Below are 55,419 nucleotides of genomic sequence, written 5' to 3'. Positions count from 1 at the left end.
GGATTTCCTCCCGGTCCAGGCTTGCCAGGCGTGTCCAGACTAGCTTCACGACATAGCGCCATTCAGCCTGCGCTGGAGCTCAGCACGCCAGGCAGCGGCTTCGACTTCTACTTCTTCCGCCGAGACCACATCACCGGCGTTGGCTGCGTCGATGCCTGCCTGAACCTCACGGCGGAACCAGGCGTCATGGGCTTCGGCCTCCTGCTGCTGACGCACGAATTCTCGCATGAAGTCCCGCAACAGCTGCGCCCCTGTCCGGTCCTTGCACTTGGCCGCCTGGGAAAACTCCGCCTTCAGCGAGTCGTCGACACGGAAAGTGAAAGTTGACTCGCTCATGGGATTCCCTCCATGTGTTACTTGATATGTATTTAGTAGCACACCAGAAGAAAACCTGAAAAGCAGCCTGGTGACACGGCCGCGTCCGACGGGTGGCTGCTATTCTTTGGTGATATCACCTCATGTGATCGAGGAATCAAAAGGCACCCATGACGACCCTCTTTACTCGCCTGAATGCCCTCGACTCACCCGTCTTCGGCCTGGGCTGCATGAACCTCTCCCACGGCTACGGCAGCCCGCTTCTCGAGCGCGAGGCGCTGCACGCTTTGGAGATGGCCTTCGAGATGGGCTATCGCCACGTCGATACCGCTACCCTTGCCTGAAGCCTCTGGCCTCAGCCATTGAGCCACCAGGTGGCGGCGTTGAGGTAGGCGGCGAAGCTGACCCAGGCCAGGTAGGGCACCAGCAGCCAGGCGGCGAGGCGCGAGACCGCGGCGAAGCGGCGGATGGTGAGCACGATCAGCCCCCACAGCAGCAGCAGGTCGAGCAGCGCCAGGCCCATCCCGTGCAGGCCGAAGAACAGGATCGACCAGAGAGCGTTGGCGGCGAGCTGGGCGACAAAGGGCCAGAGGGTGTGCCAGCGCATCGCCGGCGGCGCCGCCAGGGTGACCCGCCAGGCGGCCAGCGCCATCAGCAGGTAGAGCGTGCTCCAGGCGATGGGAAAGGCGAGGTCGGGCGGGGTGAGCGGCGGCTTGGCCAGTCCCGCGTACCACTCGCCGGGCGGGGTGGCAATGCCGCTCAGCGCGGTCAGCACGACCAGCGCAAACCAGCCGAGGAGGATCATCAGGGAGCGAGTCGTGAACATGCGCGGCCTCCTTGCCAGTCGGGCGTCAGGGGAGGTTACCACACGCCACGAGCTGCTCCGGCGTCGCGTCTCGCGGTGGCCAGCGCCCGTATTGTTATGTTATAACCTCCGCCAGTTTTCCGGAGGCTCCCTCATGGCACACCATCGACACCGGCATCACCCGGAAGGGCCCTGCCACTTCTCCCTGATGTCGCTCTCCGCGACCCGCCGCCTGCTGCTGGTCGCGGCACCGCTCGCCGCCCTATGGCTGACGGTCTCCTGGGCCGCGGGATGGTGGTCCTGATGTCGCGCCTGCAACTGCACGACCTGCAGCTGGCGCGCGGCGGCCAGACGGTCCTCGAGCACCTGGACGGCCGCTTCATGGATGGCGCCATCACCGCCCTGATCGGCGCCAACGGCGCCGGCAAGAGCACCCTGATCGCCGCCATCATGGGCATGCTGGCCCCGGTGGCCGGCAGCGTGGAGTGCCGGGTACCCCGTGAGCGCTGTGCCTGGCTGCCCCAGCAACTGGCTCTGGATCTCACCTTCCCGATGAGCGTGGAAGAGCTGATCATGACCGGCACCTGGCCGAGCCACGGGGCGCTGAAGGGCTACTGCGCGGCCCACTACCGCCGTGGCCGCGAGATCATGGCGCGACTGGGCATCTCGCACCTGGCCCACCGGCCGCTCGGGGAGCTCTCCGGCGGCCAGCGCCAGCGCGCCCTGCTGGGTCGCACCCTGATGCAGGAGGCCGAACTGCTGCTGCTCGACGAGCCCTTCGCCAACGTCGACATCGAGACGGTGGACGTGCTGATGGAGGTGCTGCGCGACATGGCCCGGCAAGGCGCCACCATCATCGTGGTGATCCATGACATGGAGCAGCTCGCCCGCCTGGCCGACGATGTGCTACTGCTTTCCGGCGGCCATGGCCGCTGGGTCAGCCCCGACGCCCTGCTCGACCACCACAGCGGCCTGGTGCCCCGGGCACCGCGCCTGCCCCTGACCTTTCCGGATGCCTCCCATGCTGGCACTGCTTGAGGCCTGGCTGCTGGCCCCCTTCGACTATGGCTTCATGCAGCGCGCCCTGGTGGCCGGCCTGGCGCTGTCGCTGGCCGCCCCGCCGCTGGGGGTCTTCCTGATGCTGCGCGGCATGAGCCTGATCGGCGACGCCATGGCCCACGCCATCCTGCCCGGGGTGGCGCTGGGCTTCCTGGCCGCCGGCTTCTCGCTGCCGATCATGAGCCTGGGCGGCATCCTCTCGGGGCTGCTGGTAGCGGTGCTCGCCGGCAGCGTGTCGCAGATGACCGGCCACCGCGAGGACTCGGCCATGGCCAGCTTCTTTTTGATCTCGCTGGCCGCGGGGGTGATGCTGGTGTCGCTGGGCGGCAGCAGCGTGGACCTCACACACGTGCTGTTCGGCTCGATTTTGGCCGTGAACACCACCGCCCTGGTGCTGATCGCCGGCATCAGCAGCCTGATCGTGGTGATCCTGGCGGTGATCTTTCGCGCCCTGGTGGTGGAGTGCCTCGACCCGCTGTTCCTGCGCGGCCAGGGGGTGCGCGGCGGCGTGGTGCACGGCATCTTCCTGGGGCTGGTGGTGCTCAACCTCACCGCCGGCTTCCAGACCCTGGGCACCCTGATGGCGGTGGGCCTGATGATGCTGCCGGCCACCACGGCGCGCTTCTGGAGCCAACGCCTGGAGGGGCTGATCGCCATCGCCATCGGCATCGCCCTGGTGGCCAGCACCGGCGGCCTGTTGCTCTCCTACCACCTCAGCCTGCCCTCGGGGCCGGCCATCATCCTGCTGGCCGGCAGCGGCTATGTGCTCTCCGCGCTGTTCGGCCGCCACCATAGCCTGACCGCCCGCTGGCGTCGCCATGCCGCACCGCTGGGCGCCCCCGAGCACGACTGATACCGCACCCCTGACAAACCACCGAGGAAGCTCTACATGCGCCTTTCCCGCCCCTTTGCCCTGCTCGCCGGGATCTCCACCCTGCTCGCCCTGCCCGCCGCCCTGGCCGCCGAGCGTGTCCAGGTGGTCACCAGCTTCAGCATCCTCGCCGACATGATCGAGAATGTCGGCGGCGTGCATGTCGAGGTGACCGCCCTGGTGGGGCCGGACAGCGATGCCCACGTCTACTCGCCGCACCCCACCGACGCCCGCGCCCTGGCCGAGGCCGACCTGGTGGTCTTCAACGGACTGCAATTCGAGGGCTGGATGGAGCGCCTGATCGACGCCAGCGACTTTGCCGGCCACCTGGTGGTGGCCAGCGACGGCATCGCGGGGAGGATCGCCGTCGCGGAGGAAGACGGCCATGATGGCCACGACGACGCCGAGGATCACGGCCATGAGGCGCCTGACGATGAGGGCAACGATGCCCACGACGGCCATGACCACGGCCCCATCGACCCCCACGCCTGGCAGGACTTGGGTCTGGGCCGCGTCTACGTGGCCAATATCCGCGACGGCCTGATCGCGGCCGACCCGGACCAAGGCGATGCCTACCGGGCCGGCGCCGAGCGCTACATTAACGAGATCGACGCCATTGATGCCGAGATCCGCGAACTGCTTGGCGAGATTCCCGCCTCCACCAGCGTGATCACCGGCCACGACTCTTTCGGCCACTTCGCCCGGGCCTATGGCCTGCGCTTCCTCTCGCCCCAGGGGCTCTCCACCGAGGCGGAGCCCAGCGCGGCTAACATGGCCCAGTTGATCGATGTGATCCGCGAGCAGAACGTCCAGGCGCTATTCCACGAGAACATGACCAGCCCCGCAATCATCAACCAGCTCGCCGAGGAGACCGGCCTGCCTGTCGCCGGCACCCTCTACGCCGATGCCCTGGCGGCGGAGGGCGAGGCCAGCACCTACCTGGGCATGATGCGCCACAACGCCCGCACCCTACATAACGCCCTGGCCCAGCCGGGCCGCGATAACCATGGTGACCACGATCACTGAAAGCTTCTTCCAGGAACGTTCTCCGTAGGCCCCGCCGGGTGTGCCTACGGCTTATCTCGCCTACGCGAGGGTAAGGAGCGTGGAAGACGCTCCCAGTGACAGCTGAACATCAGCGCTCAGAGCATCCTGCGGCTCTCCTGTGCCAGGCCGATGCCTGCACTGAAACAGATGCTAGACTCTGGCTATTGCAGGCATAGAACACCCGGTACTGCAAGGAGCCATACAGCATGCGACTCACTTGCTCCCAGCGAGAAACCATCCTCTCCTGCATTCGTCAATTCGCCGGAGAGGATATCGACGTACGAGTCTTCGGCTCGCGTCTCGACGATGCCCGACGCGGCGGGGACCTCGATCTGCTGCTGGTGTCCTCCAGCCCCATCTCGCTCCTCACCCGCGCCGAGTTGAAGCAGGCACTCGAGGCGCGCCTGGAGCTGCCTGTGGATATCGTGACTTATACACATGGCGATGAGCCGACGCCTTTCCAGGCCATCGCCATAAAGCATTCTCGGCCAGTCCACGTAGAGGATGCTGCATGACCCACGATATTCTCGAAGCGCAACAGCGCCATCTGGCTCAACTCATGGAAGCCATCCAGCGCTGTGCCTGGTTTCTCCACCAGTCCGAAGCCAAGATCGATTGGCCCATCGCTCCCGAATGGCTGGCAGAACACAAGAAGGATGTCGACCTCTTCGAGACACTCGCTGCCATCAATGAGCGGTTCGCCAAGTTGCAAGACTCACTGGCATCCGCCATGCGCCACAGTGCCCTGCTCGCGGGAGAGTCCTCCGACAGCTTCCTCAAGGTTCTGGTCTTTTTCGAGAAACAAGGTGTCATAGACGCCACCATAAGAGGCGCCTTCGGCCACCGCTTTACGTTGAGGGAAGCCCCCTAATACCTTGGCCGCATATGTCGGCAAGTCGCGCCATTGACTCGCAGCATGGCGAAATCACCGCTAAATATGGCACGAAATGCAAAGACTCTGACCCGATAGGTCAACCCTGAGCTCGCCTTTGCTCCTACCATGACTCCGAACACCGCCCGTGGCGTTACCCAACGGACAACAACAACGCAAAGGCACCTACATGCTCCATACCCGTCAGTTTGCTCTGGGCACTCTCTCGCTGCCTACATGCTGCTCGCCTCTCAGGCAGTCACCGCCGAGATCACCGATAACGAGATACGCATCGGCAACCTCGCCGATATGACCGGCGCCCACCGCGACCCCATCGGCCCTCTGGGCGAGGACGCCATCCGGATGGCCATTGTCGACTGGTCCAGGCGAGCGACGCCTGAGCCCCTCGACCTTCCCATCACAACAGCACAACTCGTGGAGATGAGATGACCATGCAGAGCCGCATCCAGCAGCACACTATCGGCGCGGCCCTGGCGCGCAGCGCCCGCAAGAACGGCAGCCGTCTGGCCCTGGTCTTCGATGATCACCGATGGACCTACGCCGAGCTCGACCGCGCGGCAAACCGGGTTGCCAACCGACTGCTTGCCCAGGGCCTGAGCCCCGGGGATCGCCTGGCGGTCTACGGCAAGAACTCCGACGCCTACGTGATCACCTGGCTGGCCGCCACCCGGGCCGGCCTGATCCATGTGCCGATCAACTTCGCCCTGAGCAGCGAGGAGCTCAGCTATATCCTCGAGCAGTCGGGCGCCAGCGGCTTGCTCAGCGACCTCAGCCTGGCCGACAAGGTGGCGGCGGCCAGCAGCGCGGTCGACCTGACGCTCTCGGGCACCCTGCATGCCCCGAAGAGCGACGGCTTCGACGTGCTGAAGGCGGCCCGCTCCGAGGGCGACGACAAAGAGCCGTCGGTGGAGCTCGACGGCCAGAGCCTGGCCCAGCTGCTCTATACCTCGGGCACCACCACCGCCCCCAAGGCGGCGATGATGACCCACCAGGCACTGCTCGCCGAGTACATGGCCTGCATGGTGGAACTCGACATCAAGGCCGACGAGCCGATGCTGGCCGCTCTGCCCCTCTACCACTCAGCGCAGATACACGTCTTCCTGATGCCGGCCCTGCTGCTGGGTGCAACAGTTCACCTGCGGGAGGCGCCGGCACCCGACGACTGCCTGGCCCAGATCGAGCGCCACGGCATCGTCTCCTTCTTTGCCCCGCCGACGGTGTGGATCGGCCTGCTACACCACCCCGAGTTCGATCGCCACGAACTGAACCAGCTGAAGAAGGCCTACTACGGAGCCTCCATCATGCCGGTGCCGGTACTCGAGGAGCTACGCCGGCGCATCCCCGGCGTGGGGCTCTACAACTGCTACGGCCAGAGCGAGATCGCCCCGCTGGCCACGGTGCTACGACCCGAGGAGCACGATGCCCGTCCGGCATCGGCGGGCCGCCCCATCCTCACCGTAGAGACGCGCATCGTCGACGCCGAGATGAACGATGTCCCGCCGGGGGAGCACGGCGAGGTCGTCCACCGCTCGCCGCAGCTGCTCACCGGCTACTGGGACAAGCCGGAGATGACCGAGGAGGCCTTCCTGGGCGGCTGGTTCCACTCCGGCGATGTGGGCTACCTCGACGAGGCGGGCTATCTCTTTATCGTCGACCGCATCAAGGATGTCATCAACACCGGCGGCGTGGTGGTGGCCAGCCGCGAGGTGGAGGAGGTGCTGTTCCAGCACCCCGCCGTTTCCGAGGTGGCCGTGATCGGCATGCCCGACGAGAAGTGGATCGAGGCGATCATTGCCGTGGTAGTGCTCAAGGAGGGCGAAGAGGTCAGCGAGACCGCACTGATCGAGCATGCTCGCGAGCACATGGCCCACTACAAGGTGCCCAAGCAGGTCCACTTCAGCGATGCCCTGCCCAAGAGCACCTCCGGCAAGATTCTCAAGCGACACCTGCGCAAGGAGCTGCAAGCGTGACTTCGAGTACACCACAGGACGAGCTGACCCCGCTGTTTCACGACATGATCTGCCGCTTCCTCGACCAGGAAGTTGCGCCCCACTACGCGGCCTGGGAGGAGGCCGGCGAGGTGCCTCGTGACCTCTGGAAACTCATGGGCGAGGCGGGGCTGCTGGGCATCGACATGCCGGAGCCGCTGGGCGGTACCGGCGCCGACTTCTCCATCACCCAGCTGGTCGTCGAGGAGATCTCGCGGCGCGGATTCGGCGGTCTGGCCAGCGCCTACAATATCCACGCCAATATCGTCATGCCCTACCTGCTGCATATCGCCACCCCGGCGCAACAGCAGCGCTGGCTGCCGGCCATGGCCAGCGGCGAGGTCGTCGGCGCCATCGCCATGACCGAGCCCGGCGCCGGCAGCGACCTGGCCGGCATGAAGACCCGCGCCCGGCACACCGCCGATGGCTGGCGACTGGATGGCAGCAAGATCTTCATCACCAACGGCCAGGTGGCCGACATGGTGATCGTCTGCGCCAAGACCGACCCCGAGGCCGGCGCCAGGGGGGTCTCGCTCTTCCTGGTCGACACCGCCCTGCCCGGCTTCTCCCGCGGCCAGCCGATCAAGAAGATCGGCCAGCACGCCAGCGATACCGCCGAGCTGTTCTTCGACGGCGTCGAGCTGCCTGCAGATGCCCTGCTCGGCGAGGAGGGCAAGGGTTTCGCCTACCTGATGCAGGAACTACCCCGGGAGCGCCTCGGTGTCGGTGCCCAGGCCCTGGGCGCCATGCAGGGTGCCCTGGAGCTCACCCTGGCGTACGTCAAGGAGCGCCGCGCCTTCGGCCAGCGGGTTGGCGACTTCCAGAACACCCGCTTTACCCTGGCCGGGGTGCAGTCGGATATCGAACTGGGCCGCGCCTACCTGGAGAAGTGCATGGCGCAGTACCGCCAGGGCGCCATGGGGCCGACCGAGGCCGCCATCCTCAAGCTGCGTCTCACCGAGATGCAGTGCGCCACCGCCGACGTCTGCCTGCAGCTGTTCGGCGGCTACGGCTATACCCGTGAATACCCCATCTCGCGCTTCTATCTGGATGCCCGGGTGCAGACCATCTACGCCGGCACCTCGGAGATCATGAAGGAAGTCATTGCCCGCTCGCTGCTGGGCAAGGCCTGAAACTGGAGAATCTCATGCAACTTGATTCCGTCGTAATCCTGAGTGGAGCCCGCACCGCCATCGGCGACTTGGGCGGCAGCCTCTCGGGCCTCGCCCCCCATGAGCTCGGCACTGTCACCGCCCGCGAGGCGCTCAAGCGTGCCGGCGTCGAGGCTGAGGCCATCGATCACGCCGTCTACGGCCATATCATCACCACCGGCCCCCAGGACGCCTACCTGGCCCGACATATCGCCCGGGACACAGGGGCCCCCGATGAGGCCGGCGCCTTCAACGTCAACCGCCTATGCGGGTCGGGAGTGCAGGCCGTGCTGTCTGCCGCCCAGCAGATCGCCCTGGGCGACAGCCGCCTGGCCCTGGCCGGCGGTGCCGAGTCCATGAGCCGCGGCGCTTATCTGCTACCGCCCCAGGCCCGCAGCGGCCTGCGCATGGGCCATGCGGCGGTCACCGACCTGACCCTGGGCGTCCTTAGCGATCCTTTCGGCAGCGGTCATATGGGCTGCACCGCCGAGAACATCGCCAGCCGCTACGGCTTCAGCCGCGAGGCGGTGGATCGCTTCGCCATGGAGAGCCACCACAAGGCGGCTCGGGCGATCGCCGAGGGGCGCTTCACGGAGCAAATCGTTCCGGTCAGCGTCCGAGTCGGCAAGCAGGAGCGTGTCTTCGATCGTGACGAGCATGTACGCGACTCGGTCACTCTGGAGGACCTCGCCCGGCTCAAGCCCGCCTTTCAGAAGGATGGGCTGGTCACCGCTGGCAACGCCTCGGGCCTCAACGACGCGGCGGCCAGCCTGGTGTTGGCCAGTGCCGACGAGGCCAAGCAACGTGCCCTGACGCCCCGGGCAAAGCTGCTCACCGGCACCACCGCCGGGGTCGAGCCGCACTTGATGGGACTGGGGCCGATTCCCGCGGTGCGCCGCTGCCTAGCCCAGGCCGGCTTGTCCATCAGCGATATCGATGTCATCGAGTCCAACGAAGCCTTCGCCGCCCAAGCCATGGCCGTGGCCGATGCGCTGGAGTTCCCCGCCGAGCGTCTCAACCCCAACGGCGGTGCCGTGGCCCTGGGACACCCGGTGGGCGCCACCGGCGCCATTCTGGTGATCAAGGCCCTGGCGGAACTAGAGCGCACCCGTGGCCGCTACGGCCTGATCACCCTGTGCATCGGCGGTGGCCAGGGCATCGCCCTGCTTATCGAGCGCTGCTGATCTGGAGCCCCCAGGAGACATCACAATGACAACCGTTACCCCCAAGATCCTGCCACCCACGCCCTCCGCGACCCACTCGCCGCTGCTGATCGGTGATCTGCTGGAGAGCGGCGTGCGCATGGCCGACAACAACGAGATCATCTACCGCGACCTGAGCCGCCACGACTACCGCCGCTTCCGTGAGCGGGTGCATCAGCTTGCTCACCTGCTCAACACCCAAGGCGTCAAGGCTGGTGACGTGGTGGCGGTGCTCGACTGGGACAGTCACCGCTATCTGGAGGCCTTCTTCGCCATCCCCATGCTCGGCGCGGTGCTGCACACCGTGAACGTGCGCCTCTCCCCAGAGCAGATCCATTACACCATGGAGCACGCCGAAGATGACTTCGTGCTGGTGCATCAGGACTTCGTGCCACTGCTGGAGGGACTCCACGATCGGCTACCGCGCATTAGCGGCTACCTGTTGTGCCAGGATGAGGCCGGTGAGATCGACACCCCCCTGCTACTGGTGGGCGAGTATGAGGCGCGGCTGGCCGAACAACCTGTCCACTATGACTTCCCCACCTTCGACGAGAACGCGGTGGCCACGCTTTTCTATACCACTGGAACCACCGGCAACCCAAAGGGCGTCTACTTCAGCCATCGCCAGCTGGTGCTGCACACCCTGACCGAGGCCAGCATCTTCCAGGCAGCGGGGGTCGAGCTGCTCAATCGCGACAAGGTCTACATGCCGATCACGCCGATGTTCCACGTGCATGCGTGGGGCGCGCCCTATACCGCCACCCTGCTCGGCGCTACCCAGGTCTACCCGGGACGCTACGAGCCCGAGATGCTGATCACGCTGCTGGTCGAGGAGCGGGTGGACTTCTCCCACTGCGTACCCACTCTGCTGGGCATGGTGCTGAACGCCGAACCCATCGCCTCGGGCCGGGTCGACCTCTCCGGCTGGAAGCTGCTGATCGGTGGTAGCTCGCTGACCCAGGCGCTGGCGCGCCGCGCCCATGAGCTGGGTATCGATACCCGCAGCGCCTACGGCATGTCGGAAACCTGCCCGCTACTCACCGCCGACGTCCTGCCACGGGATATCGCCGAGGCCGATTTCGAGACTCAGCTGCCATGGCGCTGCAAGGCCGGCTTGGCCATGCCGCTGGTGAAGCTACAGGTGGTGGACGAGGACGGCACGCCGCTGCCCAACGATGGTGAGAGCATCGGTGAAGTGCGCGTCCGCGCCCCCTGGCTGACCCAGGCCTACTACAAGGAGACCACCCGCAGCGAGGCGCTATGGCGCGACGGCTGGCTGCATACCGGCGACGTAGCCAGCCTCGATGAGCGCGGCTTCCTGTATATCCGCGACCGCATTAAGGATGTGATTAAGACTGGCGGCGAATGGGTCTCATCACTAGAGCTGGAGAGCCTGATCGCCCAGTGCCCTGATGTGGCCGAGGTAGCGGTAATCGGCGTGACCGACGAGCAGTGGGGCGAGCGCCCTGCCGCCCTGATAGTACCCAAGGATCTCAACCATCCACCGGCAAGCGAAGAGGTGCAGGCCTTCCTCATGCAGTTCGTTAACGAGGGGCGCATCAATCGCTGGGCGCTGCCCGCCTACATCCGCTTCGTCGACGAGATTCCCAAGACCAGCGTGGGCAAACTCGACAAAAAACGAATCCGCCAGGAGATATAACTCAGGCCCGCCGCCGGTAGGCGGCGGGCGTATCCCCGGTCCAGACACGGAAGGCTCGGCTGAAGCAAGCCTGATCCTCGAAGCCGAGCCGTTCGGCGATACCGGCCAGAGGTTGGTCGCTGCGGGTCAGAGCCTGGACGGCGACATCTCGACGGCACTCATCCTTCACCGCCTGGAAGCGAGTGCCCTCCGCGGCCAGTCGCCGCGACAGGGTACGCACCGACATGTGCAGCACCTCGGCCACCTCCGCCACTCCGGCGGCATAGGCGCCATGGCGGATCAGGTACTCGCGCACCCGGTGGGAGAGCAGGCGCTCCTCGAAGGAGACGTAGAACCAGTCCGCCGGGGCACGCTGGAGGAAGGCGCCCAGTTGTCGCTTGGTCTGACGAATCGGTTCGTCGAGCACCGTCACGTCGAAGTAAATGGCGGTCTGGGGGCGATCGAAGAGCAGTCGCCCGGGATAGAAGTAGCGGTAGTCGGCACTGTGCTCGGGCTGCGGGTAGGCGCATTCCAGGATGATCGGCGGAATCTTGCGGGTGATCATCCAGGAGGCAATGCCGTGAAGCAGCTTGAGCATCAGCTCATGTACCAGGATGCGGCTGCCCGTTGGAGGCCGATGCTCCACCAAGCCAACGCGCACCAGGCCGTCACCATAGCTGACCTCGTAGCCGAAGTCATCGAGCAGGATACGGAAGAATAGACGATAGCGATGCAGAGCGACCCTCAGAGTGGGGGCCTCCAGCAGGCTCAGGCAGAGCAGCTTGAGGGTGCCACCGCGCAGTGGCCGGGCGAAGAAGCCCGGTGTCTCATCGTCGCAGGCGTTGACCAGTAATCGGTAGAGGGTGACAAATTGCTCAACAGTGACCCGCCCATGGGGCGACTCCAGCAACCGCGGCGAGATACCGGCACGGCGCAGCAAACTGACGCGCTTGGCCTCCATCTCCGGCACGCCCTGAAACAACTCGCTGACGAAATGCTGCGATACCGTCACCGTCATGCACTGTGCCTCCTCGAATCCTGTGGCTGATGCATCCCCCGTTATACCCGACCGCGACATCGGCGACACCCCTCCCTCCGTGGCCTGTGGCTAACGCGCGTTCTGTGCCACCATCCCTTCCTGAGCCTTGTCAGCAAACGCCAGCGCCAGGGAGTCCGTCATGCTCGAGTTCCGCCAGGTCACCAAGGCCTATGCCACCCCCCAGGGGCCACTGGAGGTGCTGGCCGGGGTCGACCTGACCCTGGCCGCCGGTGAGAGCCTGGCGCTGATGGGCGAGTCGGGCAGCGGCAAATCGACCCTGCTGCACCTGGCCGCGGGCCTCGACCTGCCCGACCGCGGCCAGGTCAGGGTGGCCGGCCTCGCCATCTCGTCGCTCGGCGAGGCCGGCCGGGCACGGCTGCGACGCGAGACCCTGGGCCTGGTGTTCCAGCAGTTTCACCTGGTGCCGAGCCTGAGCGTGCGCGATAACCTGCGTCTGCAGGCGCGCCTGGCCGGCCGCGAGGATAGCGCCTGGACAGCCGAGCTCCTCGAGCGGCTGGGCCTGACCGGGTTGACGAAGCGCTACCCCGAACAGCTCTCCGGCGGCCAGCAGCAGCGCCTGGCCATCGGCCGCGCCCTGGCGCCGCGCCCGGCCCTGCTGCTCGCCGACGAGCCCACCGGCAACCTCGACGAGGGCAGCGCCGACGAGGTGCTCGAGCTGCTGCTGGCCCTGGTACGCGACACCGGTTGCGCCCTGCTGATGGTTACCCACAGCCCACGGGTCGCCGCCCCTCTGGACCGCTGCCTGCACCTCACCCATGGCCATCTCGGCCAATTCCGCGCGACCAGGACACCAACACCGTGACCACCCACGCCGTCTGGGCCTTCAGGGCCGGGCTCCTCGTCATCGTGACGGCGATCATGGCCGGCATCTGGTGGCTGCTCCAGGCGCTGGGCCTGCCCATGAGCTTCTCCCCCGCCGGCATCGCCGCCTGGTTCAACAGCCAGGGCAACCTGGGGCCCCTGCTGCTGCTGCTGTTGATGCTGCTGGCGGTGGTGGTGGGCCCGATTCCCACCCTGCCGGTGACCGCGGCCGCTGGGCTGGCCTTCGGCCTGCTCCCCGGCGCCTTGCTGTCGATCATCGGCGCCATGGCCGGGGCCATGATCGCCTTCACCCTGGCCCGCCTGCTGGGGCGGGATGCCCTGCGCGCCAGGCTGCCGAGCAATCCGTTGTTCGGTAGCCAGGGGTCGCAGCGCCTGCTGTTCCTGACCGTGCTGGTCACGCGCCTGGTGCCCATCTTCTCGTTTGCACTGGTCAGCTATGCCGCCGGCGTCACTGCCATCAGCGTGGGGCGCTTCGCGCTGGGTACGGTAATCGGCATGCTGCCCATGACCCTGGTGTTCGCCAGCCTCGGGCGCGCCTTCGAGCTGAACCCGCTGCTATCGATCACAGCCGCCATCGTTATCCTCACCGTGATGACCCTGCTGCCCTGGTACCTGAGCCGACAGCGCCACTCCCGGCTGGCCCGCTGGCTGCATCTCGACGACGAGCCAGCCAATAAAGCCGGTCATAAGTAGCCGCTGCTTGGCACCTCGGCGGACGCCTGCACTCCCTGCCTTCTCGCTTGTATGAGACGATACCGGCACCAGGGGCCCTAGCGCTCCGCTCGCTCGCCAGCCACGTACCTCCATGCTCACTGCCCTGCTGACCCTGCTCTCCCACTATCGCCGTCATCCCGGCCAGCTCGCCTTGCTGCTGCTGGGCCTGTGGGTGGCCGGCGCGCTGTGGAGCGGCGTGCAGGCGATCAACGCCTCGGCCCGCGACAGCTACGCCCGCGCCGAGGCGCTGTTCACCACTGGCCTGGACCGCCTGGAGCGCCGCGACGGCAAGCCCCTCGCCCGGGCGGACTTCGTCAGCCTGCGCCGCCAGGGCCTGGCCGTCTCACCGCTGCTGGAGGGCACGCTGGTCACCGCGCTGGGCGAGCGGCTGACGGTGATCGGCATCGACCCGCTGACCCTGCCCGGCGACAGCGCCTTCGCCACGGCGGGCAGCCCATCCGCGTCACACCCGGGCGAACTTACGGCCTTCTTCACCCCGCCCTGGCAGACCCGGCTGGCCCCGGATACCACCCCGCGACTGGGGCTCGAGCGACAGGCGGCCCCGGGCGCCGAGCCCGCGCTGGCCGATGGCCAACGGCTGCCGCCGCTGGTCCTTTCCCCGGCGCTGCCGCCGGATACCCTGGTGGTGGACATCGCCGTCGCGGCCCGGCTACTGGAGCGTGGCACCACGCTCAGCCGGCTGGTGACCGCGGCCGGCGAACTGGAGTCGGCCCCCGCGGGCTACCGCCTGACCCGCGCCGACACCCGGGTCGACCCCGGCGAACTTACCGCGAGCTTCCACCTCAACCTCACCGCCATGGCGCTGCTGGCGCTGATCGTCGGGCTGTTCATCGTCCAGGCGGCGCTGGGGCTGGCGCTGGAGCAGCGCCTGGGGCTGCTGCGCACCCTGCGCGCGCTGGGCGTGCCGGGGCGCACCCTGGTCGCCCTGCTGGCCCTCGAGCTGGCCCTGCTGGGCCTTATCGGCGCCCTGGCCGGTATCGCCAGCGGCGCCTGGCTGGCCAGTGCCCTGCTGCCGGACGTGGCGGCCACCCTGCAGAGCCTCTACGGCGCCGCGGTGGGCGTACAGCTGCGTCTACCCTGGCACTACTGGCTGGGCGGGCTCGGGGTGACCCTGGGCGGGCTCTTCGTCGCCGGCAGCGGTATCCTGTGGCGAGCCGCGCGGCTCGGCGTGCTGGGGCTCGGCCAGGCCCAAGCGTGGCGTGCGGGCTTCCAGCGCCAGCTGCGTGGCCAGGCCATCGCCGGCAGCCTCGCGGCCCTGCTGGCCCTGGCGGTGTGGACCTGGCTGGCCGCACAGCCTGCCGGCGAGGGGCTGGTCGCCGGCTTCGTCATGATCGCGACGATGATGCTGGCCTGCGCCCTCTGGCTGTCGCCGCTGCTGGCGGCGGGGCTTTCCGGCCTGGGCCGGCTCGCCCGGCCACACCCCTTGACCCAGTGGGCGCTGGCCGACCTGCAGCTCCAGCTGCCGCGCCTCTCGCTTGCCATGATGGCGCTGCTGATCGCGCTCTCCGCCAACCTGGGGGTGGGCAGCATGGTCGGCGGCTTTCGCCTCACCTTCCTCGACTGGCTCGACCAGCGGCTGACCGCCGACCTCTACCTGCGCCCGCCGGTCGGGCAGTTTGATAGCGTTCAGGAGTGGCTAGCCGCGCGCGACGAGATCGCCGAGCTGCTGCCCACCGCCGACGGCGAGTCCACCCTGCTCGAAGTGCAGGACGCCGCCGGCCGGCGGACCCTCCAGGTGCCGGTGTCGCTGTTCGGCATCACCCCGGGCGAGCGGCTCACCCCCACCTGGCCACTGCTCGAGACCCGGGCCGGGCGGGAAGCGGCCTGGACCGCCCTCGAGGCGGGCGAGGCCTTCATCAACGAGCAGCTGGCCCTCGGCCAAGGCATCGCCCCCGGGGAGCGGCTGGTGCTGCGCTCGCCGGGCGGCCAGGAGCGGGTGACGGTGGCCGCCATCTACCCCGACTACGGCAACCCCCGCGGCGAGGTGCTGCTGGCCACCGCCGCGCTGCGGGAGCGCTTCGCCGCCGCGCCGGGGTCGCTGGGCATCGTGCTCGCCGACACCGGCACGCCGGGGAGTCGCCGGGCCGAGGCGCTCTCCCGTGCGCTCGACGAGCGCTTCGCGCTGGGCCGCGACGCATTGCGCGACCAGCGCGAGGTCAAGGCGCTCTCCACCGAGATCTTCGAGCGCACCTTCGCCATCACCCGGGCCCTCAACGCCCTGACCCTGGCCGTGGCGGCCCTGGCCCTGCTCGCCAGCCTGCTGGCCCAGGCCCGGGAGCGCCGTCGCCGGCTCGCCCCGCTGTGGGCACTGGGGGTGACCCGCGCTCGTCTGGCGGGCATCCAGCTGGCTCAGCTGGGTGGCGTCTCGCTGCTCACGGGGCTGGCCGCCGTGCCGCTGGGCATCGCCATCACCGTTTGTCTCGTGGCGGTGATCAACGTGGCCGCCTTCGGCTGGCGCCTGCCGCTGCATGTCTTCCCCGCCGAGATCGGGCTGACCCTGGCCACGGCGATCGGGGTCGCGCTGCTGGCGGCCGGCCTGCCGGCGCTGACGCTATGGCGCACGCCACCCCGCACCCTGCTGGCTGAGGAGGAGGCAACATGAGACGAGCCCTGTCGTGGCTGCTGGTACTACTGATGGCCCTGCTGGCCGGCTGCGAGGACCACACGCCTCGCGACCCGGGCGCTGGCTTCGCCGGTCTGGGCGCCAAGGCCGGCGGCTTCCGGCAGGCCACACCCGACACCCCATTGCGCTTTCCCGAGGACCACGGCCCCCACCCCCACTACCGCCTGGAGTGGTGGTACCTGACCGCCAACCTGGAAGACGAGAGCGGCGAGCCGCTGGGCGTGCAGTGGACCCTGTTCCGCCAGGCCCAGCTGCCGCCCGCCGCGCGCCCCGAGACGCCTAGCCCCTGGGCCGTGGACCAGCTGTGGATGGCCCACATGGCGGTCTCGCAGGGCGCTACCCACCGGGTAGCCGAGCGCTTCGCCCGCAGCGGTTCGCGGGAAAGTGATCCCGAACGCGACCAGGCGGGCGTCACCGCGGCCCCCTTCCGTGCCTGGCTCGATGACTGGCGCATGACCAGCCGCGTCAGCGACCCGGACCGGAATGCCCTGTCGCGGCTCGAGGTGGTCGCCACGGCCGAGCGCGACGGGGCCTCCTTCGGCTACCGACTGGCACTGGAGGCCGACGGCCCGCTGGTCTTGCACGGCGAAAAAGGCTTCAGCCAGAAGTCCGCCGACGGCCAGGGCTCGATCTATGTCAGCCAGCCCTTCTATCGGGTCAGCGGCGAGGTCACCCTGGACGGCGAGCCGCGCCGGGTGACCGGCCGCGCCTGGCTCGACCGCGAGTGGAGCAGCCAGCTGCTCGGCCCCGCCCAGGCGGGCTGGGACTGGTTCTCGCTGCACCTGGCCGATGGCCACAAGCTGATGGCCTTCCGCCTGCGCGGCGGGAGCCAGAAAGGGGGCAACTACCTCTCCGGCAGCTGGATCATCCCCGAGGGCGAAACCACGCCCCTGGATGACGACCGCCTCGTCCTCGAGCCCCTGGCCACCGCCAGCGTTGCCGGACGTGAGCTGCCCATCCGCTGGCATCTCGAGGTGCCGTCACAGGGCATCGACCTGGAGATCGTGGCGCCTCACACCGAGCGCTGGATGGATACCTCGGTGGCCTACTGGGAGGGCGAGGTGAATGTCTTCGACCACGCCAGCGGCGCGCCAAGAGGGCGGGGCTATCTGGAGATGACCGGCTACTGAACCGCCGAACATTGGGCGCTCACCTGCCGCAGTGAGAAGATCACGGCCGGCTCAGGCGTCGGGGATTTCCAGCGCCTGCTGCACAGCCGACCAGCCCGGCTCGCCGTCGCGGGTGGTCACGCCTTCCAGGAAGGCCTGCACCTTGGCCGGGTTGGCGCGTAGCCACGCCAGCGCCACCGCCTCGGGCTCGCGCTCCTCGTAGCTGAAGCCACGAATCATCGCGCTCTGGTCATCGGCGGTGAAGCTGAGCTGGTCGAGCAGCCGGGTGGCATTGGGGGCAGCCTCGGCGAAGTCGCTGGTCACCAGGGTGCGCACGTCGCTGCGCCCCCCCTCGGGGCCCCACATGTTCTGGGTATCGGTCAGGTACTCGATGTCGTACTCGATGTTCATCCAGTGAGGCGTCCAGCCGGCGAAGACGATCCACTCTCCGCGGTCGATGGCCGCGTCCACCGCGCTGAGCATGCCCGGCGTGGAGGTTTCGGAGAGCTTCCAGTCACCCAGGCCATAGGTATCGTTCTCGACCGCCTCGTTGAGGGTGTCGCTCATGCCCGAGCCGACCTCGATGGAGTAGACGGTACGATCAAACTTGTCGGCGATCGCCTCGTCGGCCAGATCCTCGGCAGAGGTCACACCGGCGTCGTAGACATAGCTGGGCACCGCGAAACCCAGTCGTGCGCCCTCGACATTGTTGCCGAGATCAACGATCAGGCCCTTCTCCATGGTGGTGTCGTACATACTCTGCTGGGAGGGCAACCAGGCGGCGAGGAAGGCATCCAGCTCATGCTGAGTGAGGGCCTCATAGGTGATGGTAGAGCCCAGCTCCTGCTGGCGGGTCTGGTAGCCAAGAACCTCCAGCAGCTGGGCTGCCAGGGCGCTCTTGACGGTCACCCCGGGCCAGGGGGGCACTGAGAAGCGCACCAGGGCAGGCTCTTCAGCAAGAGTAGTGGAGCTCCAGGCGAACGGGGCGACCAGCAGGGCACCGGCCAGGGCAAGGGTCAGGGGGCGATCGAACGCTTTCATCGGGTCTCCTTGGCATGTCATGCCATGAATGGACATAGCCGAAACCTTATCCGCCGGCGCCGTTCAAGGCAAAAATCGCCCCGCGGACAAGGTGACGATTGTTCAGCCACCCTCTGGCCGAGCCAGTCAATCTGCACGGTTTCGATCCAGTAACCGTCTACGTCCCTGCCACTTCACATGGCGTGACACCATGGCGGAAAGCGGCAGGGCCGCATCAAATAACATATATGTATAAAAAATTATTTTATATAAATATTTCAGGCATAAGAGGCCCAGGCACTAGGATGAACGGTCGTGATTCACGCCCGGAGAGAGCCCATGTCCCGCGTCCCCCGTCTACTCGCCCCCCTGCTGGCCCTGCTGATCACCGCCGGCCCGGCCCAGGCCACCGACACCAACACCCGCCTCGAGGTGGGCTACATGCCGATCCTGCCAGTCGCCCAGTTGTTCGTCATGGAAGGCGAAGGCTGGCCCACCGAGGCCGGCCTCGAGCTCGAGCTGACCCGCTTCTCCAGCGGCCCGGCCATGGTGCAAGCCCTGGCCTCCGGCGAGCTCGACGTCATGTACTTCGGCATCGGCCCGGCCATGGTCGCCCGCGCCAATGGCGTGCCGATCAAGGTGCTGGCGGCCAGCATCCGCGAGCAGATCGGCCTGGTCGCCCGCGGCGAGCTGGCGGACACTTTCGCCCGCGTCGAAGATCCCGCCGAGGCCATCGCCCGCTTCACCGAGGCGCAGGGCCGCAAGCCGAAGATCGCCACCTTCCCCCGCGGCTCGGTGCCCGACACCGTACTGCGCTACTGGCTGATCGAACGGCTGGGCGTGGGCGAGGAGGCCGTGGAGATCGTCGCCATGGGTGCCGACCGGGTCCAGCAGGCGCTGCTGGCCGGGGCGGTGGATGGCGCCTCGATCCTCGAGCCGATCCTCACCACCGTGCAGGAGCGCGACGACAGCGCCCGGGTCGTGGCCCGTGCCGATGAGATGCTGCCCGGCCAGCCCGGCGCCGTACTGGCGGCCCGTGAGAAAGTGCTGGAGGCGCACCCCGAGGCCATGCGTAAGCTGATGGCCCTGCATCTGCGCGCCACCGAGGTACTGCGCGAGGAGCCCGAGCGCGCTGCACCCCATGTTCGCGAGTTCGTCGGCAAGCGACTGATCGGGCTCGATACTGTGGAGGCCGCCCTGCGCTCGCCCTCCTCGAACTACCTCGCCGACCCCCATGCCATCCGCGAGGCCACCCGCACCATGCATGACTTCCAGATCGCCCAGGGCACGCTCAGCAAACGCGTCGACCTGGATGCGCTGTTCGACACCGACCTCTACGATGCGCTGGCCAAGGAGCTCGCGGGACCATGACACCGGTCCTGTCGCGCTATCGCCGCAGCCTGCTCGGCGCCCTGGGCCTGGCCGCCTTCCTGCTGCTCTGGGAACTGGCCCTGCGCAGCGGCCTGTTGCCCGGCAGCCTGGTGCCACTGCCCTCGGCGATTCCCGGCGTCCTGGCCGCCGAGATCGCCGATGGCATCTGGCTCGAGGTGGTGACGGCAAGCCTCGCCCACTACAGCGTGGGCCTGCTGCTGGGCTCGCTGCTGGGCATCACCGTGGGCGTCTCGGCGGCGATGCTGCCCGTGTTCGACGCCCTTCACGCCTGGCTGGCCCGGCTGCTGCGCCCCATTCCGCCGCTGGCCTGGATCCCCTTCGCCATCATCTGGTTCGGCATCAACCCCTCGGCGGCGGCCTTCATCATCAGCATCGGCGTGTTCTGGATCAACTACTTCGCCAGCGTCAGCGCGGTGCGCGCGGTGGACCCAGGCTATGTCGAGGTCGCCCGGGCCTTCGGCCAGGGCGGCTTTTTGGCGCGGCTGACCAAGGTCAGCCTGCCGGCGGCGGCCCCGGGTATCCTGGGCGGGCTGCGTGCCGGCCTGGGCCAGGGCTGGATGACGGTGGTGGCCGCCGAGCTATTCGGCATTCCGGGCATCGGCCAGCGCATGATGGAGGCCTCCAGCCTGCTCGCCACCGACATCGTGGTGGTCTACATGCTGACCATCGCCGGGCTCTATGCGGCCTTCGACTTTCTGTTCATGACGCTGCAGCGCCGGCTGCTCAGGTGGCAGCCATGACCGCCTCCCAGACGACCCTGCCCCCGGTGCTTCGCGCGCGAGGCCTCCGGCTGGGCTTCGACGCCACCGCGGTGCTCACCGGCGTCGACCTGGACCTGCACCTCCGGGAGTTCGTCGCCGTGGTGGGCGCCTCGGGAGTCGGCAAGTCGACCCTGCTACGCGCCCTGGCCGGCCTGCTCGCCCCCCAGGGGGGCACGGTCGAGATTCCCGAGGGCCGAGCCCGCGACACCCGGGCCTGGTCGATGGTCTTCCAGTCACCGCGGCTCTTCCCCTGGCGTCGCGTGCGCGCCAACGTGGAACTAGGCCTGGAGGGGCTGGCCCTCTCCCGGGCCGAACGACGTCGGCGGGCGCTGGAGCCCCTGGCGCTGGTGGGGCTGGAGGAGCTCGCCGAGCGCTGGCCGCATACCCTGTCGGGCGGCCAGCAGCAGCGGGTGGGCATCGCCCGGGCCTTGGCCGTGCGCCCGCGAGTCCTGTTCATGGACGAACCCTTCTCGGCGCTGGACGCCATCACCCGGCGCCGCCTCCAGCAGGAGCTGGTCGACCTGCGCCGCCGTACCGAGGCCGCCATCGTCTTCGTCACCCACGACATCGAGGAGGCCGTGCTGCTCGCCGACCGGGTGATGGTGCTGGGTGGCCAGACAGCGGCCCAGCCGGCAGGCGTGGTAGAAACCCTCGATATCCCGTTGCCGCTGGACCACCGCCGCGATCACCCGGGCTTCGCCGACTGCCTGCAAGCCGTCGAGCGCCATATCGGGGGCGCCCACTGACGTCCCGCCCCCTCACTCCCGACATCCGCCGCCCTCACCCCCCGAAAACCAGGAGGCCCCATGACGACGCTGCGCGTCCTGCTGCATGCCCCCACCGCCGAGGCCCTCGCTCGGGCACGGCGTAACGCCCGCCACCTGGGCAAGGCCCATCCCGATGCCGAGATGCTGATCCTGGCCAACGCGGAGGCGGTGGCCGCGGCCCTGGCGATCCCCGACGAGACCGACCCCCTGCTGCGGCTGTGCCGCAACTCCCTGGCCGCTCAGGGGCTCGACAACAGCTCAGGCCTCGCGGAAGTCGAGGCGGCGGTGGTCACCCTGGCCGAGCGGCAGGCCGAGGGCTGGGCCTATATCCGCGCCTGAACCGGCAAGCGAGACTACCCTCGAGGCCAGCGAGACACGCTATCTGCCATGAGCGGCCACGGCTGCAAGCGCTTGCCACGTGGGCTCGACAAGCTCTGCGGGCGAGGCGACCATCGGCATGAACAGGGCCACTATCGGCCCCCTTTGGAAGTCGGAAGAGTGACCCACCCCATGCGCATCCTGCTGGTAGAGGACGACCCTAGCCTGGCGGCGGGCATCCGCCTGGCCCTCAAGCCCGAACACTACACCGTGGACCTGTTGACCGATGGCCGTGAGGCCCTGGCTGCCCTCGAGGGCAGCGAGCCCTTCGATGCGGTGATTCTCGACCTCGGCCTGCCGAGGCTCGACGGCATGCAGGTGCTGGAGGCGACACGCCGCCGGGGCAACCGCGTCCCGGTGCTGGTGCTGACCGCTCGCGACGGCATCGACGACCGCATCGCCGGCCTAGACGCCGGCGCCGACGACTACCTGATCAAGCCTTTCCAGGTCGCCGAGCTCAAGGCCCGCCTGCGCGCCTTGTTGCGCCGCAGCCAGGGACAGGTCAGCAGCGTGCTGGAGGTACGTGGCATCCGCCTAGACCCGGCGACCCACAGCGTCAGTTACCAGGGCGAGCCGGTGCCACTCTCGCGGCGCGAGTTCAGCCTGCTGCAGGAGTTCCTCGCCCACCCCGGCCGAGTGTTCACCCGCGACACCCTCACCCAGCTGGTCTACGGCTGGGACGAGGAGGTGGAAAGCAATGCCATCGAGGTGCATGTGCATCACCTGCGCCGCAAATTCTTTCCCGAGCTGATCCGTACCCTGCGCGGCATCGGCTATGTGCTCGACAGCCCCGCGCCGGACAGGACGGGCTGATGTCGATCCGTCGCCGCACCCTCGGCGTGGTGCTGCTGGTCTTCAGGCTGAGCATGCTGGCCATCGGCGTATTCAGCCACCGGACATAGGCAACAGGAACGTCTTAAGGTTCTTGTAAGAATCACATGCTTACGTAGCTAGACGACCGGCAATGTTCTGCAGGTGGCTCCTGACCCAATCGCAGAGATAGCTCATGACTGCCATGGTGCTTTCGACCAGAGCCTTGAAGCCTTGCAACTGTTCAACCTGTTCGCTCTGGCCAACCTGGCACTGGCACAGCGATGCCAGAAACATCTTGAAGGGATCAGTGCGTCTTGAATCTGGCCAAACTGCCGGGCAGTAAAGGCCACCCGACGGTGGTCTGAAGCGAGCTGCTGGAGCCATAAATGGCTCTCGAGCAGCACACGCGCAACAACCGCTGAACTGCTCAGTGGCTCCATAAAAAACCGTTTATTGTCAGATCATTGTATGCCTTAACCGCTTTTCGAAACGACAAGGAGGAAGCGTATCATGAAAGCTATCCAACCAACCCGCGGGCGGCTGCTTGCGGCTGCTGCGGCTCTCTTGGTGGCAGGTAATGCCGCCGCTTATGATTGGCAGGCATTGCCCGAGAAACCGCCATCGCCCAAGCACAACCCCACCACCGAGGCCAAGGTGGAGCTGGGCAAGAAGCTGTACTTCGACCCGCGCTACTCGGCAAGTGGCACCGTCTCCTGCAACACCTGCCACAACCTCATGGAAGGCAGCGACGACGGCAGGCCCACCTCCATGGGCGTGTTCGGCCGCACCGGCCCACGCAACGCACCACCGGTGTGGAATGCTGCTTTCATGTCCACCCAGTTCTGGGACGGGCGAGCCAAGAACCTCGAGGAGCAGGCCAAAGGACCGATCACCGCCGGGGTGGAGATGGGCATGGGGTCGATGGATATGGCCGTTGAGCGCGTCATATCCATCGACGGTTACCGAGAGCTGTTCGCGAAGGCCTTCCCCGGGGATAGCAACCCGACCACGGTGGACAACTTCGTCAAGGCGGTGGCCGCCTTCGAGCGCACGCTGATCACCCCCAACAGCCCCTATGACCAATACGTCAAGGGTGACAAGAGCGCCCTGAGCGATCAGCAGGTACGGGGCATGAAAACCTTCAACGAGGTCGGCTGCACCAGTTGCCACAGTGGTCCCGCATTCAATGGCCCGCAGATGAACATGCCGGAGGGCCAGGGCTTTTACCAAAAATTCCCGACCTTTACCGACAACGAGTACGTCAAGAAGTACAACCTCATGGCGGACAAGGGGCGGGCCCGGGGCACCGGCAAGGAATCCGACTTGCACATGTACAAGGTGCCGACCCTGCGTAACGTCACCCTGACCGCGCCGTACTTCCACAATGGCCAAGTCGAGACACTGCCCGAGGCGGTGCGCGTCATGGGCAAGGTCCAGCTCAACAAGGATCTCTCCAAGCAACAGGTGACTGATATCGTGGCATTCCTGAACGGCCTGACCGGGGAGTTCCCGGAGATCACCATGCCCCGGTTGCCCTCCAACCCCGGCGAGACCGTGGTCGAGGTTAGCGGGGACGCGGAGAGCGTCAGCGCCCACTAAAGTATCCTCCTGCCTACAGCGCCCGCCGGCCCTCGGCCAGCGGGCGCTATCTACGCACCATCCCCAATCTCGACGAGACGCGGCCGGCTTATCGCCACCGGTGGGTTTCTGCTGCTGCCACCCTGGAGACGTTTATCGCGCAAGCTCTGCGCGTTGAAGCTTCGTGATGGCCGGGCAAGAAGATGTCATAAAAAGCAACGCATCGAGGTGTCTATGCATTACCCGCGCCGCAAGCGCTTCGCTGAGTTGACCCGCCCGCTGCGCGGCATGGGTTATGGACTCGACCATCCCGCGCCGGACAGCACGGGCTGATGTCAATCCGTCAACGCACCCTGAGCCTGGTGTTGCTGGTCTTCGGCCTGAGCACGCTAGCCATCGGCGTGTTCAGCTACCGCTATGCCGCCCACGAGATCGAGGAGCTCTATGACGCCAACCTGGCCCAGAATGCTCGTCTGCTCGAGGGTCTGATGCACGCCCCGCTGGACGCCGAACAGCGCGAGGCGCTGCTGGCCAGCCTGAACAGCGCTCTGCAGCGTGCCGAACTAGCCGATCAGCGAATCGCCGGCCACGCCTACGAGAGCAAGCTCACCTTCCAGCTGTGGGAAAACGACCGGCTGCTACTGCGCTCAGCCAGCGCGCCTCAGGCGCCCCTCACGACACTCGACGAGGGGTACCAGGATACCCGCCTGGAGGGCCATGGCTGGCGGGTCTATGCATTGAGTACCCGCGGCGGGGAGCGGCGTGTGATGGTGGGTGAGCGCGAGGACGTGCGCGGCGAGCTGACTCGTGCCGTGGCCCTGCGCACTCTATTGCCGGACCTGATCGGCCTGCCCCTGCTGGGGCTGCTGCTATGGTGGGCGATCGGCTGGGGGCTGCAGCCGCTGTCGCGGATGGCCCAGCAGATCCGCCGCCGCGACCCCCACACCCTGCAACCCTTGATCCTCCACTCCCTGCCCCGCGAGCTGGAGACCATCGCCGGCGCCCTGAACCGCCTGCTCGAGCGCATCCGTGCCCTGCGTGTGCGGGAGAAGCGCTTCATCGCCGACGCCGCCCACGAGCTGCGCACGCCGCTGGCGGTGCTCGACTTGCACGCCCAGAACGCCTTGGCCACCGAAGACCCGGCGGATCGCCGCGAGGCGCTGGACAAGCTGCGCGACGGCGTGGCCCGCAGTACGCGCCTGGTGACCCAGCTGCTCACCCTGGCCCGCCTCGACCCGGAAGAGGAGTCGCCGCTGGTCGCTCGGCCCGCCGACCTGCTGGCCGATGTGCGCGAGGCGCTGGCCAAGCTCTCGCCGCTGGCCGCCGAACGCGGCATCGAGCTGCAGCTGGAGGCCGACGAGGCCGCCGACTGGAGGCTCGCGGTCGAACCCGGCGCCATCGACACCCTGATTCAGAACCTGGCCGGCAATGCCCTGCAGCATTCTCCCCAGGGCGGCGCCGTCAGCGTGAGGCTGACGGCCGGCGAGCACGCCCTGACCCTGACGATCGACGACCAGGGGCCCGGCATTCCGCCTGACTTACGCCTCGAGGTCCTCGAGCGCTTTCATCGCGCCGGGCCGGGCGCCGGCGCGGGCTTGGGACTCTCCATCGTCGACCGGCTGCTGCAGCGCCACGCCGGCCGCCTGCGACTCGACGAGGCCCCGAAGGGCGGGCTCAGGGTGGAGGTCGTGCTGCCGCGCACGCACCAAGGGAAGTGATTATCTCCCCGCCATAAGCCAGCGTTAAGCTGGCTGGGTCAGTATGGCATCTGAGCTTCTCGATACGGCGATGCCATGTCCGACGTTTCCTCCCTGCGCCCCGCGGCTCCAACGCGCACCGTGCGCCGCTTCGCCCTACCTCGCTGCCTGGCCCTGGCCTGGTGCAGTTTCATCGCCCTGATGCTGGTGATATACGGGCTGGGGCTAGACTTCACGCTCGCCGATGCCCTCTACCGCTGGCAGGGCGGCGAGTGGGCGCTGCAGGATCATGTGTTGCTGCAGGACTGGCTGCACCAAGGTGGCCGGACGCTCAGCCAGTGGATGGGGGGCGTGGTTATCCTGACCCTGCTCGCCAGCCTGCTGCCGACCCCGCTGCGCCGCTGGCGGCGAGCGCTGCTGTTCCTGTTCGTGGCCGTGGCGGCCTCGACACTCTGTATCTCGATTCTCAAGCAGCTGGTAAGCATGGAGTGCCCCTGGGACCTGGCCCGCTATGGCGGCGACTGGCCCTTCGTCGGCCTGCTGGCATGGCGGCCAAGCGGGATGCCGGACACTGCCTGCTTTCCCGCCGGCCACGCCAGTGCCGGCTATGCCTGGCTGGCGCTCTACTTCTTCCTCGCCGCCACCTGGCCGCGCTGGCGCTGGCTGGGGCTGGCCATCGGCCTGGGGCTGGGGCTGGTCTTCGGTATTGCCCAGCAGCTGCGCGGCGCCCACTTCCTCTCCCATGATCTGTGGACCCTGATGCTCTGCTGGACGATCAGCATTGTCCTGGCAAGCTGGCTGCTGCCGGAATGGCGTGAACGGAAGCGATGCCTTGACACTCAAGCCTCAACCGACGAGACGCCCCACCATGCCTGAATCGACCTTGCTCTCACGCCTTGACCGCGTCAACCGGCGCTTGAGGCTTCCTGCCCTGTCGCCTCAGGCGCTTACCCTGCTGACCTGTGTGGCCTTCACGCTGTTTTATAACCAGCGTTTCTGGTCGGCGGTGGTCGATATCGAGTCGCCCGTCGGGCTTGCCGGCTGGGGGCAGATCGCCGGCTACGGCGTGGTCCTGACCGCCTTGCAACTGGTAGTTTTTCTGCCCTTCGTCAACCGGGTCAGCGTCAAGCCGCTGTTATCGCTGCTGCTGCTGCTCGCGGCATCGGTCAGCTATTTCACCAGCCACTACGGGGCTTACGTCGATACCTCGATGATCGACAATGTGTTGCAGACCGATACCGGCGAGGCCGGCGAACTGCTGACCCCCGGCCTGGCGCTCTACCTGCTGCGCTACGCCGGGCTGCCGATGCTGGTGATCTGGCGCTGGCCGCTGCGACGGCGCAGCTGGCCGCGGGGGCTTAGCATGTCGCTGCTGTGGCTGACCGGCGGCGTCGGCGTACTGACGGTATCGCTGCTGCTCTCCTTCCAGAGCCTGTCGTCGCTGATGCGCAATCACCACGAGTTGCGCTACCTGATCACGCCGGGCAACGCCATCGTCTCCACCGGCCAGGTCATGGCGGCCGAGGACCCGCTGCCGGAACAGCGCCTGCCGATCGGCGAGGATGCCCATCGCCAGGCCGATGGCACGCCGCGCCTGCTGGTCCTGGTAGTCGGTGAGACCGTGCGCGCCGCCGACTGGGGGCTGTCCGGTTATGCCCGCCAGACCACGCCCCGCCTGGCGCGTCGCGACCTCATCAACTTCAGCGAGGTGTCTACCTGCGGCACCAATACTGCGGTCTCGCTGCCCTGCATGTTCGCGCCCATCGGCAAGAGCAACTATGACGAACGCTATATCAAGAGCCACGAATCGCTGCTCGACGTGCTCAAGCACGCGGGCTACCGGGTGGTCTGGATCGACAACCAGTCGGGCTGCAAGGGCGTCTGCGACGGGGTGGAGCACTTCTCGCCGGACTCGCAAGCCTATCCGGCGCTGTGCGACAGGCATGACTGCCGCGACGGCGTGCTGGTCGAGGCGCTCAGGCAGCAGCTGACCTCGGCGAGTGGCGATACGGTGATCGTGCTGCACACGCTCGGCAACCATGGTCCCAGCTACTTCGAGCGCTATCCCGAGGCCTTCCGCGCCTTCACGCCCACCTGCGACGACGCCGATCTGGCCCAGTGCTCGCGGCAAGAAATCGTCAACAGCTACGACAATGCGATCCTCTACACCGACAGCGTGCTAGATGAGCTCATCGGCGTGCTGGAAGCGCAGTCACGGCCCGCGGCGCTGCTGTACGTCTCCGACCATGGCGAGTCGCTGGGCGAGAACGGTCTCTACCTGCATGGCCTGCCCTACGCCATCGCTCCCGAAGAGCAGACCCGCGTACCCATGATCTGGTGGTCATCGCCGGCATTCGATACCGTGGCCGGACTCGAGCGGGACTGCCTGGCAGAGCGCGCCAGACAGCCGGTGAGCCATGACAACCTCTTTCACAGCCTGCTAGGCGTGCTGGGCGTCGAGAGCAGCATCCGTGACCCGCGCCTGGACATCAGCCAGGCGTGTCGCCCCGCCGACGCCCCTGCCGGCTAAGAGTACACGCCCCATGCGGGGAGTCTTGCCCTGGCGCTCTTTGCCCGGGCACTCACTGCTCTCCCGGCGCGTCTCGAGCCAGATCGGTGCGTGTCGGGTACTCCACGCCGTGATCGCGCAGATAATCGCGGATCAGCTGTCTCACCACCTGGGACGGGGTCAGATCCTGGGCGGCACACAGCTGCTCGAAGGCGCGCTTCTTGTGCGGGTCGATGAGCAGGGTCAGGCGTGCCGTCTTCTTTTCCATCGTGACTCTCCGAAAAACATTATCATCATATGTTAATAGCGGCCGCCCGCTGGGGCAATGCTAGGGCGTCTTGTTGTCAACCATGCTAATCACATGTTAATGTCATTAGCATAGATAACCGGTTCAACTTTTCCCGCGGATGCGCTCCTCGGTCCATCCAGGGAATGGCTGCCTCCCGCAAGGAGCCCAAACATGGCACGTCACCGCCCGCTCTCGAGACTTCCCGGCATCGCCACCGGCCTGCGTGCGGCCTGGCAAGACGGCTACGGCCTGAATGACCTGCGCCATGATGTACTGGCCGGGCTGACCATCGGCACCGTGGCGGTGCCACTCTCCATGGCCCTGGCTATCGCCACCGGCGTACCTCCCCAGCATGGGCTCTACACGGCGATCGTCGCCGGCGCCATCATCGCGTTGACCGGTGGCTCACGCTTCAATGTCTCGGGGCCGACGGCGGCCTTCGTGGTCATCCTCTTCCCCATTGTCCAGCAGTACGGCATAGGCGGCCTGCTGATCGCCTCGATGATGGCCGGCATGATTCTGGTAGCGCTGGGTATCGCCGGCATGGGGCGCCTCATCCAGTACGTGCCCTATCCGGTGGTGCTGGGCTTCACGGCGGGGATCGCGGTAGTGATCGCGGTACTCCAGGTGCCCGACTTCCTGGGCCTTGAGGTCGGCGAGCTGGGCGAGCACTTCATCGAGAACCTGGGACAGATCGCCGCCTCGCTGTCAAGCCTGGAACCGCTGGAGCTGGGGGTGGGGGCCTTCTCCCTGGGCGTCATGCTGCTCTGGCCACGCCTGCATGTGCCGATTCCGGCGCCCCTGATCGGACTGGTAGTGGGTGCGCTGGCCGCCTATACGATCAATCATGGCATCGGCGACCCGAGCACGGGGAACCTGGTGGAAACCATCGCCTCGCGCTTCACCTGGGAGACCCATGGCGAGACGGGCAGCGGCATCCCTCCGATCGCGCCGAGTTTCGTGGCCCCCTGGCGGCTGCCCGGCGCGGATGGCGAACCCCTGACACTTAACTTCGAACTGATTCGCGCCCTGCTGGGTCCCGCCTTCGCCATCGCCATACTGGGGGCGATCGAGTCACTGCTGTGCGCGGTAGTCTCCGACGGCCTGACCCGGACCCGACATGACCCCAACGCCGAACTGATCGGCCAGGGGCTGGGCAACATCGTCGCGCCGCTGTTCGGCGGCATCACCGCCACGGCCGCCATCGCCCGCACTGCTACCAACATCCGCAGTGGCGCCCGGTCACCGATCGCCGCGGTGGTGCATGCGTTGGTGGTGCTGCTGGCGGTGGTCGCGCTGGCGGGCCTGCTGGGGCTGGTGCCGATGGCGGCCCTGGCGGCGCTGCTGTTCATCGTCGCCTGGAACATGAGCGAGGCCCGCCACTTCCTGCACACCCTGCGCTCGGCCCCGGCAGGGGACGTGGCCATCCTGGTGACCTGTTTCACCCTGACCGTGGTCTTTGACATGGTGCTGGCGGTGGCCGTGGGCATGGGGCTCGCCGCCGCCCTGTTCATCCGGCGCATGTCATTGCTGACCCAGACCGAGCGTATCGACACGCAGACCCATGCCAGCATCGACGCGCTGCCCGCCGAGGTCACCCTCTACGACGTCAATGGGCCGCTGTTCTTCGGCGCCGCCGAGAAAGCGCTCACCTCGCTGCACCTGGTCGACCCAAACGTGCGAATCGTCATCCTCGACATGCATGACGTACCGAGCATGGATGGCACCGCCATCGTGGCCCTCAAGGCCATGATCGACGAGATGCACCGCCAGGGGGTCGCCCTGGTGCTGGTCGGCCTGCCGACTCGCATCCTCGTCAAGCTACGCCGCGCAGGGATCCGCCGCACGGCCGGACGGCTGACCTGGTGCCGCGAGCTGGTACAGGCACGAAGGGTCGCGCTGCGCTGGCTCGACGGAGACAAGGCGCGCTGGCGCGGGCACACGACTAGCGCCGACATGTCTTGACGCCCTGGCCCGGGCCTTTACAGCCAGGGAGCGTGCAGGGATAGTGGGGGCTGACGACAGGGGCGCCGTGGCGACATCGCCACGGCTGAGACGCACCCTCGTAACCTGACCAGATAATGCCGGCGCCGGGCCGCGGTGATGGCCCGCCTGAGGGCAATGACGGAGGCAGGGACGTGAACGCACTGATCTGGATCACCTCGCGATAGCCCGGCCGCCCACTACCCGCAAGACAGGCGGCCGACCCGGGGCCCGCGGTCAGGCCTTGGGTTTGCGACCGGTCACCATCGCGCGCACCAGGTTCTCGCGATGGAGCAGGCTCGAGACGATCACGCCCGCGATATGCAGGAACACGAGAAAGAGCGTCACGTTGGTCGATGCCTCGTGGACCTCCTCCCAGAACTCTTCGCCGCCTTCGCCGCGCTCGCCGGCCTCACCGTATTCACCGTACTCGCCTTCCTCCGCGAGGGCCGTGGTGATGACCGCCCCACCGCCGCCACCGGCCGCCGCGCTAAACACGCCGCCCTCGTCCGTGTCGAGCATCACGCCGCTCAACGTCACCACGAACAGGCCCATGAGCAGGGCGAGGATCATCCAGCCACCGGCCGGATTGTGGCCGAGGTAGTGACGCGGCTTCCCGGACACCAGCCCGCGCAGGTAGGCGAAAACCTCCCCCGGCGGCCGCACGAAGTCCGCGAAGCGCGCGTGCCTTGAGCCCACCACGCCCCAGATCACGCGCACGACGATCAGCGCCAGCACGATGTACCCGGAGTAGAGGTGAACCATGCCCTCCTCTTCGGCGGAGAAATACGCGACCGTGAAGGCCACCACTAACGACCAGTGAAAAAGCCGCACCACCGGATCCCACACCTGCACCATCTTTCCGGCGCGGGCGTCACCTTTCTCTTCTTCCGTACTCATACACCCTCCTTTATCGGAACGGGCCGACGCCCTGTCCGCTCATAAGTATGAGGGCACCGCGCGCGGTACCCCGGCGCCTCTCACCTGTCGTCGCCGTCCCGGCGCTCTCCATGCCCACGGCGTTCCCCATGCTCGGCGTAGGTACCCCAGCGATCATCATCGTACCAGCCGCGACCAATTTCGTTGCGCTCGATGCGGCCGTCGCCGTTACGGTCCATGCGCATCAGGCGACGCTCCACCGGATAGGCGAACTCGTCCTGGCTGACGCTACCGTCGCCGTTGCTGTCGAGCCTCTGGATGCGGCGCTCGGCCCGCATGCGTATCAGCAGCGCCTGCATCTCCCGGACATCGAGCTGGCCGTCGCCGTTGGCGTCCGCCTCAGAGAAGCGGTCTGCCTGGCGCGCCTTGAGCTCCTGGACGCTCATGGGCAGGTCGTCGGGGGTCATCCCCGACATCGTGGGCATACCGTGGCCCTCATACCGGTCCGGGCTGGCGTTGGCGACGCTGGCCACAATGACCGTGAGAACGGTGGCACCGATCAAAAGCTTGCCTTTGTACATAAGTCTTCTCCCATAATGGCTGCTTGATTCCCCCAGAGATTGCGGCCGCAACGGACCGCCGCCTCATGAACAATTGTGGCCATGGCTAATGGCGGGAATATGCGTAAATTGCGGAGAAAGTGTGAACATCGCCACGGCCTTACGGCGACGTTGGTCCCGGTGCCTCCCGCCTCCCATCCTATCGCGAGAGGCCGGGGCGGTCGGCTGCCCCGCCTGTCGATTCATTACGGCGGTGCGGCCGTTCCGTGCCCAGGCCGGCGGAGGAGAACAGATCGCCGACCCCGAGCGTCGTAACCCCGCCGGGGCCGCGGTCACGGATCAGGAACAGGGCGTTCAGCCCCATCGCCTCGGCGAGAACGCGGCCGCGCTCGGCCCCCAGGACCATGAGCGCCGTCGCCCACGCGTCCGCCTCGGCACAGCGCGGGGCGACAACGGTCACGGAGGCGGGAGGGGCGGCGAGCGGGGCACCACGCCCCGGGTCCATGGTATGGGACAGCCGTCGCCCCTGGACTTCGACCCAGTGCCGATAATCGCCGGAGGTGGCAACGGCCGCATCCTGGAGCGTCAGGATGGAGTGCGGTGCACGGGCTGCCGGGTCCGGCGCCTCGACGGCGATGCGCCAGCCCTCGCCATCGCCGCGCAGACCCATGGCACGCATTTCCCCGTCGATACCGACCAGTGCGTCGCGGATGCCAAGGCCGGCGAGCACCTCGGCGAGCCGGTCGACACCATAGCCCTTGGCGATGCCATTGAGGTCGAGGGTGATCGGGGCGCGCTTGATCACCCCGCCATCCTCTAAGGCGAGCACCTCGTGGGCCGGGCGCCGGGGGGCGGCGAGCGCGGTGCGGATCCGCTCACCGCGTGCCTCGGTCGGCCCGAACCCCCAGGCGGCGACGGCGTCGCCCATGCCGATATCGAAGGCCCCGCCCGAAGCGCGCCCGATCTCGAGGCCGAGTGCCAGCACCTCCCGCAGGCGCACGGGTAGCGCAATGCGCTCATTCACCGGCGCCTCGTTGAGGCGCATGAGGTCACTGTCGGGTCTCCAGGTGGACATCTGCGCGTCCACCTCGTCCACGGCCGCCTGCAGTGCGACCCGCAAGCGGGACGTATCGAACCCCGGCGCCGCCCGAAAGCTCGCCTGCCAGCGCGTGCCCATGGTCGGGCCGTTGAGCGCGTGGCGCACGGGTTCAGTAGATGTCTTCGACATAGCGCCCCTCCTCTTTCAGCACGGCCGGGGTCAGGCCCGTTGGCGCGAGGATCTCCTCCAGGGCCTCGGAAACCCCCCTCGCCATACCCTGTCCGCCACAGACCACCACATGCGCCCCCTTGCGGATCGCCTCGCGGCACCCCGTGTTGTCGCGGATGAACCCCGCGAGCGGCCCCACGCCCGTGCCCGCGCCGATCAGGATCAGCGGCGCATGGCCCGACCCCGGTTTGAAGTCGGGGTGACGGCGCAGGAACGCACGCACCGTCTGACCCGGCTCGAGCCCCACGAGCTGACCGGAACACAGGCCGCCGGGGTGCTTTCGGACCACGATCTCGATGAAAGCGTCGCGGCGCCCCGAAGCCAGCGAATACAGACGCGGCACCTCCGAGCCTTCCGGCACGATCCCCAGGAGATCGCCTGCGCTGAACCGGCCGAAGCCGTGCCCGGTCAGGCGCTGCCAGAGCGATTCCCGTGGGAGGGCAAAACGCAGGATGGCCGTGGGCGCCTGCACCTCGGCGCCGTAGTCGCGTCGCGAGACGAGCGTGAGATCGCGAGTCGCGTGTCCTTCGGGCTGGTGCGCCAGCTCCAGCTCGAGGCCCAGGGCGGCACCGCTGACGGACAACACGATGAGCAGGGCCAGGGCCATCAGCCCCGGCCACCGATGCAGCACACGAATCACGGGCCGGACCCTCACATCTCGTACTTGAAGCTGGCGATGTAGCGGCGACCGCGTACCAGCTCACCGGCATTGGCGCGGTTCAGGGGGATGTTGATCTCGCGCGGGGACTGGCGCCTATCTTCAACCGCCGCATCGACATGCAACGTGTACCCTTGCTCGAAAAGTGCATCGTTGAGATCCAGCGTGAATTCCAGGGTCTGCCCCTCACCGACACTGGCACCGGTGATGCCATCGACCTGTGCCGTGTCACCGCCCGTGGCGCGATACCAACCTGTCAGGTCCTTGTAGTATTTGGACTTCTCACCGGCCATCCAGAGACTGCCGACATAAGCGCCGCTGGCGTCGGTGACGTAATAGGCCAGATAGGCGCCATTGCCGCCGTAACGATTCAGCTGCGTGGTGAACGTCACTGGTGCCGCCGAGGCGATTACCGGGAGGCTCAGCGCAGCGGCCAGCGTGAGGGGGGCGAGGATCGATTTCATCGTGTCTTCTCCTTGCGGTTCGCGACCACAGTCATTGCCTCGGCCTTACTGGGTGTTCACCTTCGGGGTCGAGCCCGGCGTGAACAGGCCGTTGTCCGGGGGCGCGGTGGTGCCGGCACGGGCGGGGCCCGCCGCTGCGCCGTCGTCGTCGTCGTAGCGTCTGCGGTTATCCGTATCGCGCTCCATGCCCACGCCGGGGCCTCCCGACGGCCCGGTGAACTCCGCCTGGCTGACTGCACCGTCGCCGTCCCGGTCGAGCCACATGGGTCTTCTCCCGTAATTGCTGCGAGGATTGCGGCCGCGGCGGACCGCGACCTCGCAGCCGATTGTGATCACGGGCGGTGGAGGGAATATGGGCGAATCGGGGAGAGAGTATGAACGTCGCGGCGGAGGACCTCAGTCCAGGGCCTCGAGACGGTAACCGACGCCGTAGACCGAGCGGATCAGCTCCTGGTCGCCGCAGATGGCCGCCATTTTGCGCCGGAGGTTCTTGACGTGGGTGTCCACCGTCCGGTCGGTGACCACGCGGTGGTCGTCGTAGAGGTGATCGAGGAGCTGGTCCCGCGAGAACACCCGGCCGGGGTGCGCCGCCAGGGTGGCGAGCAGCCGGAACTCCACCGGCGTCAGCGACAGGGGCTCGCCGTCGAGGCTGGCGCGGTAGCCGGCCTCGTCCACGACAAGCCCGCGGCCCGCGTCAGCGCCGGGGTCGGTGCGGGTCCGTCGCAGGATGGCCTTCACCCGCGCCACCACCTCCCGGGGGCTGAACGGCTTGCAGATGTAGTCGTCGGCACCGAGCTCCAGGCCGAGGAGGCGGTCGATCTCCTCCACCCGGGCGGTGACCATGACCACGGGTACCTCGCTGAAGCCGCGGATCTCGCGGCACACGCTCATGCCATCCTCGCCGGGGAGCATGAGGTCGAGGAGCACCAGGTCGGGCCCATGTTCGTGAATCCAGGGCACGACGTCGCGGCCGTCGTCGAGCACGTGAGGCTCGTAGCCCGCCGCGCGCAGGTAGTCGGCCAGCAGCCCCGCCAGCCGGGGCTCGTCTTCCACGATGAGGATGTGTGCGCTCATGCCCCGGATACCCTCCCCGTTTGTCCTGCCCCGTTGACCCGGTCCGCCAGCGGCAGCGTCAGGCGTATGCCGACGCCGCCGGCGGGCGAAGGGTACGCCTCGATCCGGCCACCATGGGCCTCGACGATGTTGCGGCATATCGCAAGGCCGAGGCCGGCGCCGCCGCTGGAGCGGCTGCGCGAGCCCTCCACCCGGTAGAGCCGTTCGAACAACCGCTCTAGGGCCTCGGCGGGCACACCCGGTGCGGAGTCCTCCAGCCGCAGCACGGCCTCGCCGTCCCGGGTGGTGAGCGACAGCCGCACCTCACCATCGCGGTCGGTATAACACAGGCTGTTGTGCAGCAGGTTGCCCAGGAGCTGGTTGACGCGGCCGCGATCGGCGGTGACCGTCACCGGTGCCTCGGGGACCTGCACGGTCAGGGTCAGGCCGGCATCCGCCATCCGCGGGCGCCACTGCTCGGCGCTCGCCCGCGCCAGCGCGGCGAGATCCAGTGCCTCCATGCGGTAGTTGAGGGCACCGGCATCGGCGAGGGAGAGCTCGTAGAGGTCGTCGACGAGCTTGCTCAGGGTCGCGACGCTGCCCTGCAGGCCGGTCAGCGACTCCCGGGTGAGCGGACGCACCCCGTCCTCCATGGCCTCCAGCTCGGCGCGCAGCACCGACAGCGGCGTGCGCAGCTCGTGGGAGATGTCCGCCATGAATGCGCGGCGCAGGCGCTCGTTGCGTTCCAGGGTCTCGGCGAGGCGGTTGAAGTCGTTCGCCAGCTGGCCGAGCTCGTCACGGCGTGACTCGTCCACCCGGGTGTCGAATCGCCCGGCGGTGAGTGCCCGGGTGCCACCGGCGAGGCGGCGTACCGGCGCGAGGAACCCCCGGGCGAGCAAGAGGCTGACCACCGTGGCGAGCACCACGACGACCAGCGCGGTCATCCAGGCGGCGTGGAACTGTTTCTCCTGGAAACGCAGGGCCAGCTCATCGGTGATCCGCCCCGGCGGGCGGTAGACCAGCCAACCCACGGTTGCGCCGTCCACCACGACCGGACGCGACTCCGTCTGGCCCGAGACCACCTTCGGCCCGGCAACGTGCCGCCGGTCGGCGTCCAGCAGGGCGGGGCCGAAACGCACCGGGCCCTGCATGGCCGGCACATCCCCGCCAGGGCCGGCAAACAGGTGCCGGGAGCCGTCGTGGTCGTCATCATCATCGTCGTCGTCGTCTCCGCCATCCCCTTCCCGGTGTGCGCCCTCCTCGCGCTCGCGGTGATCGGCCTCCGCCTTGCGCTGGCGCCACAGCGCCTCCCGGACCAGGTGCCGCCAGCGCCGGGGCTCGGATAGATCCTCCCAGTCCCCGGCCTCGCGATAGTAGTCGGCGAGCACCGAGGCCAGCACGGCAATGCGCTCGCCCTCGCGCTCGCGCACGTAGTCGAGGAAATCGCTGCGAAAGGTCACCTGTACGGCGAAGGTCATGAGCACGACCACGCACAGCGTGACGCCCAGAATGGCGAGAAACAGCTTCGCAGTGATGCCCGGTCGCCTCATGAACCCCTTCCAGTCACCTGTGCCTTGCCCATTGTCATGGCAGGCGAACTCACGGGGGCCAAGTATCCCGCGTGGAGTGCGCGACGCAAGCGCGATCGCGCCGACTCCCGGGTATCTTCATATTCCGCCCACTATCGCCTCGCACCATTGCGAGTGAACCGACACGACCAAGGAGGCCTCCCCATGCAACTGCGCGATACACCGACCGATTACAGCACCGTCACCCGCTGGCTCCACTGGCTCACGGCGACGGCCACACCGCCGATTTCTTCGGGCTCTTTTCTCTGCCACCGCTAGTCGGGGAGGACGACACCACGAGGGCCGGCTCACCGCGGAGGCGCATCCGGCGTGACGATGGTACCCTCGCCATGCCCGGTGCGCTGGCGCTTACCGAGCCTACAGGGTCGGATGGCCAGCCGGTATCATGCGGTCAACGATCACGCCAGTCTGCGATGAACCCGCTTTCCTTGCGGCTTCCACCTGCTGGCCTGAGCCCGGCCTTTACAGCCAGGGAGCGGGCAGGGATAGTGGGGGCTGACGACAGGGGCGCCGTGGCGACATTGCCACGGCTGAGACGCACCCTCGGAACCTGACCCGGATAATGCCGGCGTAGGGAGTCGTGCGGCCCCGGCCCTGCCGCCGCGCCGCACCTCCCACGCCAGGGAGGCCCCATTCATGCTTGCCATCGATCCCGCTGCGCACCTGGCCCGGGTGCGCGAGACCCGCCCGCTGGTCCACAACATCACCAACCATGTCGCCATGAACAGCATGGCAAACGTGCTGCTGGCTATCGGCGCCTCGCCAGCCATGGCCCATGCCCGCGAGGAGGCCGCCGAGTTCACCGCGCTGGCCGGCGCCCTGACGATCAATATCGGCACCCTCTCGCCCCACTGGGTCGAGGCCATGGAGGCCTCCGCCCTGGCCGCCGGGGAGACGGGGCGACCCTGGGTGCTGGATCCGGTGGCGGTGGGCGCCACGCGCTATCGTCGCGAGACCGGCGCGCGACTTCTGGCGCTGTCCCCGGACGTGATCCGCGGCAACGCCTCAGAGATCATCGCTCTGGCAGGACAGGCCGGCGGCGGGCGCGGCGTGGACAGCACCGACCCAGCCGAGGCGGCCCACGATGCAGCCATCCGGCTGACCTGCCAGACGGATGGCGTGGTCGCGGTGACCGGCGAGGTGGATCTGGTCACCGACGGCCGGCGGATCGCTCACCTGCGGGGCGGCCACCCGCTCATGCCCCGGATTACCACCCTGGGCTGCGCGCTGACCGGCGTGGTGGCGGCCTTCCTGGCCGGCGGCGAGGATACCTTCGCAGCGACGGTGGCGGCGTTGGCCTGCTACGCCGTGGCCGGCGAACTGGCCGGCGAGGCGGCGCACGGCCCGGGCAGCTTCGCCGTAGCCTTCCTCGATGCCCTCTATCACCTGGATGACGAGGCGCTGACCACACGAGCCCGGTTGGAGATCAACCATGCGCCTTGATCTTTCGCTCTACCTGATCACCGACCCGGCCCTGTGTGAGGATCGAGGGCTGGTAGAAACCGTGGTAGCAGCCGTGCGCGGCGGCGTAACGGTGGTGCAGCTGCGCGACAAGCAGGCCTCTGATACCGAACTGATCGACCAGGCGCGTCGCCTCAAGGCCGCGCTCTCCGACACCGGCGTGCCACTGCTCATCAACGACCGCCTGGAGGTGGCACTGGCCGCCAGCGCCGACGGCCTGCACCTCGGCCAGGACGACGGCGACGTGGCCGAGGCCCGCGCGGCGCTCGGCCCGGAGGCGATTCTCGGGCTCTCTGTCCAGACGCATGCGCAGATGGCGTGCCTCGACCCAACCGCGCTGGACTACCTGGGCCTGGGCCCGGTGTTCGCCACCCCCAGCAAGCACGACCATGCCGAACCGCTAGGCTTCGATGGCCTGGCCGCGCTGGTGGCCGAAAGCCCGCTGCCCTGCGTGGCCATCGGTGGGCTCAAGGCCGAGCACGTGGCCGCGACGCAGCGGGCCGGCGCCCACGGCCTGGCAGTGATCTCGGCGATCTGCGGCACTCCCGACCCGGAACGCGCGGCACGCGCCTTCGCTGGCCCGCCAGGCCGCTGAACGCGAAACGCCGCCACCGCGATGATTCGCGATGACGGCGTGGCCATGACCGGCCGTGCCTAGCTATCCGAGCGCGGCTCGCCGGGAGGTCGACGGTAGCCATGCAGCATGGCGGCGATCAGATTGTCGCCTCGCTTGCGGCTCTCGACGAGTGCGCCCAGCACGTGCAGCGGTATTAGCCAGAGGATCGCCGTGGCCATCCACTCATGCACCTCCTCAACCCACTCGACACCCCAGAAGCGATCGGTCTCCTCCATCATGTAGCCGGTAGTGCCCAACCCCAGCAACAGGGCCAGCAGCGTCAGCATCATCACCGCCCCCAGCGGGGTGTGGGTGATACCGTGCGACGACGAGGCCGTGTCGACACTCCCTCCTGCTGGTTGGCGCAGCGCGGCCCGCAGGCGGCGGGGCGTCGGCCAGAAGCTCGTCCAACGCGCCGACCAAGGGCCAACGAATCCCCACAGGATACGCACGCCGATCAGCGCCACCACGCTGTAGCCGATCCACTGATGCCAGGTCTCGCCGGCCTCGGTGAGAAAGTAGTTGGCCAGGAAGCCAGCCACCAGTGACCAGTGGATGATTCTGACCAAGGGGTCCCAGACGCGGACCCGTTGGCTGCTCGCATTGCCGGTCATGACCAGGCCTCCGCTCAGTCGACTTCCTTCTTGACGATCTCGCCGTTAACGGGGTTGAAATAGATCTCGACCCGACGCTCCTGGTCATCCCAGCCGTAGACCTCGTAGCAGCCGCCATCGGTGGTCTTGAACTCCTTGACCTTGTAGCCCGCATCAGCGATCTGCTGCTTCATCTCCTTCTCGCTCATCCACTCGCTCTGAGGAGCGTCGGTGCAGGTCGGCTCGGCTACAGCAGCAACGCTTGCCGCCAGCAGGCTGGATGCCACAATGCCCTTGAGTACAGTGCGCTTCATTGGAAAACCTCCAGAAAGTCAGTGATAGACGGCCACTGGCCGAAGGCCGGGTGGCGGTTCCCGACGGCAGCTACCGGCAGGAACAGGCTCATCATGGTCAGCCAAACTTACAAAACCCTTAACGCCGTGGAAAAACTTCACCGGCCAGGTTGGCGAAAGGCGATGGCATCACCGATGGCCAGGCAGAGCACGCCCAGACACATGAAGCCACTGCCCTGGCAAGACGCTGACATGCCGCCTGCCCTCCTCTGGCCGAGGCCCCAAAAAGCCACCCCGCCGGCCAGGGGCCGGCGGGGTGGCGAGAGTCAACTATGCAGCCAACAACTATGGCAGGGACTGCTGACGTGGCGCAGGGCAAGCCCTCAGAGGCTGGCCTGGACCACCATGCACTCCATGCCCTGGGCCACCAGGCGACGACAGGCGGTGTGGGCCTGGCCCTCGTTCATGTCCACCAGGCGGGCGCGGTAGACGCCGGACTTGTCGGCATCGGCCACGGCGACGCGGGCGTCAGCCAGTTCGCTGGCCAGCTGACTGGCGGCACGCGACGCTAGGCTGTGGGCATGCCCAGCATCGCTGAAGGCGCCGACCTGAACGCCCCAACTGCCGCGCCGGCTAGTATTTATCGGGGCGCTTGCCGGCGACGAGGGATGACGGGCGATCAGTTCCCGGATGGGATCGTCGGCCGAGCCCTGGCCCCGCTCGAGCTCGAGGCTCGCCCCGCCGCCACCCGCCGGAACCTCGATACGCGTCACCCGTGAGGGTGCTGGCTGGCGGGTAACGCTAAGCGAGGCCCGCGACGGCGCAACCGAAGACGGGCTGGAGGACGACACCCCCTGTGCCGACGTGCCCAGGCTGGCCAGACGAAGCCAGTCGCCAACCGGCTGGCCCGGGGCCTGGGGCTCGCCGGGCATCAGCCGTCCCCCGGAGATGTCGGTACTGGCCAGCCAGTCGTGGCCGTCGGCCAGCGCGCCCCGCACGAAACCGCGATCCAGCAGGTCGGCGGTGTGGGCGTCTCGCGACGCGGCGCTGAAGCCGCCCATCACCACGGTGATCAGGCGCCGGCCGTCACGCACCGCCGAGGTAGTGACGTTGAAACCCGAGTCACGAATGAAGCCGGTCTTGAGGCCATCGGCGCCTGGGTAGCTCTTGAGCAGGCGGTTGTGGCCGGAAATGGTCTTGCCGTGCCAGGCGAAGCTCGAGCGCGAGAAGTAGGGATAGTACTGGGGAAAGTCGCGCATCAGGTGGTAGCCGAGCACCGCCATGTCGCGTGCCGTGGTGACTTGGCCGGCATCGGGCAGGCCGTTGGGATTGCGGAACACGGTGTCCTGCATGCCCAGCTCGCGCGCCTTGTCGGTCATCATGCCCGCGAACTGGACTTCGTTGCGGCCCAGCGCCTCGGCCACCACCACCGCCACATCGTTCGCCGACTTGACCACCAGCGCTTCGATGGCCTTCTCCACGGGAATGGTGGAACCGGCCTTCACATAGAGCTTGGACGCGGGCTTGGCAGCCGCATGAGCCGAGACCGGCAGCGGCTGGCTCAGGCCAAGTCTGCCCTCTTCCAGAGCCTCGAACAGCAGGTAAAGGGTCATCATCTTGGTGAGCGAGGCTGGATAGCGCAGCTTGTCGGCGTTCTCGGCGTAGAGGATCTCCTGGCTGTCGGCGTCGATGACGATGCCCGCATAGCGAGGATTATTGGCCTGGACGGACATGCTGACCAGCAACAGGCCGGTCAGCCATACGAGAAGGCTGCCTATCCGGCGCCGGCTGGTTGTTATGGTAGGCACCATGGTTGCGTTCCCTCGAGGTTTGTTACCGATGCCCTGGCATTATGGCCCACTGTGGTGCCCTGTACAGGGGCGAGGGGACTTTGTGTCGTTTTTTCGTCGATCCGGCACGGCCTTTCGTCAATGCCCGAGGAGACGCTGTCCGCCGATCCACACCAGGCGCAGCGCCAGCAGCGTCAGCGCCCACCTGAAGAGGCTGTCGAAGCGGTGCTCGGAGAGGCGGTGCAGCAGATGCAGCCCCAGCCAGGTACCGAGAAACCCCGCCGCCACCATCACCAGCATCAATGGCAGCCAGTCGCGGAAGACGAAGCCGGCCACACCGAACACGAAGGCCTTGGTCAGGTGCTGCAGCAGCATGCAGGCGGAAAAGGTAGCAACCTTAGCCAGGCGGCCTACCTGACCCTGCTTGATGAAAGCCGCCACCATGGGACCACTGGCGCCGACCAGGCTGGAGAGCAGGGTGGTGACGGCCCCGGCAACCAGCACGCCACCACGCCCCAAGGCCCGTTTCGGCAGCCCGGGGCCCCAGCAGGTGAAGAGCACGAAAGCCGCGATACTCAGCTCCAGCACCCCGGCCGGCAGGCGCACCAACAGCCAGGCGGCGGCCAGCGCCCCTAGCACCACGCCGGGCAGGAAGGCGACCAGCGTGGTGCGATCGATATGTCGCCAGGTCAGCGCCGTGCGACCGACGTTGGAGCCGAGCTGCACCATGCCATGCACCGGTATCAGCGCCGCCGCCGGCATCACCTGAGCCAGCGCCATGATCATCAGCACCCCGCCGCCAACACCCACCGCGGCGGTGAAGGCCGAGGTGAACACCGACAGCAGTATCAGTAGAAGATTGATCCCCGCCGAGAGCGGCGAAAGACTCTCCAGTAGCATCGACGTTCCGTGGTCACGAGAGAACCCCACTATATCCGATCTTGGTGGGGCTAGGGGCTATTGCAGATAGCGGTATTGCTCGGGGCTAATCCGTCATCACCGGAGTGCCGAAAGGCGAGTCACGAAAGGCGAGTCAGTCGTCGCTCAGCATGTGGTGGCGCAGCTTCTGCTCGTCGAGGATCACTACTCGCTGACGGTCGATGTTGATGATCCCCTCCTCGCGCAGCCTGGCCAGCAGCCGCGAGAGGGTTTCCGGGGTCATGGCCAGCTGAGCGGCCAGCCAGCGCTTGGGAATCGTCAGCCGCACCACCCGCGGGCCCCTGATGAACCCCGTCGGGAGCTGGCGCATGAGGTAGCTGGCCAGGCGTGCCATGGCGTTGGCCTGGGTCAGCAGAGCCATGTCCTCGAGGCGCTCGGTGAGCTCCAGCACCAGTTGGCTCATGAACTCCGCCCGGCAGGCCGGCTGATGATCTATGATCGCGCGGCAGCGTGTCGCAGGGATGGTCAGTACATGGGTACGGCGCAGGGCCTCGGCGGAATAGAGGTAGACCCCGGCGCTGGACACCATGCTCAGCTCGCCCAGGGTGCCGCCGCGCTCCACGCAGCGGATGGTCGCCAGGCGACCATCGCCGGCGCTGCGCACCAGGCGCACCGCCCCGCTGACCACGATATACAGCCACTCGGCCGGGGCATCCTGGCAAAATAGCCACTCGCGGGTCTTGAGGGTGCATACCTTGCTGTCTTCCAGCAGAGCCTCAAGCTGCTCATCGTCGAGATCACGCAACCAGGACACACCGCGCACCAGCTCACGCAGCTGGCGGGGCCGCAACAGCAGCTCGGTCGAGGAACGGGGCACCGGGGCAGTATCCGTAGACATGGCCTTCCTCCACAGCGGTATCAGCATCGATGACCAGGTAGCCATGGGCCTGGCTGGCGGCGCTGAGCATGTGTGATCCCTGGCGGGCATGCGCCATAGGCAGCGCCAGCCCAGCCACGACACACCCACCCTCGAGGCCCCGGGATTGCCGGGCAGGTCAAACAGCGGGGGGCCATCGTGCAGCGATGGGCCGAGCCCGCCAAGGGTAAACGGCTTGCCGGGATTGACCGCCACGCCGTGGAGCAGATGCACCCAGGCGCGTCACTAGGCACGTCACTAATCGCCGGACATGGTCCTTCTTCCCCCTGGCCCCACCGGTACAGACTACCAGATCGACTTGTTCGCCTACCTGACCAAGAGATTGACCCAGGTCAGCTGAGGTATCAGCAACGCCCCAAGATCGCGGCGCGAGCGGCGTCATGGAAAGGAGAGTCGGAAACCTCGGGGGGCCGGCCCCCTTCATGCGGCTACTGCATCAGGGCGCTGCCACCCTCGTCGTCGAGCGCGATGCCCTCGACGCCGATCTCGGCCTCCAGCGCCAGCAGGTAATGGCGCAGGGCCCGGCGTGTGGCCTGCTCGCGCAGGCTGTGGCGGACGTGCTCGGCCACCTGCTCATAGGGCAGCTCGCGTCCCTCGACACGCGCATCGATGGCCACCACGTGCCAGCCGTAGCGCGAGGCCAGCGGCCGGTCATGCAGCCCCTCGGGCAGGTGCTGCAGGGCGCGATCCAGCTCGGCCACGGTCTGGCCGGGCACCAGCCAGCCCAGCTCGCCGCCCTGCTCCTTCGAGGGGCAGGCGGAGTGGCGCTGGGCGAACTCGGTAAAGCGCTCGGGTACTGCCTGCAGCTCGCGGATCAGTGTCTCGCCCAGGCGATAGCCGGCATCACGGGCCGGGGCGTCGTCCGGGGCCGCGGCGAGCAGCACATGACGCACCCGCAGGCGGGTGGGTTCGCTGAAGCGCTCGGGATGGGCGGCGTGGAAGCGGCGGCAATCCGCCTCGGCGGGCTCGGGGACCTCCAGCTCCCGCTCCAGCAGCGCGGCGATAGCAGCATCGGCCTCGTCGATCGCCTCGCTCGCAGCCTCGTCCATGCCCAGCGCCGCCGCCCGCTGGCGCAGCAGCTCACGCACCACCAGGGCGCGGGCCGCCTTGAGCTGGGCGGTACCGGCGCTGTCCGCCGGGTGGTACTGCATCTCCTCGGCGATGGCGGCCTCCGCGATGGTGGCCGCGCCGACCCGGATCGGCGGGGGAGTCACGGCGCTCCCCGGGATCATCTCGATATCGATCTTCTGCATGAAGGAAACTCCTTACCCTCTACGCCGCACGAGCTGATAGCGGCGAGTCACGTAGCCGAAGGGCACGCTCCACACATGCACCAGACGGGTGAAGGGGAACAGCAGGATGATGGTCAGGCCCACCAGAATGTGCAGCTTGTAGATCAGGCCGACCTCGTCGAGGTAGCCCGCGGCACCGCCCTGGAAAAACACGATGGACTGTGCCCAGCCGGCGAGCTGAAGCATCACGCCGCCGTCCAGGTGGCCCAGGGCGGGGATGATGGTCAAAAGACCCAGCGAGACCTGCACGACCAACAGCACAATGATGACGGTATCCATGGTGCTGGACGAGGCCCTCACCCGCGGGTTGGTCAGGCGGCGATGGGCCAGCATGGCGCCTCCCACCAGGCACATCACGCCGGCGATGCCGCCGACCAGGATGGCGACTAGCTGCTTGGTCCCGGCGCTCATGAAGGGCGCGTAGACCCAGTGCGGGGTCAGCAGGCCCACCAGATGGCCGAAGAAGATCACCAGGATGCCGACATGGAAGAGGTTGCTGGCCATGCGCATGTTCCGGGAAGTCAGCATCTGGCTCGATCCGCTCTTCCAGGTGTACTGGCCATGATCGAAGCGCAGCAGGCTGCCAACCAGGAAGACGGTGCCGGCAAGGTAGGGGTAGAGCCCGAACAGCAGGGTAGTAAAGTAGCTCATGACTGGTCTCCTTGATGCCTGGCGGCGACGGAGGCGGGATCGAGGACCCGCACCGCCTCGCTGTGCGTCACGTTCTTGCGCTCGGCGAGTCGCTGGCCCTCGGCGGACTGCAGGGCGCAGTCCTCGTCGGAGGCGGCGCTGAAGCGCACCGCTTCTTCCTCCCACACCTCGTCCAGTGCCTCGGGGGTGTCGTCGGGTGCCTCCTCCTTCACCGTCTCGCGGTGGGCGTCGACGTCCCCCTCGGCGCCGATCAGCGCCAGCAGCGCCAGCGGCACCAGGGCATGGTCGGCATCGCGCTCCTCCAGTCGGGCGGCGAGCAGTGCCAGGATATGGCGAATCTCGCCCAGCCAGCGGCCGATGTCGGCGTCCGGGCGGGTCGAGAGGTACTCCAGGAACAGCGGCAAGTAGTCGGGCAGCTCACGGGCATCGAGCTCGAAGCCCGCGGCGCTGTACTCAGCCATCAGGTCGACCATGGCCTGGCCGCGATCGCGGGACTCGCCGTGGACGTGCTCGAAAAGCAGCAGCGAGGTGCTGCGCCCCTTGTCGAACAGTGCCACGTACTCAGCCTGCAGCTCCATCAGGTCGGCCTCCAGCAGGCGCTGACACCAGTCCATCAGGCGGGTGCGCAGCGCCGCCTCCCAGCGGCGCTCGGCGTCGAGGAGCTCGATCATCTCCGGTGCGGCGGCCTGGAGTTCTGCGGAGGGGTAGTCGAGCAGCCGGGCCAGCACGCGCAGGCTCAGCATGTCCGGCTCCGCGGCGGGGTGTTGCAGCGCTGCCTCAGCCATGACGCACCTCCTCGGCTTTCTCGTCGCTCTGCGGATCAAAGGTCTCGACCGGCTGGACCAGGGTGGTGGTGGTCTTGCGACCGCCGAAGAGGCTCTGGCCGCTGTCGCCATGGCAGCCGTCGCCGAAGCTGAAGCCGCAGCCGCCGCGCTCCGGGAAGGCATCAATGGCTATCTCACGGTGGCTGGTGGGGATCACGAAGCGGTCCTCGTAGTTGGCGATGGCCAGGTAGCGGTACATGGATTCCACCTGGTCCTCGCTGAGCCCCACGCTCTCCAGCACGTCAGTCTCGGCCTTGCCCTCGACATGCTTGCCGCGCATGTAGAGGCGCATGGCCATCAGCCGCTTGAGCGCCAGCACCACGGGCTCCTCCTCGCCGGCGGTGAGCAGGTTGGCCAGGTACTTGACCGGGATGCGCAGCGACTCGATCTTCGGCATCACGCCATCGAACTCGACGTTGCCGGCCTCGGCGGCGGACTGGATCGGCGACAGCGGCGGCACGTACCAGACCATCGGCAGGGTGCGATACTCGGGGTGCAGCGGCAGCGCCAGGCCCCAGTCCATGGCCAGCTTGTAGACCGGCGAGGCCTGGGCGGCGGCGATCACGTTGTCGGTGATGCCGTCCTTCTTCGCCTGGGCGATCACCTCCGGGTCGTGGGGATCGAGGAATATCTCGCGCTGGCGATGGTAGAGGTCACGCTCGTCCGGGGAGCTGGCCACTTCCTCGATGCGGTCGGCATCGTAGAGCAGCACGCCGAGATAGCGGATCCGGCCCACGCAGGTCTCGGAGCAGACGGTCGGCTGGCCGGCCTCGATGCGTGGATAGCAGAAGATGCACTTCTCGGACTTCCCGGTCTTCCAGTTGTAGTAGATCTTCTTGTAAGGGCAGCCAGAGATGCACATCCGCCAGCCGCGGCACTTGTCCTGATCGATCAGCACGATGCCGTCCTCCTCGCGCTTGTAGATCGCACCACTCGGACACGACGCCACGCAGGTCGGGTTGAGGCAGTGCTCGCACAGCCGCGGCAGATACATCATGAAGGTGTTCTCGAACTGCCCGTAGATGTCGGCCTGGATCTTCTCGAAGTTCGCGTCCTTGCGGCGCTTGGCGAACTCGGTGCCGAGAATCTCCTCCCAGTTCGGGCCCCATTCGATCTTGTTCATGCGCGCCCCGGAGATCAGCGAGCGCGGCCGCGCGGTCGGCTGGTGCTCACCCTGCTTGGCGGTATGCAGGTGCTGGTAGTCGAAGGTGAACGGCTCATAGTAGTCGTCGATCTCCGGCAGGTCGGGATTGGCGAAGATGTTCGCCAGCACCCGCCACTTGCCGCCGATGCGCGGCTCGATGCGGCCATCCTTGCGACGCAGCCAGCCACCCCGCCACTTCTTCTGATTCTCCCACTCCTTGGGATAACCGATGCCGGGCTTGGTCTCGACGTTGTTGAACCAGGCGTACTCGACGCCCTCGCGGCTGGTCCAGACATTTTTGCAGGTCACTGAACAGGTGTGACAGCCGATGCACTTGTCGAGGTTGAGAACCATGCCTACCTGGGAACGAATCTTCATTTCACGGCCTCCTGCTCGTAGTCATTGCCTTCGCCGTCCAGCCAGTCGATCCGGCGCATCTTGCGCACGATGACGAATTCATCGCGGTTGGAGCCGACGGTGCCGTAGTAGTTGAAGCTGTAGGCGAGCTGGGCATAGCCGCCGATCATGTGGGTCGGCTTGGGACACACGCGGGTCACCGAGTTGTGGATACCGCCCCGCGTGCCGGAGATTTCCGAACCGGGGATATTCAGGAGTCGCTCCTGGGCGTGATACATCATCGCCATGCCGCTCTTGACCCGCTGGCTGACTACTGCCCGGGCGGTGACCGCGCCGTTGGCGTTGTAGAGCTCCATCCAGTCGTTGTCCTCGACACCGATGGATTTGGCATCGTCCTCGGAGAGCCAGACGATGGGACCGCCCCGCGACAGGGTCTGCATCAGCAGGTTGTCGCTGTAGGTGGAGTGGATGCCCCACTTCTGGTGCGGGGTGATCCAGTTCAGGGCGATCTCCGGGTTACCGTTGCTCTTGGGTGCATGGACGCTGGCCACCGCCTTGGTGTCGATGGGTGGCCGATAGACCAGCAGGCTCTCGCCGAAGGCGCGCATCCAGGGGTGGTCCTGGTAGAACTGCTGGCGACCGCTGACGGTGCGCCACGGGATCAACTCGTGGACGTTGGTGTAGCCGGCGTTGTAGGAGACATGCTCGTCCTCGAGGCCTGACCAGGTGGGGCTGGAGATGATCTTGCGCGGCTGGGCGACGATGTCGCGAAAGCGGATCTTCTCCTCCTCCTTGGGATGCGCCAGGTGGGCGTGGTCGCGCCCGGTGATCTTGGAAAGCGCCTGCCAGGCTTTCACCGCCACCTGGCCGTTGGTCTCCGGCGCCAGGGTCAGGATCATCTCGGCGGCATCGATGGCCGACTCGATCTGCGGACGCCCCTTGTGCGGCCCGTCCAGCTTGCGGTGATTGAGCCTGCCGAGCAGCTCCACCTCCTTCTCGGTGTTCCAGCTGATGCCCTTGCCGCCATTGCCGATGCTCTCGAGCAGCGGGCCGATGGAGGTGAAGCGCTCATAGGTCTCGGGATAGTTCCGCTTGACCTCGATCAGCGCCGGCATGGTCTTGCCGGGAATCGGCTCGCACTCGCCCTTCTTCCAGTCCCTGACCTCGACCTGAGCCAGCTCGGCCGGGGAGTCGTGCTGGTGCGGCAGGGTGACCAGGTCGGTCTCCTCGCCCAGATGTCCCACGCAGGCCTTGGAAAAGGCCTTGGCGATACCCTTGTAGATCTCCCAGTCGCTGCGCGACTCCCAGGCTGGGTCGGTGGCCGCAGTCAGCGGGTGGATGAAGGGGTGCATGTCGGAAGTGTTGAGGTCGTCCTTCTCGTACCAGGTCGCCGTGGGCAGCACGACGTCCGAGTAGAGGCAGGTGGTGGACATGCGGAAGTCCAGGGTCACCAGCAGATCAAGCTTGCCCTCGGGGGCCTCGTCGTGCCACTTGACCTCCTCGGGCTTGATGCCGTCCATCTTACCCAGGTCCTTGCCCTGCACCCCGTGGTTGGCGCCCAGCAGGTACTTGAGCAGGTAGTCATGGCCCTTGCCGGAGCTGCCCAGCAGGTTGGAGCGCCAGATGAACATGTTGCGCGGGAAGTTCTGGGGGTTGTCCGGGTCCTCCGCGGCGAAGGCCAGCTTGCCCTCCTTGAGCTGCTCAACGGCGTAGTCCTTGGTGGACAGGCCGGCGGCCTCGGCGGCCTTGGCCAGGCGCAACGGGTTGGTGGAAAGCTGCGGCGCGGAGGGCAGCCAGCCCATGCGCTCGGCGCGCACGTTGAAGTCGATCAGGCTGCCCGAATAGTCTTCGGCCTTGACCAGCGGCGAGAGGATCTCCTTGATCTCGAGCTTCTCGTAGCGCCATTGCGAGGAGTGGTTGTAGAAGAAGGAGGTGGAGTTCATATGGCGCGGCGGGCGGTGCCAGTCGAGGCTGAATGCCAGCGGGGTCCAGCCGGTCTGCGGGCGCAGCTTCTCCTGGCCCACGTAGTGCGCCCAGCCACCACCGCTCTGGCCGATGCAGCCACACATGACCAGCATGTTGATCAGGCCGCGGTAGTTCATGTCCATGTGGTACCAGTGGTTCATGCCGGCACCGACGATGATCATGCTGCGCCCCTGGGTCTTGTGGGCGTTGTCGGCGAACTCGCGAGCGATGCGGGTGGCCTGTTCGGCCGGTACACCGGTGATCTTCTCCTGCCAGGCCGGGGTGTAGGGCTTGACCTGGTCGAAGGAGGTGGCTCCGTCGTCCTCGCCCTCTTGTCCAAACCCGCGGTCGATGCCGTAGTTGGCGCACATCAGGTCGAACACGGTCACCGCCAGCACGTCGCTACCGTCGGCCTTCTTAAGTCGCTTGGCGGGCAGGCTGTGGAACAGCAGCTCATCGCTGGCGCCACCGCTCTTGACGTGATCGAAGTGCTCGTGGGCGATGCCACCGAAGTAGGGGAAGGCGACCTTGGCCACCTCGTCATGCCGCTCGGCCAGGGTCAGCAGCGGCGTGATCTCGCTGCCTTCGGCGTCCAGCGACTCGAGGTTCCACTTGCCGACCTCATCGCCGGTCTCGCCCCAGCGGAAGCCGATGGAGCCGCGCGGCACCACCAGCTGGTCGCGGGTCTCGTCCCAGGCGACGATCTTCCACTCCGGGTTGTTGCCCTGGCCCAGGCTCGCCTCGAAATCGCTGGCGCGCATCTGGCGGCCCGGCGCGTAGCTACCGTCCTCGCGCGCCTCGAGCTCGACCAAAAACGGCATGTCGGTGTAGCGCCGCACGTAGTCGGTGAAGTAGGCGCTGGGCTTGTCGAGGTGGAACTCCTTGAGGATCACATGCCCCATGGCCATGGCCAGGGCGGCATCGGTGCCCTGCTTGGCGGAGAGCCACTCGTCGGTAAGCTTGGAGACCTCGGCGTAGTCCGGAGTGACGGACACCGTCTTGGTGCCCTTGTAGCGCACCTCGGTGAAGAAGTGGGCATCCGGGGTACGCGTCTGCGGCACGTTAGAGCCCCAGGCGATGATGTAGCCCGAGTTGTACCAGTCGGCGGATTCCGGCACGTCGGTCTGCTCGCCCCAGGTCTGGGGGCTGGCCGGCGGCAGATCGCAGTACCAGTCATAGAAGCTCATGCAGACACCGCCGATCAGCGACAGGTAGCGGGTGCCGGCGGCGTAGCTGATCATCGACATGGCGGGAATCGGCGAGAAGCCGATGATGCGATCCGGGCCGTACTGCTTGGCGGTATAGACGTTGGAGGCGGCGATCAGCTCGTTGAGCTCGTCCCAGTCGGCGCGCACGAAACCGCCCAGGCCACGTGCCCGCTTGTACTGCTTGGTCTTGGCCGTATCCTCGACGATGGACGCCCAGGCATCGACCGGATCTCCCTGCGCCGCGAGTGCCTCGCGCCACAGCTTGAGCAAGGGCTTTCTGATCAGCGGGTACTTAAGGCGGTTGGCGCTGTACATGTACCAGGAGTAGCTGGCGCCGCGCGGGCAGCCCCGCGGCTCGTGGTTGGGCAGGTCGGGTCGGGTACGCGGGTAGTCAGTCTGCTGGGTCTCCCAGGTGACCAGACCGTTCTTGACGTAGATCTTCCAGCTGCATGACCCAGTGCAGTTAACGCCATGGGTGGAGCGCACGATCTTGTCGTGCTGCCAGCGCTGCCGGTAGCCGTCTTCCCACTCGCGGGACTCCTGGCGGACCTCGCCATGCTCGTTGGCGAAGGGTTCGCGGGTCTTGCGGAAGAAGTTCAGCCGATCGATGAAGTGACTCATGGTCGCTCTCCAGGCTCCTGAAAAGATGCGTGGCCAGCGTCGGCCACTCGGACTGCCACGCCCTCGCCGGGCTCAGGCAGCTTCCATGAACGGAATTCTGGCGGAATGAACGGTGGAATACTGCCCGGTTACCTCCATATACATGCCCCCTACCTCCAAGGGGATAGGCAGCGAAGATAGGCGCCGAAAGGGCAAGAGAGGTACACCTTTGAGGGAGCGCCGCCTACCCACTAGGGTATAGTGGCAACCTGATCACCAGCTGGCGGGAGGTCTCGCGCCAATGAAACTGCTGCAACGCTCCCTGGTGGCCCGCATCGTCGCCTCGCTGCTGGCGATCAGTGCCTTGGCCATGATCAGCATCGTGGTGACCATGGTGATAGCCAACAGCAGCCGCGGCGATGCCGCCGCCATCAACGTGGCCGGCTCGCTGCGCATGACCATCTACCAGATCGTTGCCGCCCTGCAACGCTATGAACGCCAGCCCGAGGCGGCGCAGCGCGAACGGGTCGAGGCACTGAGCGAGCGCTTCCACGAGCGGCTGGCCAGCCCCCGGCTGACCGCGGCGCTGCCCGCGGCCGAGGAGCATCCGCTACGGGCCCAGTACCAGCTGCTGCAGGCGCGCTGGGACGAGGTACTGGCACCCCAGGTGACCCGCGCCATTGCCGGTGGCGGGCGGGAGGTCGACGCCCTGCGCCAGACCCTGGACGACCTGGTGGGCGACATCGACCAGCTGGTCACCCAGCTGGAGCAGAACAGCGAGGCCAAGATTCAGCTGCTCGGCGTACTGCAGATCCTCTTCCTGGTGCTCACCGCGGTGGTGGTAGCGATCGCCCTCTACGACATCCGCCACAACCTGGTAGCACCGCTGCACCAGCTGGTGGTGCTCGCCCGGGAGGCCGGGCGCCGTAACTTCGGCTATCGCACCCGGCTCAATGGCAGCGACGAACTGGCCCTGCTGGGCCGGACCCTGGACACCATGGCCGGCGAGCTGGCCGCCAGCTACGCCGCCCTGGAGGCACGGGTCTCGCACAAGCAGGCCGAGCTCGAGCGCGGCAACCGGGTCATGCAGGTGCTTCATGATGGCAGCCGGGCCCTGTATGGCGGCGGCAACGACCTGTGCGCCAGCGCCGCCCCGATGCTTCGCCGCATCGAGGCGTTGCTCGGCATCGGCCCGATCCGGCTCTCGCTGCATGACCCCGTCGACGACCGCGAGATGCCGATACTCGTCACTCATTCACGCAGCCGCCCCACCTACTGTCGCGACCACGAGTGCCACGCCTGCCTGCTCGACCCCGAACCCCTAGCGCTCTCTGAGAGCGGCCAGGCGGGATGCCTGCTGCTGCCGGTAAGCGTCGGCGAGACCCTGCTCGGCACTCTGGAGGTCTGGTATCCCAAGGACCGAGAACTCACCGACAGTACCCGCCGGCTGCTCAACGCCCTGACCGACCAGCTGGCCACGGCGGTGTATCTGCAGCGGCGCATCGAAGAGCAGCAGCAGATGACGCTGATGAACGAGCGCACCATCATCGCCCGCGAGCTCCACGACTCCCTGGCCCAGTCGCTCTCCTACCTCAAGATGCAGGTCGCCAGGCTCGAGCGCATGCAGGCCAGGGAGATGCCCCGCGAGGCCCAGACCGCAGTCTTCGGCGAGCTGCGCACCGGGCTCGACAGCGCCTATCGCCAGCTGCGCGAGCTGCTCACCACCTTCCGCCTCAAGCTCGAGGAGCCTGGCCTGGCCAGCGCCATGCGCCAGACCACTGAGGAGTTTGCCAAACGGTTGGGCTTCAGGGTGGAGCTGTTCTTCGACGTGCCGCCGCACCTGCTCAATCCCAACGAGGAGATTCATGTGCTGCAGGTGGTTCGCGAGGCACTGGCCAACATCCACAAGCATGCCTATGCCCATTGGGCGGCGGTCACGGTGCGTTTCCAGCAGGCCCGGCTGCATGTCATGGTCGAGGATGACGGCATCGGCCTGCCGGCGGACGGCTCGCCACCCATGCACTATGGGCTGGTGATCATGCGTGACCGGGCCGAGACCCTGGGCGGCGAGTTCGCGGTGCGCAACCGCCAGGCCGGCGGCACCCTGGTCGAGCTCGCCTTCTCGCCGCGGACCGCACGACTGATCGCCCAGCAGCCGGCCAGCGAGGCTGAGACCACTGCCCTTCAACACGGACACAGGGACTAGCCAGGATGACCCGCATCGATCACGACAGCCCTGCCACGATCCTGCTGATCGACGACCATCCGCTGCTGCGCCGCGGTGTGGCACAGCTGCTCGAACTCGAGGACGACCTGGAGCTGGCCGGCGAGGCGGGCGAACCGGAGCTCGGCCTGCGGCTCGCCGGCGAACTCGACCCCGACATGGTCCTGCTCGACCTCAACATGCCCGGCATGGACGGCATCGCCACCCTGAAGGCGCTGCGCGAGCAGGGCTACGCCGGTCGCATCGTGATGTTCACCGTCTCGGACCACGAGGAGGACCTGGTCGCTGCCTTGCGCAGCGGCGCCGATGGCTACCTGCTCAAGGACATGGATCCCGACGAGATGGTGCGCCAGCTGCGCCAAGCGGCCCTGGGGCGCATGGTGATCAGCGAAAGCCTCACCGCCCTGCTGGCCGAGGCGCTACGCAGCCAGCGCAACCAGCCGGCGGCGCCGGACATCCACAGCCTGACCCAGCGCGAGCGCGAGATCCTGCGCGAGCTGGCCGCCGGCCTCTCCAACAAGCTGATCGCCCGCAAGCTCGACATCACCGAGGGCACGGTGAAGGTGCATGTCAAGCACCTGCTCAAGAAGCTCAACCTGCGTTCGCGGGTGGAAGCCGCGGTATGGGCCGTCCAGGAGGGGGTGGACAAGTAGATCCTGTGTGGATACCTCCAAAGACTCGCGAGGTGTCCACGCTCGCCTCCCCTCTCTTACCCATAACGAATAAACCCTTACATATCAACATGCTGTCAAAGCGACTCGCCTACCACCCTGGAGGTATCCAGCCGGCTTGTCGGCATTTTCCCCCGGTTTCCCCGTCTCCCGGCGAGGCGTATCTTTCGCGGCAAAGCCCCCCCTTGATATCGGTCAACCCTGACCGCGGGCCGGGGCCCTACGCAAGCGCTCTAAGGGGAAATGCCATGACCAGAAAGAATGCCGACATCGAACACTGGGATGTCGAGAACGAGGAGTTCTGGGAGAAGGAAGGCAAGAAGGTGGCCAACCGCAACCTCTGGATCTCCATACCCAGCCTGCTGATAGGCTTCGCCGTGTGGCTGATGTGGGGAATGATCACCACCCAGATGCGCAACCTCGGCTTCCCGTTCACCGTGGACCAGCTGTTCACCCTGACCGCCATTGCCGGCCTCGCCGGCGCCACCTTGCGCATCCCGGCCTCGTTCATGATCAGCATCGCCGGCGGTCGCAACACCATCTTCCTGACCACCGCCCTGCTGATGATCCCGGCGCTGGGCACCGGCATCGCGCTGATGAACCCGGGCACGCCCTTCTGGGTGTTCCAGGCCCTGGCGCTGCTCTCGGGCATCGGCGGCGGCAACTTCGCCAACTCGATGAGCAACATCTCCAGCTTCTTCCCCAAGAAGCAGCAGGGCTACGCCCTGGGCATGAACGCGGGCCTTGGCAACTTCGGTGTTACCACCATGCAGATCCTGATTCCGCTGGTGATGACCGTGGGCATCTTCGGCCCGCTGGGCGGCGAGCCGATGGAGCTGCAGAAGGCCAGCGGCACCCTGATCGGGCGCATCGAGGCGGGTACCGACACCTGGATCCAGAATGCCGGCTTCATCTGGCTGGTGTTCCTGATCCCGCTGG

The 55,419-nt window shown here is 67.2% G+C and carries 56 protein-coding genes and 1 riboswitch (2 of these 57 running past the window's edge); of the genes, 31 read left to right on the top strand and 25 right to left on the bottom strand.

The window, feature by feature from the left end:
- On the bottom strand, positions 1-49 hold the 5' end (the start) of the coding sequence (locus DFO68_RS02680) for a type II toxin-antitoxin system RelE/ParE family toxin (RefSeq protein ID WP_133481778.1). The gene continues 230 nt to the left of window position 1, outside the view; only the first 49 of its 279 coding nucleotides appear in the window; the start codon lies at positions 47-49; its stop codon lies beyond the left edge, outside the window.
- Positions 46-336, bottom strand: coding sequence for a CopG family ribbon-helix-helix protein (locus DFO68_RS02675; RefSeq protein WP_133481776.1), 291 nt, complete (start codon positions 334-336; stop codon positions 46-48). Before DFO68_RS02675 ends, DFO68_RS02680 begins: the two co-directional genes overlap by 4 nt.
- Positions 337-485: 149 nt before the next feature.
- Here DFO68_RS02675 and DFO68_RS02670 point away from each other — a divergent pair, with 149 nt between their 5' ends.
- On the top strand, positions 486-659 hold the full coding sequence (locus DFO68_RS02670) for a hypothetical protein (protein ID WP_208107346.1): 174 nt from the start codon (positions 486-488) through the stop codon (positions 657-659).
- Positions 660-670: 11 nt separating this feature from the next.
- Here DFO68_RS02670 and DFO68_RS02665 read toward each other — a convergent pair whose 3' ends face one another.
- The gene (locus tag DFO68_RS02665; RefSeq protein WP_243726394.1) at positions 671-1,141 is read right to left on the bottom strand and encodes a TspO/MBR family protein; all 471 of its coding nucleotides are present in this window, start codon (positions 1,139-1,141) and stop codon (positions 671-673) included.
- Between the two features lie 133 nt (positions 1,142-1,274).
- On the opposite strand from DFO68_RS02665, the gene DFO68_RS15440 reads away from it, so the two are divergent.
- The 11 genes from DFO68_RS15440 to DFO68_RS02615 all read left to right on the top strand — a co-directional run bounded on the left by DFO68_RS15440 (position 1,275) and on the right by DFO68_RS02615 (position 10,990).
- Positions 1,275-1,424: a hypothetical protein gene (locus DFO68_RS15440; RefSeq protein ID WP_166637511.1), complete on the top strand. Its 150-nt coding sequence runs from the start codon at positions 1,275-1,277 to the stop codon at positions 1,422-1,424.
- On the top strand, positions 1,424-2,158 hold the full coding sequence (locus DFO68_RS02660) for a metal ABC transporter ATP-binding protein (RefSeq protein ID WP_133481774.1): 735 nt from the start codon (positions 1,424-1,426) through the stop codon (positions 2,156-2,158). Before DFO68_RS15440 ends, DFO68_RS02660 begins: the two co-directional genes overlap by 1 nt.
- On the top strand, positions 2,142-3,032 hold the full coding sequence (locus tag DFO68_RS02655; RefSeq protein ID WP_133481772.1) for a metal ABC transporter permease: 891 nt from the start codon (positions 2,142-2,144) through the stop codon (positions 3,030-3,032). The genes DFO68_RS02660 and DFO68_RS02655 overlap by 17 nt, the downstream gene beginning before the upstream one ends.
- A 36-nt stretch (positions 3,033-3,068) precedes the next feature.
- Positions 3,069-4,076 (top strand): metal ABC transporter solute-binding protein, Zn/Mn family, encoded by a 1,008-nt coding sequence (locus tag DFO68_RS02650; protein ID WP_133481770.1) that lies wholly within the window; start codon positions 3,069-3,071, stop codon positions 4,074-4,076.
- Between the two features lie 227 nt (positions 4,077-4,303).
- Positions 4,304-4,612, top strand: a complete 309-nt coding sequence (locus tag DFO68_RS02645; protein ID WP_133481768.1) for a nucleotidyltransferase domain-containing protein — start codon at positions 4,304-4,306, stop codon at positions 4,610-4,612.
- Positions 4,609-4,968: a hypothetical protein gene (locus DFO68_RS02640; protein WP_243726393.1), complete on the top strand. Its 360-nt coding sequence runs from the start codon at positions 4,609-4,611 to the stop codon at positions 4,966-4,968. The genes DFO68_RS02645 and DFO68_RS02640 overlap by 4 nt, the downstream gene beginning before the upstream one ends.
- Before the next feature lie 237 nt (positions 4,969-5,205).
- Complete coding sequence (locus tag DFO68_RS15760) at positions 5,206-5,418, top strand: hypothetical protein (RefSeq protein WP_243726392.1); 213 nt, start codon at positions 5,206-5,208, stop codon at positions 5,416-5,418.
- On the top strand, positions 5,415-6,959 hold the full coding sequence (locus DFO68_RS02630; RefSeq protein ID WP_133481766.1) for a fatty acyl-CoA synthetase: 1,545 nt from the start codon (positions 5,415-5,417) through the stop codon (positions 6,957-6,959). Before DFO68_RS15760 ends, DFO68_RS02630 begins: the two co-directional genes overlap by 4 nt.
- 44 nt (positions 6,960-7,003) lie before the next feature.
- Positions 7,004-8,110: an acyl-CoA dehydrogenase family protein gene (locus DFO68_RS02625; RefSeq protein WP_133481956.1), complete on the top strand. Its 1,107-nt coding sequence runs from the start codon at positions 7,004-7,006 to the stop codon at positions 8,108-8,110.
- 14 nt (positions 8,111-8,124) lie between these two features.
- Positions 8,125-9,312 (top strand): beta-ketothiolase BktB, encoded by a 1,188-nt coding sequence (gene bktB / locus DFO68_RS02620; protein WP_133481764.1) that lies wholly within the window; start codon positions 8,125-8,127, stop codon positions 9,310-9,312.
- A gap of 25 nt (positions 9,313-9,337) precedes the next feature.
- Positions 9,338-10,990, top strand: coding sequence for a fatty acid--CoA ligase (locus tag DFO68_RS02615; RefSeq protein ID WP_133481762.1), 1,653 nt, complete (start codon positions 9,338-9,340; stop codon positions 10,988-10,990).
- Between the two features lies 1 nt (position 10,991).
- Here the strand turns inward: DFO68_RS02615 and DFO68_RS02610 are convergent, their stop codons facing one another.
- Complete coding sequence (locus tag DFO68_RS02610) at positions 10,992-11,987, bottom strand: AraC family transcriptional regulator (protein WP_133481759.1); 996 nt, start codon at positions 11,985-11,987, stop codon at positions 10,992-10,994.
- 160 nt (positions 11,988-12,147) lie between these two features.
- On the opposite strand from DFO68_RS02610, the gene DFO68_RS02605 reads away from it, so the two are divergent.
- From DFO68_RS02605 to DFO68_RS02590, 4 genes are all read left to right on the top strand, one after another.
- Positions 12,148-12,831 carry an ABC transporter ATP-binding protein gene (locus DFO68_RS02605; protein ID WP_133481756.1) on the top strand — a complete coding sequence of 228 codons (684 nt, stop codon included), beginning with the start codon at positions 12,148-12,150 and terminating at the stop codon, positions 12,829-12,831.
- Positions 12,828-13,544 (top strand): TVP38/TMEM64 family protein, encoded by a 717-nt coding sequence (locus tag DFO68_RS02600; RefSeq protein ID WP_208107345.1) that lies wholly within the window; start codon positions 12,828-12,830, stop codon positions 13,542-13,544. Before DFO68_RS02605 ends, DFO68_RS02600 begins: the two co-directional genes overlap by 4 nt.
- 112 nt (positions 13,545-13,656) lie before the next feature.
- Positions 13,657-16,188: an ABC transporter permease gene (locus tag DFO68_RS02595; RefSeq protein WP_133481753.1), complete on the top strand. Its 2,532-nt coding sequence runs from the start codon at positions 13,657-13,659 to the stop codon at positions 16,186-16,188.
- A complete protein-coding gene (locus DFO68_RS02590; protein WP_133481751.1) occupies positions 16,185-17,339 on the top strand; it encodes a lipocalin-like domain-containing protein in 1,155 nt (384 codons plus the stop codon). The genes DFO68_RS02595 and DFO68_RS02590 overlap by 4 nt, the downstream gene beginning before the upstream one ends.
- Before the next feature lie 51 nt (positions 17,340-17,390).
- Here DFO68_RS02590 and DFO68_RS02585 read toward each other — a convergent pair whose 3' ends face one another.
- On the bottom strand, positions 17,391-18,359 hold the full coding sequence (locus DFO68_RS02585) for an ABC transporter substrate-binding protein (protein WP_133481748.1): 969 nt from the start codon (positions 18,357-18,359) through the stop codon (positions 17,391-17,393).
- A 318-nt stretch (positions 18,360-18,677) separates the two neighbouring features.
- On the opposite strand from DFO68_RS02585, the gene DFO68_RS02580 reads away from it, so the two are divergent.
- The 9 genes from DFO68_RS02580 (at position 18,678) to DFO68_RS02540 (ending at position 28,254) form a co-directional block, all read left to right on the top strand.
- Positions 18,678-19,709: an ABC transporter substrate-binding protein gene (locus DFO68_RS02580; RefSeq protein WP_133481745.1), complete on the top strand. Its 1,032-nt coding sequence runs from the start codon at positions 18,678-18,680 to the stop codon at positions 19,707-19,709.
- Positions 19,706-20,470, top strand: coding sequence for an ABC transporter permease (locus DFO68_RS02575; RefSeq protein ID WP_208107344.1), 765 nt, complete (start codon positions 19,706-19,708; stop codon positions 20,468-20,470). The genes DFO68_RS02580 and DFO68_RS02575 overlap by 4 nt, the downstream gene beginning before the upstream one ends.
- The gene (locus DFO68_RS02570) at positions 20,467-21,237 is read left to right on the top strand and encodes an ABC transporter ATP-binding protein (protein ID WP_133481742.1); all 771 of its coding nucleotides are present in this window, start codon (positions 20,467-20,469) and stop codon (positions 21,235-21,237) included. Before DFO68_RS02575 ends, DFO68_RS02570 begins: the two co-directional genes overlap by 4 nt.
- 60 nt (positions 21,238-21,297) lie before the next feature.
- Positions 21,298-21,597 carry a hypothetical protein gene (locus tag DFO68_RS02565; protein WP_133481740.1) on the top strand — a complete coding sequence of 100 codons (300 nt, stop codon included), beginning with the start codon at positions 21,298-21,300 and terminating at the stop codon, positions 21,595-21,597.
- Between the two features lie 171 nt (positions 21,598-21,768).
- Positions 21,769-22,449 carry a response regulator gene (locus DFO68_RS02560; RefSeq protein WP_133481949.1) on the top strand — a complete coding sequence of 227 codons (681 nt, stop codon included), beginning with the start codon at positions 21,769-21,771 and terminating at the stop codon, positions 22,447-22,449.
- A 510-nt stretch (positions 22,450-22,959) separates the two neighbouring features.
- Positions 22,960-24,048: a cytochrome-c peroxidase gene (locus DFO68_RS02555; protein ID WP_133481737.1), complete on the top strand. Its 1,089-nt coding sequence runs from the start codon at positions 22,960-22,962 to the stop codon at positions 24,046-24,048.
- 311 nt (positions 24,049-24,359) lie between these two features.
- Positions 24,360-25,745: an ATP-binding protein gene (locus DFO68_RS02550; protein WP_347813116.1), complete on the top strand. Its 1,386-nt coding sequence runs from the start codon at positions 24,360-24,362 to the stop codon at positions 25,743-25,745.
- A gap of 75 nt (positions 25,746-25,820) precedes the next feature.
- Entirely contained in the window at positions 25,821-26,600 is a 780-nt protein-coding gene (locus tag DFO68_RS02545; protein ID WP_133481730.1) for a phosphatase PAP2 family protein, read from the top strand.
- A complete protein-coding gene (locus DFO68_RS02540) occupies positions 26,593-28,254 on the top strand; it encodes a phosphoethanolamine transferase (RefSeq protein WP_133481727.1) in 1,662 nt (553 codons plus the stop codon). The genes DFO68_RS02545 and DFO68_RS02540 overlap by 8 nt, the downstream gene beginning before the upstream one ends.
- 52 nt (positions 28,255-28,306) lie before the next feature.
- Here DFO68_RS02540 and DFO68_RS02535 read toward each other — a convergent pair whose 3' ends face one another.
- Positions 28,307-28,501 (bottom strand): CopG family transcriptional regulator, encoded by a 195-nt coding sequence (locus tag DFO68_RS02535; protein ID WP_133481724.1) that lies wholly within the window; start codon positions 28,499-28,501, stop codon positions 28,307-28,309.
- Positions 28,502-28,693: 192 nt separating this feature from the next.
- On the opposite strand from DFO68_RS02535, the gene dauA reads away from it, so the two are divergent.
- Positions 28,694-30,487, top strand: a complete 1,794-nt coding sequence (gene dauA, locus DFO68_RS02530) for a C4-dicarboxylic acid transporter DauA (protein WP_133481722.1) — start codon at positions 28,694-28,696, stop codon at positions 30,485-30,487.
- Between the two features lie 255 nt (positions 30,488-30,742).
- On the opposite strand, the gene DFO68_RS02525 is transcribed toward dauA, so the two are convergent.
- The 8 genes from DFO68_RS02525 to DFO68_RS02490 all read right to left on the bottom strand — a co-directional run bounded on the left by DFO68_RS02525 (position 30,743) and on the right by DFO68_RS02490 (position 36,936).
- Positions 30,743-31,405 carry a cytochrome b/b6 domain-containing protein gene (locus DFO68_RS02525; protein WP_133481720.1) on the bottom strand — a complete coding sequence of 221 codons (663 nt, stop codon included), beginning with the start codon at positions 31,403-31,405 and terminating at the stop codon, positions 30,743-30,745.
- Positions 31,406-31,485: 80 nt separating this feature from the next.
- On the bottom strand, positions 31,486-31,965 hold the full coding sequence (locus DFO68_RS02520) for an EF-hand domain-containing protein (protein WP_133481718.1): 480 nt from the start codon (positions 31,963-31,965) through the stop codon (positions 31,486-31,488).
- A 178-nt stretch (positions 31,966-32,143) separates the two neighbouring features.
- Entirely contained in the window at positions 32,144-33,172 is a 1,029-nt protein-coding gene (locus DFO68_RS02515; RefSeq protein WP_133481715.1) for an FAD:protein FMN transferase, read from the bottom strand.
- Positions 33,153-33,818, bottom strand: a complete 666-nt coding sequence (locus DFO68_RS02510) for a hypothetical protein (RefSeq protein WP_133481713.1) — start codon at positions 33,816-33,818, stop codon at positions 33,153-33,155. Before DFO68_RS02510 ends, DFO68_RS02515 begins: the two co-directional genes overlap by 20 nt.
- A gap of 44 nt (positions 33,819-33,862) precedes the next feature.
- On the bottom strand, positions 33,863-34,333 hold the full coding sequence (locus DFO68_RS02505) for a DUF2271 domain-containing protein (RefSeq protein WP_133481711.1): 471 nt from the start codon (positions 34,331-34,333) through the stop codon (positions 33,863-33,865).
- A gap of 45 nt (positions 34,334-34,378) precedes the next feature.
- The gene (locus tag DFO68_RS02500; RefSeq protein WP_133481710.1) at positions 34,379-34,597 is read right to left on the bottom strand and encodes a hypothetical protein; all 219 of its coding nucleotides are present in this window, start codon (positions 34,595-34,597) and stop codon (positions 34,379-34,381) included.
- Between the two features lie 132 nt (positions 34,598-34,729).
- Positions 34,730-35,407 (bottom strand): response regulator, encoded by a 678-nt coding sequence (locus tag DFO68_RS02495; protein WP_133481708.1) that lies wholly within the window; start codon positions 35,405-35,407, stop codon positions 34,730-34,732.
- On the bottom strand, positions 35,404-36,936 hold the full coding sequence (locus DFO68_RS02490; protein ID WP_133481706.1) for an ATP-binding protein: 1,533 nt from the start codon (positions 36,934-36,936) through the stop codon (positions 35,404-35,406). The genes DFO68_RS02495 and DFO68_RS02490 overlap by 4 nt, the downstream gene beginning before the upstream one ends.
- A 532-nt stretch (positions 36,937-37,468) precedes the next feature.
- A riboswitch (TPP riboswitch) is annotated at positions 37,469-37,569 on the top strand.
- A gap of 42 nt (positions 37,570-37,611) precedes the next feature.
- Here DFO68_RS02490 and thiM point away from each other — a divergent pair.
- Both thiM and thiE read left to right on the top strand, forming a co-directional pair.
- Positions 37,612-38,418, top strand: a complete 807-nt coding sequence (gene thiM / locus DFO68_RS02485) for a hydroxyethylthiazole kinase (protein WP_133481704.1) — start codon at positions 37,612-37,614, stop codon at positions 38,416-38,418.
- Complete coding sequence (gene thiE, locus DFO68_RS02480) at positions 38,408-39,031, top strand: thiamine phosphate synthase (RefSeq protein ID WP_133481702.1); 624 nt, start codon at positions 38,408-38,410, stop codon at positions 39,029-39,031. The genes thiM and thiE overlap by 11 nt, the downstream gene beginning before the upstream one ends.
- 59 nt (positions 39,032-39,090) lie before the next feature.
- Here the strand turns inward: thiE and DFO68_RS02475 are convergent, their stop codons facing one another.
- The 11 genes from DFO68_RS02475 to DFO68_RS02425 form a co-directional block, all read right to left on the bottom strand.
- Complete coding sequence (locus DFO68_RS02475; protein ID WP_133481700.1) at positions 39,091-39,666, bottom strand: cytochrome b/b6 domain-containing protein; 576 nt, start codon at positions 39,664-39,666, stop codon at positions 39,091-39,093.
- Between the two features lie 14 nt (positions 39,667-39,680).
- Positions 39,681-39,959 carry a PepSY domain-containing protein gene (locus tag DFO68_RS02470; protein ID WP_133481698.1) on the bottom strand — a complete coding sequence of 93 codons (279 nt, stop codon included), beginning with the start codon at positions 39,957-39,959 and terminating at the stop codon, positions 39,681-39,683.
- A gap of 362 nt (positions 39,960-40,321) precedes the next feature.
- Positions 40,322-41,749, bottom strand: a complete 1,428-nt coding sequence (locus DFO68_RS02465) for a D-alanyl-D-alanine carboxypeptidase (protein ID WP_133481696.1) — start codon at positions 41,747-41,749, stop codon at positions 40,322-40,324.
- A 117-nt stretch (positions 41,750-41,866) separates the two neighbouring features.
- Positions 41,867-42,628, bottom strand: a complete 762-nt coding sequence (locus tag DFO68_RS02460) for a sulfite exporter TauE/SafE family protein (RefSeq protein WP_133481693.1) — start codon at positions 42,626-42,628, stop codon at positions 41,867-41,869.
- 133 nt (positions 42,629-42,761) lie between these two features.
- A complete protein-coding gene (locus DFO68_RS02455; RefSeq protein WP_133481691.1) occupies positions 42,762-43,505 on the bottom strand; it encodes a Crp/Fnr family transcriptional regulator in 744 nt (247 codons plus the stop codon).
- Positions 43,435-43,602 (bottom strand): hypothetical protein, encoded by a 168-nt coding sequence (locus DFO68_RS15755; protein ID WP_347813115.1) that lies wholly within the window; start codon positions 43,600-43,602, stop codon positions 43,435-43,437. The genes DFO68_RS02455 and DFO68_RS15755 overlap by 71 nt, the downstream gene beginning before the upstream one ends.
- Positions 43,603-43,972: 370 nt before the next feature.
- Positions 43,973-44,797, bottom strand: a complete 825-nt coding sequence (locus DFO68_RS02445) for a peptidylprolyl isomerase (protein WP_133481689.1) — start codon at positions 44,795-44,797, stop codon at positions 43,973-43,975.
- A gap of 12 nt (positions 44,798-44,809) precedes the next feature.
- Positions 44,810-45,487 (bottom strand): respiratory nitrate reductase subunit gamma, encoded by a 678-nt coding sequence (gene narI, locus DFO68_RS02440; protein WP_133481687.1) that lies wholly within the window; start codon positions 45,485-45,487, stop codon positions 44,810-44,812.
- Positions 45,484-46,272, bottom strand: a complete 789-nt coding sequence (gene narJ / locus DFO68_RS02435) for a nitrate reductase molybdenum cofactor assembly chaperone (RefSeq protein ID WP_133481685.1) — start codon at positions 46,270-46,272, stop codon at positions 45,484-45,486. The genes narI and narJ overlap by 4 nt, the downstream gene beginning before the upstream one ends.
- On the bottom strand, positions 46,265-47,833 hold the full coding sequence (gene narH / locus DFO68_RS02430) for a nitrate reductase subunit beta (RefSeq protein ID WP_133481683.1): 1,569 nt from the start codon (positions 47,831-47,833) through the stop codon (positions 46,265-46,267). Before narH ends, narJ begins: the two co-directional genes overlap by 8 nt.
- Positions 47,830-51,606, bottom strand: a complete 3,777-nt coding sequence (locus tag DFO68_RS02425) for a nitrate reductase subunit alpha (protein WP_133481681.1) — start codon at positions 51,604-51,606, stop codon at positions 47,830-47,832. Before DFO68_RS02425 ends, narH begins: the two co-directional genes overlap by 4 nt.
- Before the next feature lie 280 nt (positions 51,607-51,886).
- Here DFO68_RS02425 and DFO68_RS02420 point away from each other — a divergent pair, with 280 nt between their 5' ends.
- From DFO68_RS02420 to DFO68_RS02410, 3 genes are all read left to right on the top strand, one after another.
- Positions 51,887-53,791: a type IV pili methyl-accepting chemotaxis transducer N-terminal domain-containing protein gene (locus DFO68_RS02420; protein ID WP_133481679.1), complete on the top strand. Its 1,905-nt coding sequence runs from the start codon at positions 51,887-51,889 to the stop codon at positions 53,789-53,791.
- 5 nt (positions 53,792-53,796) lie between these two features.
- Positions 53,797-54,462, top strand: a complete 666-nt coding sequence (gene narL, locus DFO68_RS02415; protein ID WP_133481676.1) for a two-component system response regulator NarL — start codon at positions 53,797-53,799, stop codon at positions 54,460-54,462.
- A gap of 266 nt (positions 54,463-54,728) precedes the next feature.
- On the top strand, positions 54,729-55,419 hold the 5' end (the start) of the coding sequence (locus DFO68_RS02410) for an MFS transporter (RefSeq protein WP_133481674.1). It continues 902 nt past the right edge of the window; 691 of the gene's 1,593 nt are visible here — the first part of the coding sequence; its start codon is at positions 54,729-54,731; its stop codon lies beyond the right edge, outside the window.

Source organism: Halomonas ventosae, assembly GCF_004361885.1.
Classification (GTDB): Bacteria; Pseudomonadota; Gammaproteobacteria; order Pseudomonadales; family Halomonadaceae; genus Halomonas; species Halomonas ventosae_C.
This window is presented reverse-complemented; position numbering and strand designations above follow the sequence as displayed.

Excerpts from the sequence above, each read along its gene's own strand:
- DFO68_RS02560 (WP_133481949.1), top strand. The coding sequence starts at position 21,769 with ATGCGCATCCTGCTGGTAGAGGACGACCCTAGCCTGGCGGCGGGCATC.
- DFO68_RS02445 (WP_133481689.1), bottom strand. The coding sequence starts at position 44,797 with ATGCAGAAGATCGATATCGAGATGATCCCGGGGAGCGCCGTGACTCCC.
- narH (WP_133481683.1), bottom strand. The coding sequence starts at position 47,833 with ATGAAGATTCGTTCCCAGGTAGGCATGGTTCTCAACCTCGACAAGTGC.
- DFO68_RS02595 (WP_133481753.1), top strand. The coding sequence starts at position 13,657 with ATGCTCACTGCCCTGCTGACCCTGCTCTCCCACTATCGCCGTCATCCC.
- DFO68_RS15440 (WP_166637511.1), top strand. The coding sequence starts at position 1,275 with ATGGCACACCATCGACACCGGCATCACCCGGAAGGGCCCTGCCACTTC.
- DFO68_RS02625 (WP_133481956.1), top strand. The coding sequence starts at position 7,004 with ATGATCTGCCGCTTCCTCGACCAGGAAGTTGCGCCCCACTACGCGGCC.
- DFO68_RS02615 (WP_133481762.1), top strand. The coding sequence starts at position 9,338 with ATGACAACCGTTACCCCCAAGATCCTGCCACCCACGCCCTCCGCGACC.
- thiE (WP_133481702.1), top strand. The coding sequence starts at position 38,408 with ATGCGCCTTGATCTTTCGCTCTACCTGATCACCGACCCGGCCCTGTGT.
- bktB (WP_133481764.1), top strand. The coding sequence starts at position 8,125 with ATGCAACTTGATTCCGTCGTAATCCTGAGTGGAGCCCGCACCGCCATC.
- DFO68_RS02520 (WP_133481718.1), bottom strand. The coding sequence starts at position 31,965 with ATGTACAAAGGCAAGCTTTTGATCGGTGCCACCGTTCTCACGGTCATT.
- DFO68_RS02490 (WP_133481706.1), bottom strand. The coding sequence starts at position 36,936 with ATGAGGCGACCGGGCATCACTGCGAAGCTGTTTCTCGCCATTCTGGGC.
- DFO68_RS02460 (WP_133481693.1), bottom strand. The coding sequence starts at position 42,628 with ATGCTACTGGAGAGTCTTTCGCCGCTCTCGGCGGGGATCAATCTTCTA.
- narJ (WP_133481685.1), bottom strand. The coding sequence starts at position 46,272 with ATGGCTGAGGCAGCGCTGCAACACCCCGCCGCGGAGCCGGACATGCTG.
- thiM (WP_133481704.1), top strand. The coding sequence starts at position 37,612 with ATGCTTGCCATCGATCCCGCTGCGCACCTGGCCCGGGTGCGCGAGACC.
- DFO68_RS02540 (WP_133481727.1), top strand. The coding sequence starts at position 26,593 with ATGCCTGAATCGACCTTGCTCTCACGCCTTGACCGCGTCAACCGGCGC.
- DFO68_RS15755 (WP_347813115.1), bottom strand. The coding sequence starts at position 43,602 with ATGGCGCATGCCCGCCAGGGATCACACATGCTCAGCGCCGCCAGCCAG.
- DFO68_RS02425 (WP_133481681.1), bottom strand. The coding sequence starts at position 51,606 with ATGAGTCACTTCATCGATCGGCTGAACTTCTTCCGCAAGACCCGCGAA.
- DFO68_RS02670 (WP_208107346.1), top strand. The coding sequence starts at position 486 with ATGACGACCCTCTTTACTCGCCTGAATGCCCTCGACTCACCCGTCTTC.
- DFO68_RS02475 (WP_133481700.1), bottom strand. The coding sequence starts at position 39,666 with ATGACCGGCAATGCGAGCAGCCAACGGGTCCGCGTCTGGGACCCCTTG.
- DFO68_RS02675 (WP_133481776.1), bottom strand. The coding sequence starts at position 336 with ATGAGCGAGTCAACTTTCACTTTCCGTGTCGACGACTCGCTGAAGGCG.
- DFO68_RS15760 (WP_243726392.1), top strand. The coding sequence starts at position 5,206 with ATGCTGCTCGCCTCTCAGGCAGTCACCGCCGAGATCACCGATAACGAG.
- DFO68_RS02605 (WP_133481756.1), top strand. The coding sequence starts at position 12,148 with ATGCTCGAGTTCCGCCAGGTCACCAAGGCCTATGCCACCCCCCAGGGG.
- DFO68_RS02510 (WP_133481713.1), bottom strand. The coding sequence starts at position 33,818 with ATGGCCCTGGCCCTGCTCATCGTGTTGTCCGTCAGCGGTGCCGCCCTG.
- DFO68_RS02420 (WP_133481679.1), top strand. The coding sequence starts at position 51,887 with ATGAAACTGCTGCAACGCTCCCTGGTGGCCCGCATCGTCGCCTCGCTG.
- DFO68_RS02640 (WP_243726393.1), top strand. The coding sequence starts at position 4,609 with ATGACCCACGATATTCTCGAAGCGCAACAGCGCCATCTGGCTCAACTC.
- dauA (WP_133481722.1), top strand. The coding sequence starts at position 28,694 with ATGGCACGTCACCGCCCGCTCTCGAGACTTCCCGGCATCGCCACCGGC.
- DFO68_RS02500 (WP_133481710.1), bottom strand. The coding sequence starts at position 34,597 with ATGTGGCTCGACCGGGACGGCGACGGTGCAGTCAGCCAGGCGGAGTTC.
- DFO68_RS02585 (WP_133481748.1), bottom strand. The coding sequence starts at position 18,359 with ATGAAAGCGTTCGATCGCCCCCTGACCCTTGCCCTGGCCGGTGCCCTG.
- DFO68_RS02465 (WP_133481696.1), bottom strand. The coding sequence starts at position 41,749 with ATGGTGCCTACCATAACAACCAGCCGGCGCCGGATAGGCAGCCTTCTC.
- DFO68_RS02555 (WP_133481737.1), top strand. The coding sequence starts at position 22,960 with ATGAAAGCTATCCAACCAACCCGCGGGCGGCTGCTTGCGGCTGCTGCG.
- DFO68_RS02650 (WP_133481770.1), top strand. The coding sequence starts at position 3,069 with ATGCGCCTTTCCCGCCCCTTTGCCCTGCTCGCCGGGATCTCCACCCTG.
- DFO68_RS02525 (WP_133481720.1), bottom strand. The coding sequence starts at position 31,405 with ATGAGTACGGAAGAAGAGAAAGGTGACGCCCGCGCCGGAAAGATGGTG.
- DFO68_RS02580 (WP_133481745.1), top strand. The coding sequence starts at position 18,678 with ATGTCCCGCGTCCCCCGTCTACTCGCCCCCCTGCTGGCCCTGCTGATC.
- DFO68_RS02665 (WP_243726394.1), bottom strand. The coding sequence starts at position 1,141 with ATGTTCACGACTCGCTCCCTGATGATCCTCCTCGGCTGGTTTGCGCTG.
- DFO68_RS02495 (WP_133481708.1), bottom strand. The coding sequence starts at position 35,407 with ATGAGCGCACACATCCTCATCGTGGAAGACGAGCCCCGGCTGGCGGGG.
- narI (WP_133481687.1), bottom strand. The coding sequence starts at position 45,487 with ATGAGCTACTTTACTACCCTGCTGTTCGGGCTCTACCCCTACCTTGCC.
- DFO68_RS02630 (WP_133481766.1), top strand. The coding sequence starts at position 5,415 with ATGACCATGCAGAGCCGCATCCAGCAGCACACTATCGGCGCGGCCCTG.
- DFO68_RS02590 (WP_133481751.1), top strand. The coding sequence starts at position 16,185 with ATGAGACGAGCCCTGTCGTGGCTGCTGGTACTACTGATGGCCCTGCTG.
- DFO68_RS02610 (WP_133481759.1), bottom strand. The coding sequence starts at position 11,987 with ATGACGGTGACGGTATCGCAGCATTTCGTCAGCGAGTTGTTTCAGGGC.
- DFO68_RS02505 (WP_133481711.1), bottom strand. The coding sequence starts at position 34,333 with ATGAAATCGATCCTCGCCCCCCTCACGCTGGCCGCTGCGCTGAGCCTC.
- DFO68_RS02470 (WP_133481698.1), bottom strand. The coding sequence starts at position 39,959 with ATGAAGCGCACTGTACTCAAGGGCATTGTGGCATCCAGCCTGCTGGCG.
- DFO68_RS02535 (WP_133481724.1), bottom strand. The coding sequence starts at position 28,501 with ATGGAAAAGAAGACGGCACGCCTGACCCTGCTCATCGACCCGCACAAG.
- DFO68_RS02645 (WP_133481768.1), top strand. The coding sequence starts at position 4,304 with ATGCGACTCACTTGCTCCCAGCGAGAAACCATCCTCTCCTGCATTCGT.
- DFO68_RS02565 (WP_133481740.1), top strand. The coding sequence starts at position 21,298 with ATGACGACGCTGCGCGTCCTGCTGCATGCCCCCACCGCCGAGGCCCTC.
- DFO68_RS02660 (WP_133481774.1), top strand. The coding sequence starts at position 1,424 with ATGTCGCGCCTGCAACTGCACGACCTGCAGCTGGCGCGCGGCGGCCAG.
- DFO68_RS02570 (WP_133481742.1), top strand. The coding sequence starts at position 20,467 with ATGACCGCCTCCCAGACGACCCTGCCCCCGGTGCTTCGCGCGCGAGGC.
- narL (WP_133481676.1), top strand. The coding sequence starts at position 53,797 with ATGACCCGCATCGATCACGACAGCCCTGCCACGATCCTGCTGATCGAC.
- DFO68_RS02515 (WP_133481715.1), bottom strand. The coding sequence starts at position 33,172 with ATGTCGAAGACATCTACTGAACCCGTGCGCCACGCGCTCAACGGCCCG.
- DFO68_RS02575 (WP_208107344.1), top strand. The coding sequence starts at position 19,706 with ATGACACCGGTCCTGTCGCGCTATCGCCGCAGCCTGCTCGGCGCCCTG.
- DFO68_RS02550 (WP_347813116.1), top strand. The coding sequence starts at position 24,360 with ATGTCAATCCGTCAACGCACCCTGAGCCTGGTGTTGCTGGTCTTCGGC.
- DFO68_RS02655 (WP_133481772.1), top strand. The coding sequence starts at position 2,142 with ATGCTGGCACTGCTTGAGGCCTGGCTGCTGGCCCCCTTCGACTATGGC.
- DFO68_RS02455 (WP_133481691.1), bottom strand. The coding sequence starts at position 43,505 with ATGTCTACGGATACTGCCCCGGTGCCCCGTTCCTCGACCGAGCTGCTG.
- DFO68_RS02545 (WP_133481730.1), top strand. The coding sequence starts at position 25,821 with ATGTCCGACGTTTCCTCCCTGCGCCCCGCGGCTCCAACGCGCACCGTG.